Raw genomic sequence first — 57,671 nt, 5'->3', positions numbered from 1 at the left:
CTACCTGCCGGTGGAGCGGCTGGTCGCCTATTACGGACCGGACCTCACCGGGGCCGACCTGCCGTTCAATTTCCAGCTGATCCAGACCCCGTGGCGGGCGGATGCGGTGGCCGAGCTCGTGGCCGATTACGAGGCGGCCCTGCCCGAGGGCGGCTGGCCGAACTGGGTGCTGGGCAACCACGACCAGCCGCGCATCGCCGCCCGGGTCGGCGCCGATCAGGCCCGCATCGCCGCGATGCTGCTCCTGACCCTGCGGGGGACCCCGACCCTCTATTACGGCGACGAGATCGGCCTCGGCCACGTGCCGATCCCGCCGGGGCGCGCCCGCGATCCCTGGGAGCACAGCGAGCCCGGCCACGGCCGCGACCCGGAGCGCACGCCGATGCAGTGGGACGAGAGCCCCCAGGCCGGCTTCTCCACGGCCGAGCCGTGGCTGCCGCTGGCGCAGGACTGGGCGACCTGCAACGTCGAGGGCCAGCGCTCGGACCCGGCCTCGATGCTCACCCTGCACCGGCGGCTGCTCGCCCTGCGCCGCGACCACGCGGCCCTCGCGGTCGGCGGCTACCGGGCGGTGCCGCTCGGGATCGCGGAGGTGTTCGCCTACGAGCGGTTCGCCGACGAGGCCGTCCTGCGCGTGGTCCTGAACTTCGGTGCGGCTCCGCAGGATCTGCCGCTTCCCGAGGGCGGCTGGACCGTGCTGCTCTCGACCCGCGCTGGGCGGGCGGGCGAGACGGCCGGCCGCGCCCTGGCGCTGGGACCCGCCGAGGGGGTGATCCTGCGCCGCGCTTGGTGAGCGGGACCGCGTCGGCGCGTCCGCGCGGGGCATTCGGATCGGGGGCCGATCGCAGCCTCGATCCCGTCCCGGCCGGGCGGCGTGATCCGGCCTCCGGCTGCATCGCGCGGTCGCTTGCAAGCCGCCATCGTCACGCGCGCAGGGACGCGGGCGCCGACTCCATCGGCCGGGTTCGGGCGCCCGGACCCGATTCGGGCGGCGCGCTGCCGCAGCGGCACGATCCGCTCCCCGGCCTGTCCCCTGAACTTCCAGGCGGCGTGATCCCGGTGCGAAATGGCGTCGGGTCGGCCGAAAACCGCCGGGCCGACGCGAATTTTTGCTGCAATGCCACATAGGTAAGTGAAGCTTAATTCTCACGGTGGCCTATTTTGTGCGTCGCAGCGGAACCGTCGCGGCGGAGGAGTATTAGCCGTGGTTGAGATCGTGACAGCCGTGCCTGCCCGATCGTCTGCCAGACCGGGGCATTCCGCCCGGCCAGGATCCATGCCGATGCTCGATACGTGCCGTGGTGGTTCCTTCGCCGCGTGGTCATCCGGCGAAGGAGACGGCGCCCGCACGATCCACCAGCCGGCCCGCCCCGCCTCGCTGCGCCGCCGCATCCTCTACGCCACGCCGGAGATGGCCGATTTCGTGAAGACCGGCGGTCTCGGCGAGGTCTCGGCCGCCCTGCCGCGGGCGCTCGTGCCCCATTACGACATCCGCGTCCTGATTCCCGGATACCGGCAGGTCCGCGCGGCCTTCCCCGAGATCCCGGTCATAGGCCGCCTGGAGGGCTTCGCGGGGGTCCCGGCCTGCGACCTCGGCCTCGTCGAGGCCGTCGACGGGCTGCGGATCTACGTCCTGCTGAGCCCCGACCTCTACGAGCGCGACGGCACGCCCTACGGCGACCAGCACGGCGATTTCGGTGACAACGACCTGCGCTTCGCCCGCCTCAGCCTCGCGGCGGCCGAACTCGCCGCGGGCGCCGACCCCGACTGGTCGGCCGACCTCCTGCACCTCAACGACTGGCAGGCGGCCCTGGCCCCGGCCTACCTTGCCTGGCGCGGCCGGCGGGTGCCCAGCGTGCTGACGATCCACAACCTCGCCTACCAGGGCCTGTTCCCCCGGGACGCCCTGCCCCGGCTCGGGGTGCCGGACTCGGCCTTCCAGATGGATGGCGCGGAGTTCTACGGGCAGCTCTCCTTCCTCAAGGCCGGCATCTTCTACGCCTCGCAGGTCACCACGGTGAGCGAGACCTACGCCCGGGAGATCCAGACCCCCGAGCTGGGCTGCGGCCTCGACGGGCTGCTGCGCACCCGCGCCGGCCAGGGCCGGCTCGCCGGCATCCTCAACGGCATCGACGAGACCTGGGACCCGAGCACCGATCCGCACCTCGCCACCCGCTTCGAGATCGACGACTGGAAGGGCAAGCGCGCCAACGCCGAGGCGGTGCGCCGGCAGTTCGGCCTCGCGGTCTCCCGCGGGCCGCTCTTCGCCATCGTGTCGCGCCTCGTCCACCAGAAGGGCATCGACCTCAGCCTGCAGGCCGCCGAGGCGATCGTGGCCGGGGGCGGCCAGCTCGTGGTGATCGGCCAGGGCGAGGGCCGGTTCGAGCAGGCGCTCCGGGGCCTCGCCAAGCGCCATCCCGACGCGGTCGGTGTGCATGTCGGCTTCGAGGAGGCGCAGGCCCGGCGGATGTTCGCGGGCAGCGACTTCCTGCTGATGCCCTCGCGCTTCGAGCCCTGCGGCCTCGCCCAGATGTACGCGCAGCGCTTCGGCTCCCTGCCGATCGTGCGGCGGACCGGGGGCCTCGCCGACACGGTCGAGGACGGGGTGACGGGCTTCACCTTCGGGGAGGCCTCGGCCGCGTCCTTCGGGGCGGCGGTTCGCAGGGCGCTGGAGGCCTTCGGCCAGACGAAGCGCCTCAACGCCATGCGGCGGCGGGCCATGGCGGCCCGCTTCGGCTGGGACCAGGCGGCCGACAACTATGCCGGGCTCTACGGCCGGGCGATCGGCAACAGCACGGCGCTGCGCTGGCGGGCGGCGTAGGGCTCGGCAGGCAGGACGCATTTCCTGTGCGGCGCCGATCGAATCGGTGGACCGGTCCCGGCGGCTCTGCATCGTCGGGCCATGCTGACGTGGTCGACCGAATCGCTGCACCCGCGCGACCGCTTCGTGCAGTGGCGCGAGGAGCGCGCCCGGCAGCTCTTCGGCGTCAGTATCGAACTCGAGCCCCAGAAACGCCTGCGCTTCCAGGGGGCGTATACCCTCCTTCGCCTGGGCGACACAGCGATCGCTGAGCTGACAGCCTCGGCCTACCGGGTCAGCCGCACGCCTTCCGACATCGCCCGCACCCCAAGCGACGCCTTCTGCATCTGCCAGCAGGTTGCGGGCGGTGGCCTGCTCAAGGCCGGCGGCCGCGAGATGCCGGTCGCGGCCGGTGCCATCATGATGGGTCAGCTGGATCTGTCCTACGAGAGCGTCCCGGCGCCGCAGGATTCGTTTGCCTGCCGGATCGTGCGGCTGCCCGCGTCGCGGATCACGCAGCTCGTCCGGGGAGGTGACGCACACCCGTTCCGGCTGCTCGAGAATGGAGCCGGGTTGTCGGCGCTCTTCGCCGCGTACCTGGAGTCCTTCGTCGTCCAGGCCCCGCACCTGACCGGATCCGTCGCGGAGGCCGCCATCGACACCCTCCTCCACCTCGCCCTGCTCGCCCGGGGCGCCGGCGAGCCGCGGGCCGACTCCGCGCGGGCGGCCATCCGGGCAGGATTGCTCGACCGAGCCCATGCGCTGATCGAGCGCCGGTTGCACGAGCCCGGACTGTCGCCGGCGCAGGTTGCGGCGGCGCTCGGCATCTCGATCCGGCAGCTGCACATCCTGTTCGAGCCGACCGGCACGAGCTTCGGCCGCCATCTGCGGATGCGACGGGTCGCCCGCGCCCGCCGCATCCTGGAGGCCGCGCCCCGGACGAGTGTGACCGAGGCCGCGTATGCGAGCGGCTTCGACAGTCTCTCGACCTTCTTCCGGAGCTTCCGGGCCGCCTATGGCTGCGCGCCGGGGGATGTGCGGCCATGAGTTGGGAGCGCGCAGGACAACCGGCTCGGGGACAGGCGGCGGTGCCATGTCGGCCCGGCCGGCCGGGCCGAGGCCTCCGAACGGGTGATCAGCGGCTCCGCCACCGGGCCTTCCGCGAGCAGGCCTCCTGCTCCTCCGGATGCCGTTTCTCCCAGGCGGTGATCGAGAGCGTCTCGTCGCTCGACATCTTGTTGTTCATGCAGGAGCAGTAGACGGCGAGCGTGTCGGCGCTCTGCCCCTCGTCGGCATTGTCGGCGATGCAGCGCTTGATCCAAGCGACGTCGTCGGCATTCGCCGACGCGATGGTCGGTACCGCCAGCAGCAGCGTGCAGGCGAGGGTAGGAATCGCAAGTTTCATGAAGGTCCTCCGCCGGATCGGCAGAGGGCTTATCGGCGAACCGGCGCGCGCCCTCGTCTCAAGGCGCGCAGGTCCTGTCCCGATGCGCGCAGATCGGTGCGGTCACGGCGACGGAATCGGTCGGCGCCGGCGAGCCCGCAGGGCTGCTTCACAGACGGTTCCGCGAAACACCCTCCCCCGCAGAGGGGGGAGGGAACCTCGGCTCAGCCCTCCAGCAGGAAGATCATCGTGGCGAGCGGCGGCAGGGTGAGCGACAGGCTCTGCCCCTGGCCATGGCTCGCCTCCGCGTCGGTGTGGCGCCCGCCCTGGTTGCCCAGGTTCGCGCCGCCGTAGACGCCGGCATCCGAGTTGAACGCCTCCCGGTAGAAGCCCGCCTGCGGCACGCCGATCCGGTAGCCCTCGCGCGGCACCGGCGTGAAGTTCGACACCACGATGGCGACCTCGCCGGGCTTGGCGCCCTTGCGCGCCCAGGCGATGACGCTGTTGTCCTGATCGTCCGCCACCAGCCACTGGAAGCCGGTATGCTCCGCGTCGCGGCTGTAGAGGGCCGGGGTCGACACGTAGAGCCGGTTCAGGTCGCGGATCACGCTCTGGACGCCCTTGTGCAGGGGATCGTCCAGGAGGTGCCAGTCCAGGCTGTTGTCGTGGTTCCACTCCCGCTCCTGGCCGAACTCGCCGCCCATGAACAGCAGCTTCTTGCCGGGATGCCCCCACATGAAGCCGTAATAGGCCCTGAGATTCGCGAATTTCTGCCAGCGGTCGCCCGGCATCTTGCCGAGCAGCGAGCCCTTCCCGTGCACGACCTCGTCGTGGGAGAGCGGCAGGATGAAATTCTCCGAGAAGGCGTAGAGCAGCCCGAAGGTCAGGTTGTGGTGGTGGTAGCGGCGATGGATCGGATCTTCCTGCATGAAATGCAGGGTGTCGTGCATCCAGCCCATGTTCCACTTGAAGCCGAAGCCCAGGCCGCCCGTATAGGTCGGGTGCGAGACGCCCGGCCACGAGGTCGATTCCTCCGCCACCGTGATCGTCCCCGGGGCGTGGCTGTAGGTCGCCTCGTTGGTCCTGCGCAGGAAGTCGATGGCGTCGAGGTTCTCGTTGCCGCCGTAGCGGTTCGGGATCCACTCGCCCTGGCGGCGGGAATAGTCGAGGTAGAGCATCGACGCGACGGCATCCACGCGCAGGCCGTCGAGGTGGTAGTGCTCCAGCCAGAACCGGGCGTTGGCGGCCAGGAACGTCGCGACCTCGGTCCGCCCGAAATTGTAGATATAGGTGCCCCAATCCTGGTGGAAGCCCTGGCGCGGGTCGGCATGCTCGTAGAGATGCGTCCCGTCGAACTGGCCGAGCCCGTGGGCGTCCAGGGGGAAGTGCCCCGGCACCCAGTCGAGCAGCACGCCGATGCCGGCCTCGTGGGCGGCGTCCACGAAGGCGGCGAACTCCTCCGGCGTGCCGAAGCGGCTCGTCGGCGCGAACAGCGAGACCGGCTGATAGCCCCAGGACCCGTCGAACGGGAACTCGGTGATCGGCAGCATCTCGATATGGGTGAAGCCCAGATCCTTGACGTAGGGGATCAGCCGCTCGGCGAGTTCCCGGTAGGTCAGGAAGCGGTTGCCCTCCTCGGGCACCCGCGCCCAGGAGCCGAGATGGACCTCGTAGACCGAGATCGCCGCGTGGCGCGGGTCCTTCGCGCCCCGGGTGCCCATCCAGCCGGCATCGTGCCAGTCGAACTCGCCCGATCCGTGGGTGACCGAGGCGGTCTCCGGCGGGTGCTGGGCCGCGAAGGCGACCGGGTCGGCCTTGAGGGGGATCAGGGACCCGTCCGGGCCGCGGATCTCGAACTTGTAGCGGACGCCGGCCTTGAGGCCGGGCACGAACAGCTCCCAGATGCCGCCGTCCTGCCAGAGGCGCATCGGATGGCGCCGCCCGTCCCAGTCGTTGAAGTCGCCGACGACGCTGACCTTGCGGGCATTCGGAGCCCAGACCGCGAAGCGGAAGCCGTCGATGCCGTCGAGCTGCCCCGACTGGGCGCCGAGCATCCGGTAGACGAGGTTGGTGCCGACCTCGCGCAGGGTCGCGACGTCGTACTGCTCGATCGAGGAGCCGAAGCCGTAGGGGTCGTAGCGGCGGCGCTTCGTCCCGTCCCAGGCCTCGACCTCGATCTCGTAGAGCGGCCGGTGTTCCCCCTCGACCCGGGCGACGTAGAACCCGTCCGGATGGCGTTTCTCGAAGGGCACGGTGCGGCCGTCCATCACCAGGGCGGCGGTCCGCGCCTCGGGCAGAACGGCGCGGACCTCCCAGGCCTGGGGACCGACCCGGTGGGGGCCGAGCACCGAGAACGGATCGCCGTGATTGGCGGCCATCAGCGCGGCGATCGCGTCCGGGTGGACGCTCGGCGCCGCCGGGGCGGTGCCGGAGCCCGGGACATCCGCGGTCCGCGCCGTCGCCGATTCCGGGTCGACCCGCGTTGCGAAGGTCTCGTCGATCGCCGTCATTCCGATGCTCCGGGCTCGTGTCCGTCCGTGTCCAGAATGGTGAGAACCCCACGGGCGGGGATTTCGATCCAGTCCGGCCGGTTGTTGGCCTCGTAGTCGACCTCGTACAGGGCCTTGGTCAGCAGGCAGAGGCGCAGCAGCCGAGCCCGCGAATCCGGGTCAGTCACCGCGGCGCGCGAGCCCGCGACCGCGGACTCGTAGCCGGCGAGGAACGCCGCCTCGATCATGCCGCGCCACGCCGTGGCGGCGTCCCGCGCCCGCCCCTCGGAATCGGCGAACCGGGCGGTGATCTCCCGGATCACCGTCTCGGCGCCGTACGCGAAGGAGCGCATCAGCCCGGCCACGTCCCGCAGCGGCATCGACTTGGCCCGGCGCTCATCGGCCGGACGCGAGGGCTCGCCCTCGAAGTCGACGATGATCAGGTCGTTCTCGGCGACCAGCACCTGTCCCAGGTGGTAGTCGCCGTGGATGCGCGTCCTGTGGGCGCCCCGGACCGGCTCGGCGGTGAGCGCGGCGATCAGGGCCTCGACCTCGCTCCGGCGCTGGCCGAGTTCCGCGCAGGCCGGCTTGCCGGCGTCGAGGCCCCGGTCGGCCAAGCCCTTGAGCGCCCGGAAGGCGCGCTCGGCCTGATGGCGGGCGTCGCGCGCCAGCACCGCGAGATCGTCCCCGGTGAACGGCTCGGCCGTGAAGGCCGGATCGTCGGTCTCGATGGCCAGCGCCGCGTGCAGCTCGGCGGTGCGCCGCCCGATAAGGTCCGCCCAGGGCCGGTGGGCCTGGAACGCCTCCTCGGGGCTGGCGGCCTCGCTCTCGGGGGTGAGCACGACGGTCTCGAAGTCCCGGCGCAGGCCCTCCAGCATCAGCGTCCAGGCGTCGCCCTGGTTCACGACGAATCTTTGAAGGACCGCGAGGGCCGTCCGGGTCCCGTCCTCGGCGACGTGTTCCAGCGTGCCGAGCAGCGCGGGGGTGTTGGAGAAGCCCGCCTGCTCGGTGAGGAAGCGCCCGACCTCGATCTCGGGATGAAGCCCCGGCTGCAGGCGGCGCAGCAGCTTGAGCATCATCTTCGAGCCGATGGCGATCGAGGTGTTGCTCTGCTCCGCCGAGAGCCGCCGGATATCGGCCACGTCGACCGTGACCTCCGGGTCGAAGGCCGAGGTGACGGCGAAGACGAGGCGGCCGCTCTCCGTGGGGATCTCCCGGCCCTGGCGCATGTCGTCGATCAGGCAGGCGGCGAAGTCGTTGGAGCCCGCCGCCCCGTAGAGCAGCCCGGTCCGCGGGCCGCGGCGGACCCGCGCCACCGCGAAGGGCATCAGCGTCTCGTCCTCGCGGCCCTCCTCGACGCCGACCGGCATGAAGTACTCGTGGCTCTCGCCGCTGGCGAGCTGCACCTGCAGCCGCGGCAGCAGGAAGCGCGCGCTCCCGTCGACATCCGTCAGGGCGGCGCAGTCGATGACCTTCGTGGCCTTGATCCGCGAGCCCTTGGCGCCGAACCAGCGCCGGCTGGTCAGGAACGGCGGCACCACCGTGCGCTCGAAGGCGACGCGCTCGCGGCCCGACATCAGGCTCTCGATGCCGCCGGTGAGCACCAGGGTGAACAGCTCCGGCGGCTCCTGCTGCGGGCCGACCACCCCGGAGCGCGCGGCGCTCAAGCTGAACCAGTAGAAGCCGTAGGACGGCAGGGTCAGCAGGTAGGGCAGATCGCCGATCGGCGGGAATTCGGTGCCGCCGGTGAGTTCGATCGGTACCGCGGTCCGCAGCTCCGACAGGTCGAGCTGCACCGCCTGGGGCGCGCGCGAGAGGTTCGCCACGCACAGGATCCGCTCGTCCTCGTGCTCGCGGATCCAGGCCAGGACCTTGCGGTTGCTGGGATAGAGGAACTGGATCGTGCCGCGCCCCAGCGCGACGCTGTTGTTGCGGATCGCGATCATGCGCCGCGTCCAGTTCAGCAGGCTCGTCTGGGCCTGGGTCTGCGCCTCGACGTTGATCGCGTCGAAGCCGTAGATCGGGTCCTGGATCGCCGGCAGGAACAGCCGCTGCGGGTTCGCCCGGGAGAAGCCGCCGTTGCGGTCAGGGCTCCACTGCATCGGCGTGCGCACGCCGTCGCGGTCGCCGAGGTAGATGTTGTCGCCCATGCCGATCTCGTCGCCGTAATAGAGCACCGGCGTGCCGGGCATCGACAGGACGAGGGACTTCATCAATTCGATCTTGCGCCGGTCGTTCTCCAGCAGCGGCGCGAGGCGGCGGCGGATGCCGAGGTTGATCCGGGCGCGCCGCTCGGCGGCGTAGAACGACCAGAGATAGTCACGCTCCTCGGCGGTGACCATTTCGAGGGTCAGCTCGTCGTGGTTGCGCAGGAAGATCGCCCATTGGCAGCCCTCGGGGATCTCCGGGGTCTGGCGCATGATGTCGGTGATCGGGTGCCGGTCCTCCCGGGCGATCGCCATGTACATCCGCGGCATCAGCGGGAAGTGGAACGCCATGTGGCACTCGTCGCCGTCGCCGAAATACTGCGCGGTCTCCTCCGGCCACTGGTTGGCCTCGGCGAGCAGCATCCGGTCGGGGTAGCTGACATCCAGCGCCGCCCGGATCTTCTTGATCACGTCGTGCGTCTCGGCGAGGTTCTCGCAATTCGTGCCGTCGCGCTCGATCAGGTAGGGGATCGCGTCGAGCCGCAGCCCGTCGACGCCCATGTCGAGCCAGTAGCGCATGGTCGCGATGACCGCTTCCAGCACCTTCGGGTTGTCGAAGTTCAGGTCCGGCTGGTGGCTGTAGAACCGGTGCCAGAAATACTGCTTGGCGACCGGGTCCCAGGTCCAGTTCGACGCCTCGGTGTCGAGGAAGATGATCCGCGTGTCCCGGTACGGCTCGTCGGTGTCCGACCAGACGTAGAAGTCGCGCTCGGGCGAGCCGGGGGGCGCCTCCCGGGCGGCCTGGAACCAGGGGTGCTGGTCCGAGGTGTGGTTGATCACAAGCTCGGTGATCACCCGCAGGCCGCGCTCGTGCGCCGCCGCCACGAAGGCCTTGAAGTCCTCCATGGTCCCGTAGGACGGGTTGATGCCCTCGTAATCGGCGATGTCGTAGCCGTCGTCGCGCAGCGGCGAGGGGTAGAACGGCATCAGCCAGATCGCCGTGACGCCGAGGTCGCGGACGTAGTCGAGGCGCTGGGTCAGCCCCTCGAAATCGCCGATCCCGTCGTTGTTCGCGTCGAAGAACGACTTGACGTGAATCTGGTAGATGATGGCGTCACGGTACCATTGCGGGTCGCTGCGATCGATCATCGCGTCGCTGCCTCATCGGTCGAATCTGACGGGACCGGCGGCGGGAGCCGGCCGGGAGCGGGCGGACGACCGCCGCGCGGGTGCAATGGTCGGTGACGGGGAGGCCCGCCGCCGGGGTCAGGTGCCACGGTCAGGTGCCATGGGCGGCCTCAGCCCGCAACCCGCCGCGGCGCCCGGAGGCGCCAGATGACGCAGGATCGCTCGGCCGGATCGAGGGCGATGCGGTGGGTCTTGCCGCGCAACTCGAACGTGTAGCCCTGGAGCAGGTCCTCGACCTCGACGGCGCCGTCGTCGGGCAGGCCGAACAGCCAGAGCGGCACCTCGTAGGTGCATTCCTGGCGGTTCTTCGGGTCGAGGTTGACCATGGTGAAGACGCAGTTGTCGCGCTCCGGCGTCGCCTTGGCGTAGGCGATGATCTGGTCGTTGAAGGCCCCGGTGAAGACGACGTTGCGGAAATCCCAGAGGGCGGGATTCTCGCGCCGGATCCGGTTGAGCTTGACGATGTGCTCGCGGATGTTGCCCGGCCGGTCGTAGTCCCAGGCCTTCAGCTCGTATTTTTCCGAGTTGAGGTACTCCTCCTTGCCGGGATACGGCGCGGCCTCGCACAGTTCGAAGCCGTTGTAGATGCCGTAAACCGACGACAGGGTCGCGGCGAGCGTGCCGCGGATCACGAAGCCGGCGCGTCCGCTGGTCTGCAGGAAGTACGGGTTGATGTCGGGCGTGTTCGCGAAGAAGTTTGGGCGGTAGTACTCGCCCATCTCGCCGGCCAGCTCCAGGGCGTAGTCGGTCAGCTCCTGCTTGGTGTTGCGCCACGTGAAGTAGGTGTAGCTCTGCTGGTAGCCGGCCTTGGCGAGCTTCTTCATCATCTTCGGCCGGGTGAAGGCCTCGGCGAGGAAGATCGCGTCCGGATACTGGCCGTTGACCTCGCCGATCACCCATTCCCAGAACGGGATCGGCTTGGTGTGCGGGTTGTCGACCCGGAAGATGCGCACGCCGCGGGCGCACCAGCCGAGGAGGATGTCGCGCAGCTCGATCCAGAGCCCGGGCAGGGCGCCGCCGTAGAAGTGGACGTTCGAGATGTCCTCGTACTTCTTCGGGGGGTTCTCGGCGAATTTCAGCGTGCCGTCCGGGCGCCACTCGAACCATTCCGGGTGGTCCTTGATCCAGGGGTGGTCCGGCGAGCACTGGATCGCGAAGTCGAGGGCGATCTCCATGCCGTAGGCGTGGCTCGCCGCCACCAGCCGCTCGAAATCGGCCAGCGTGCCGAGGTCGGGATGCACGGCCTCGTGGCCGCCCTCCGCCGCGCCCACCGCGTAGACCGAGCCGACATCGCCGGGCTGGGCCGTGAGGGTGTTGTTCTTGCCCTTGCGGTTGGTGCGGCCCACGGGGTGGATCGGCGTGAAGTAGAGGACGTCGAAGCCGAGTTCGCGGATCTCGGGCAGGCGCCGGATGACGTCGTCGAAGGTGCCGTGGCGGTTGACGTCCATCGACTGCGAGCGCGGGAAGATCTCGTACCAGGCCGAGAACCGGGCCGCGAGACGGTCGGCGATCACCGGCAGGGTCACGGGATAGCGGGTCAGGTTCACCCGCTCGGCGTTCCGGCGCACGAGGCGGGACGCCTCGGGCTCGAGGATCCGGTCGAGCTGGGCGGCCGAGCCCGTCTCCTCGGCGGCGAGCGCCGCCACCAGGGCGGCGAGGCGCTCCGCGTCACGGCCGCCGCGGGTGCGGGCGAGGGACGCAGCGGTCTCGACCAAAGCCACGCCCTCGATCGTCTCCAGGCGGACATCGACGCCGGCGGCGCGCTTCTTCAGGGTGTCGCGCACCCAGGACGAGAAGGCATCGCGCCACGCGATCAGGGTGAACTCGTAGCGGGCGTTCCGCTCCAGGGGGAATTGCCCGGCCCAGCGGTCGTTGTCGACGAAGACCATCGGGTCCTCGCGCCAAGTCTCGCCTCCAGACGCCTCGGTGCCGACGACCCGCGACAGGATCGCGGCGTCGATGATTTCGTGGCCGTCGGAGAAGATGTCGGCCTCGACCCGCAGGGACTCGCCGACGATCCGCTTCACCGGCGAGCGGCCGCCGTCGATCTCAGGCGCCACGGCCTCGATCACCACCCGTCCGGTGCCGTCGGGCGTGCCGCGCGCCGGCTGCCGGGCGACCTGCTGGGCGCCGGCCGCCAGGATGCGCAATTCCCCGGGGCGCAGGTCGATGGCGCTGCCGGGATGGAAGGCGATCGGCTCGGCCTCCGGGGTCCGGTCGACGAAGGCGCCGAGCATGCCGCCGGTCCGCGCGATGAGCGTCCCGGCCTCCACCGGCACCGGCCGGTCGGTGGGGTTGTAGAGCACGATCAGCGCGTGCCGCGCCGAGGCCGGATGGCCGGTGTCGAAGCGGGCGAGCGCCACCAGGTCGCTGTCGGGGGACGAGAGGCGCATCTGCGCGCCCTCGACATTGGCGGCCGGCAGCTCTGCCCGCAGGGCGTTGATCGCCCGGATCGAGCCGGAGATGTCGAGGCCGGTGTCGTTCTCGCGGTCGCGCGGGGTGGTGTCGACCACGTGCAGCGCCCGGCGGTAGCCCCATTCGTAGCCGATCGGCATCAGCACGCCGGCCGAGAAGAAGGCGGCGAGCGCGTAGCGGGTGCGCAGATGGGCCGCCACCGCCTCGGGGCCGCCGCCGATCCCGGCGGCGAGCCGCGTCATGTCGTGGTTTTCCGGGAAGGCGATGGAGGGCGCCAGCACCCGCAGGCGCTCGTACTGCTCCAGCGCCCAGGGCTTCTTCAGGTCCCACCACGCGAAGGAGTTGAACAGGTAGTCGAAGCCGGCGCCCGCCGTGGCCCGCGCCTCCTCGAAGGTGCAGCCGAGGGTCTCTGCGGCGAACAGGCAGGCGGGATCGCGGGCCTTGGCCTCCCCGATCAGAACGCGCCAGGTCTCCGGCGGCACCTTGTAGGCCGCGTCGCAGCGGAAGCCCGCCACGCCGAGACCCTGGAGCCGGGCGACGTAGGCGCCCCAGATCCGGGTCAGCTCGTCCCGGGCCGCCGGCGTATGGTAGTCGAGTTCGGCCAGGTCGCCCCAGACCGTGCGGATCGACGGATCGTCCGGATCGACGGCGGCCGGGTGCATGATCGAGCCGTCGGGCTCCTTCAGGAACAGGTCGGGCCGCTCGATGGCCAGCCGTGCGTTGTCGGCGGTGTGATTGATGACGAGGTCGGTCATCACCGACAGGCCGGCCGCCTCGGCGGCGGCGCAGAAGCGCTCGATCTGCGCGTCGTCCGCCGTGCCGTCAGGATCGCGGAAGCGCTCGTCGAGGCGCTCCGGGTCGGCCACCGCGTAGAGGCTCTTCGAGCCGCCGGTCTGATGGAACGGGTTGAGGTAGATCCAGTCGAAGCCGAGACCCGCGATCCGCGGCAGCTCGGCGGTCCAGTCCGACACGCGCCCGACCAGGAGGGGGAACAGGTTGTAGATCCGCGGCCCCTCGGCCCTGGGGGCCAGGGCGGCCGGCAGGACGGCTTCGGCCCCTGACGTCGCAGCGGCTTTGGTCGGTGCGTTCATGCTGCCTCTCGGCTCCCGTTCCCTGTGTCGTAACGTCCGAACCGCGCGGGTGTGCCGCGCGATCCGGTCCGACGTGTCTCAGCAGAGTTGCATGACAAGGCTGCGGAGAAGCCCTTCGGCCGCTTCCGCTCGACATGTCCGGACGCGTCGCCGTCTTCGCGAGCGGAGCGCAGCAATCCAGGCAACGCCACGCTCACCCAGTCGAGCTGCCCTGGGTCGCTGCGCTTCGCGCGCGATGACGGAGGGCTCAAGAGTCCCGCCGCAGCACCGCGTAGGGCAGGTCGCGCAGGAGGGTGCCGAGATCGACCCCTTCGCCCGCCCCCTGCCCTTCGATGACCCGCCCCGAGGCGAGGTCCCGCCAGCGGGTCCCCGCCCCGAGATCCACCCGGGTGCCCGCGAAGGCCTCGCCCGACCAGACCGCCTCCCCGACGAAGCCCGCCACCAGCCGCGGCACCGCCACGAACAGGTCTCCGCCCTCCTGGCCGGGATCGGTCCGCCGGTAGGCGATCACGTGGTCGGCCCGGGTGCCGGTGGCCGCCACGGGCTCGTAGGCGGCGCTGGCGTAGAAGTCCGGACGCGCGGCCCGCTCGGCGAGCAGCCGCGTGAGGGTCGCCTGCTTCACCCGCCCGTCCGTCCAGTGCGCCAGCAGCTCCGCCGGCGCGCCGCCCTCTTCCAGTATCCGCTCAAGCGCCGGGTAGTCCACCGGGCGGCGGTTGTCGGGATCGACGAAGGAGAAGTCCCAGACCTCCGTCCCCTGGTAGGTGTCAGGCAGCCCCGGCAGGGTGCATTTCAGGACCGTGCGGCCGAGGCTCGCCAGCATGCCGAGATGGGCGAGCCGCCGGGCGAAGGGCCGGAGTGCGCTCAGGAAATCCGAGCCGGGCGCGATCAGCGCCGTGAACAGCTTCCGGACCGCGCCCTCGTAGACCGCATCGACATTGACCCAGCTCGACCGGCGCTTGCCCTCGCGCATGGCCTTCTCGCCATAGGCGATGAGCCGATCCCGGAACTCCGCGACGATTCCGGCCTCGTCCTGATCCAGCAGCTCCAGGGGCCAGGCGCCCAGGATCGCTTGGAAGAACATCCACTGGTCGTTGGCATCGGGGGCCGGCTCGCCGTCGATCCGGGCGAGGTGCGGGCCGGCGGTGCGCTGCCACAGGTCCCAGGCCTTCGCCCATTCCTCCGGGATCTCCGAGAGGGCGAGCAGCCGGGTGCGGGCATCCTCGCCCCGCTTGGTGTCGTGGGTCGCCGTGGTGATCATGGCGCTCGGCCAGTCCCGGGCGCGGGCGATCTGGAGGTCGTGGAAATGCTCCGCGTCGATCCCGTACTCGCCCGGATCGCCGCCGACCTCGTTGAGGCCGAGGAGGCACGCGTAGCGATAGAACAGCGTGTCCTCCAGGCTCTTGGCCATGACCGGGCCGGTGAGCTGCTGGAACCGGCGGCGGAAGCGCAAGGCCACCCGCGGATCCGGCCGGCCCGGTCCCGTGGTCTCGATCCGCCCGAGCAGCACCTCGGCGGCGAAGTCGTGGACCGAGCGGTCCGGCAGGCTCGACCAGCGCTTGGCCTTGGCGACCGCCCCCTCGATCAGGCGCACGTCTTCGGGCTCGACATCCCCCTCCTCTAGCTCCGGCGGCAGGTAGCTCCGATAGGTCGGAAAGCGCGCGATGATCTCGATCAGCGCTCGGCGCAGGGCGTTGACGGTGAAGTCGCGGGTGCGCCGGTCGGCATCGGCGACCTCCTTGAGGTCGGTGGTCAGCACCTCCAGCTCGCTGGCGAAGCTGATCTCCAGGATCTCGGCCTTGGCGGCGCGGAGCTGGAAGCCGTAGGGCTCGTCGAAGCCCGTGGCCCAGGTGTAGAGGCGCTCGACCTTCCCCCGCCGGGTCTTGTCGACCAGGATCCCGTCGAGCTGGTTGAGCACGTCGTAGCCCGTGGTCCCGGCCACCGGCCAGGGCCGCAGCCGCTCGCCCGGCTCGAGGATCTTTTCCACCACCACGTAGAAGCCCGGTCCCACGGCGGCCTGGAGCGCCCGCGCGTAGCCCAGCGGGTCGGCGAGCCCGTCGATGTGGTCGATGCGCAAACCGTCGATCCGGCCCTCGCGGACGAGCCGGAACACGGTCTCGTGCGAGCGGTGGAAGATGTCGGACAGCTCGACCCGCAACCCCGCCAGGGAGTTCACGTCGAAGAAGCGGCGGTAGTTGATGTCGCTCGATGCCACCCGCCAATGGGCCAGCCGGTAGGCCTGCGACTCCAGCAGCCGGTGCAGGGGCCCGAAGCTGTCCGGGCGGCCCTTGAAGCCGTTGAGCAGCGCCAGCGTGCTGGCGGTGGCCTCCTGGATCAGCGGCGACACGCCGTAGATCTCGGCGAGCCGGCGCTTCAGTCCCTCGGCCTCCTCGGGGAAGCCCTGGCGGCGAGTCTCGTCGGTGTCGATCGCCATGGCCCGCAGGCGCTCGGAGATGGCGAGCAGCTCCGCGGTGGTGTCGTCGTCCACGGCCCCGATGGCGGCGATCACCCGGTTCAGGATCGTCGGGTAGCTGAGCGGCCGGATCGGCAGCTGGTGCTCGTAGTGCCAGACGCTGAAGGCACCCTTGTCGGGGTCGAACCTCAGCTCCAGGGTGCCCTTCTCCAGGGCCTCGCCGTAGCGGTCGCCGAGGAACGGGATCACGAGGTTGCGCCCGGCCCCGAGCCGCTGCCAGTCGATGTCGAAGGCGTCGGCGAAGGGCGACAGGGAGCCCCATTCCAGGACCGAGAGCCACCACGGGTTGTCGGACCCGCCGACGCCCATGTGGTTCGGGACGATGTCGAGCAGCAGCTTCAGCCCGTGGGCGTGGAGCGTCTCGGAGAGCCGGATGAAGCCGTCCTCGCCGCCGAGTTCCGGGTTGATCGCGCCGTGGTCGACGATGTCGTAGCCGTGGGTCGAGCCGGGCCGCGCCGTCTGGAGGGGCGAGGCGTAGACGTGGCTGATCCCGAGCCGGTGCAGGTAGGGGACGATCCGGCCCGCATCCGCGAAGGTGAAGTCCTTGTGGAACTGCAGCCGGTAAGTCGACCGCGGCGGCGGCGCGGCGAGCCGCGCGGCCCCCGAGCGGGGCCCCCGGGCCTCGGCGGAGAGGGAGGCCGCCAGCTTGGCGAGGGGGCCGCCGGGCGCGGCGATGTCGGTCAACTCGCGGTCGAGCTTGCGCCGCCAGTTCGGGTAGCCCTCCGTCGAGCCCGGCACGTTGGCCTGGGCGAGTTCCGAGACCACGTCCTCGTACTGGACGGCGGTGAGCATCGCGGGCGCCCGGGCGAGGTAGCGGGCCGCCGCCTCGAAGGGCGCGGCCTCCGGCGGCTCGGTGGAGGGGAGCAGCTGCTCCCCGGCCAGCGCCTCGGCGAGGCGGCGGCGCTCGACGACCCGCTCGCCCCGCTCCGCCTCGGCCCGCTCCTGGTCGTAGAGGCCGAGCGACTGGCGGGTGTCGGTGTCGACCCCGCGCCACCAGCCGACGAAGGTCGGCAGGTCGTGGGTGGTGATGGCGGTGAGGGCGTCACGCGGGTAGGCCGAGGGCGGCTTGAACCGGCCGTCGGCCTCGCGCTCGAAGGCGAGGATCCGGTAGCTCAGCACCCCGGCCCGCATCAGCGCGTCAGAAAACCCCTCCGGAGCGGTGCCGAGATCCTCCGCGATGACGAGGCACTTGTTGCGGTGGCTCTCCAGCCGCAGCACCGCCAGCATCGGCTCGAACGGCATGGCCACGTAGGCGCCGGCCTGGGCGCCCGCGCCCAGCGGGATCAGGAACAGGCGGGCGAGCTGGAAGGCGTGGTCGATCCGGATCGCGCCGGCGTGGCGCATGTTGGCCTGGACCAGGGCGCGGAAGGCCGCGAGCCCGTCGCGCTCCATCGCCAGCGGGTCGAAGGCCGGCAGGCCCCAGTTCTGGCCCTTCGGGGCGAGGAGATCCGGCGGCGCGCCGATCGACACCCGGTCGGCGAAGCGCTCCGGATGGGACCAGATCTCGGAGCCGCCCCGGTCGGCGCCGACCGCGAGGTCCCGGTAGAGGCCGACCCGCATCCCGGCGCCGAGCGCCGCCGCGGAGGCCTCGGCGAGCTGCCGGTCGGCGAGGTATTGCAGCCACGCATGGTAGCCGACCCGCTCGGCGTTCTCCGCCGCGAAGGCCCGCACCGCCCCTGTGCCCGCGCGACGGAACGCCTCCGGCCAGTCGCCCAGCCAGTGGGCGCCCTGCTGGCGGAAATGCTCGGAGAGCGCCTCGAACACGGCGTGGGATTCGAGATCCTCGCCGCCGTCCTGACGGAAGCGCGCGAAGCCCGCATCGGTGCCGGCCCGAGCGGCGGACTCCGCCCAGAGGGCGCGCAGCACCGGGTCGAGCACGTCGTGCACGCCCTGGTGGTCGACCAGCGCCGCCTCCCGCAGGGCGGTGATTGCGTCGGCGCGCGCGTCCAGCAGCGCCTCGGCCCGGGACCCGGCGAGCCCCGGCAGGCTGCGCGGGGCGATGAACAGCGTCTCGAGGAACAGGCGCGAGGAGGGCGAGTAGGGGGAGATCTTGGTCCGATCGGAGCCGAACAGGGCGTGGACCGGGCTCAAGCCCAGGAACGCCGCCCCGCGCAAGGCCGCCTCGCGGGCGGCCTCACCGGCATCCGCGTAGGTGCCGATGCCGATATTGGTGGCCGAGCGCAGGCCGTACAGCTGGGCGGCCATGCCCCAGTCGGAGGCGCCCTCCTCCGTGTAGGGGCGCGGGCGCCAGCAGCGCTGCGGCGCGGCGATCACCCAGGATTCGGTGCGGGTCTGGCCGGCCTGCACGGTGAGGCGGTGGTAGCCCGGAGTCAGCGGCGGCAGCTCGAAGCCCGGCTCGGACCCGTGCGGGTTGGCCCGCCCCTCGCGGGCGGTGCCGCGCTCGTCCACGAGGCGCCAGACCAGGGTGTGGGGCGCGCCGTTCCCGAGCCGCACCGGGACGCGTGCGGCGCGGCGGGCCTCCACGGGCAGGAGCGGCGGGATCAGGCCGCGGCGCAGGCGCTCGACCCGTTCGAGGCTCTCGGTCACCGCCGCCTCGTCATCGACCGCGAAGCCGAGCGCCGCGAGCAGGCCGCGGCGGACCTCCAGGGGCGTCTCGACGGGCTTGCCGAAGGCATCGGTGTAGCCGGCGGCGACGCCGACCAAGTCGGCGAGCTGTTCCAGGGCGCTCACGAGCGGGGCTCCGTCAGGAAGATGCCGGTCCAGGCGGGCAGGTCGCGTCCGGCCCCGTCCGGGGCGTTGGTCCAGACCACCCGGGCGCCTGCCGGATCCACCGGGAAGGGGGCGTCCCCGACATTGGCGACGAAGCGCAGGGTGCCGGCCCCGAAGCGCCACGTGCAATCGACCACGTCCGACCGCGGCAGGGTGGCGGCGGCACCGTCATAGCCGGATTTCGCCAGGGGCACGACCACGTCGCGGCGCAGCCCGAGGAGCCGCGTCGTCTCGGCCAGCACCTCGCGGTGGGGCGAGCGCTCCCGCTCGGACCAGTCGAGCTTCGAGGCCTCGAACGTCTCCCGTTCCGTAGGATCGGGGATCGTCGAGGTGTCGTCCGCAAACGCCGCAAAGCTCTTGAACTCCCGGCGGCGGCCGTCGCGCACCGCCTTGTTCAGCTCATCGTCCGGGGCGAAGTCGACGAAGAACAGGAACGGCGCGGAGGCCGACCATTCCTCGCCCATCCAGAGCATCGGGATCTGCGGCGCCAGCAGGAACCCGGCCCGGGCGAGGTCCAGCTTCTTCGGGTCGGCCAAGTGATTGAGCCGTTCGCCGAGCGCCCGGTTGCCGACCTGATCGTGGTTCTGGAGGAAGGTCACGAAGGCGGAGGGCGGCAGGTGCGCGGACGGCTCGCCCCGCGGATGGTTGTCGAGCGTGGAAAACGGCTCGCCCTGATAGGCGAAGCCCTCCGCGAGGCAGCGGGCGAGGTGGGCGACCGGTTTGTCGGCAAAGCTCTTATAGTAGCCGGCATCCTCGCCCGTCAGCAGGACGTGCCAGCAATGGTGCAGGTCGTCGGCCCACTGGGCGTCGTGCATCTTCGGGCGCCCGGCGGCGTCCCGCTCCAGCCAGCGGGCCTGGTTGGCCTCGTTCTCCAGCATCAGGTGGATCTGCCGGTCCGGAAACGTCCTGCGGACCGTCTCGCCGAGCTCGGCCAGGAAGTGGCGGGGCGAATCGTCGAGGATCGCGTGGACGGCGTCGAAGCGCAGGCCGTCGAACCGGTATTCCTCCAGCCAGTACAGGGCGTTCTGGATGAAGAACTGCCGCACCGTGGCGCCGCTCTCCTTGCCGTCGAAGTTGATGCCCGCGCCCCAGGGGGTCTGGTGGCGCTCGGTGAAGAACGTCTTGGCGTAGGCGTGGAGGTAGTTCCCGGCCGGTCCGAAGTGGTTGTAGACCGCGTCGAGATAGACCATCAGGCCGAGCCCGTGGGCGGCGTCGATCAGGCGCTTGAGGTCGTCGGGGCGGCCGTAGGCGCCGTCGGGGGCGTAGGGCTGGACACCGTCGTAGCCCCAGTTGCGCGCGCCCTTGAAGTCGGCGAGCGGCAGCAGCTCGATGGCGGTGACGCCCAGCGCCTTGAGGTCCGGCAGCCGCGCCTGCAGGCCGGCATAGGTGCCCTCCGGCGTCGCGGTGCCGACGTGGCACTCGTAGATCACGGCCTCCGCGAAGGGCCGCCCGGTCCAGCCCGCATCGGACCACGCGAAGGCGCGGGGATCGACCACCTCGCTCAGGCCCGAGACGTCGTCGGGCTGAAAGCGGGAGGCGGGATCGGGGGCGATGAGGTCGCCGTCGATGCGGAAGCCGTAGCGCGCGCCGGGCTTCACGCCGGGCAGGGCGGTGCGGCGCCAGCCGCCACCGGATTCGGGCAGCGGGTGAGCGACGCCGTCGACGACGAGTTCGACGCTCTGCGCGGTGGGCGCCCAGAGGGCGAAGCGGACGCCGCCCCCGACCATCTCGGCCCCGAAATCCATGCTGTGGGCGCGCCGCATCGGGCCACCGTCCTTGTCATTGGCCGCGCGCACCGGGACGCAAGCGCGGCAGGATCATCCGTCGTGGGAGAAGGCCCCGGGCTCGATCCGGTTCCCGCAGCGCAGCTATGGCGGCAAGGCCGCGTGGCAATGGGGGTGACGGGCGCCGTAACCCGCGCCTCCGGGGACCGCGCGTGCCGGACGCAGCCCGCCCTCTTGGTGCCAACGGGACGCCCCCTGGAAACTAAGCCGCAGTGCCGTCCGCGGGGGACGGCCCTATCTCGACGGTCCGGCAGTCTCGTCGGCGCGGGAGCGGACACTGGGTCGGGCACGCATCATCGGCATCCACGGACTCGCCAACAAGCCGCCGCGCGACGAGAAGGCCGGCTGGTGGCGTGCGGCGATCCGTGAGGGTCTCGACCGCAATCTCGGATGGCAGGTGGCCGAGGCCGACCTGCCCTTCGCCTTCGTCTACTGGGCGGATCTGCGCTACCCGCAGCCGCTCTCGGGCGACTGCAACCGCGAGCCCTACCGCCCCGATCACGGCCTCGGGCCGTTCCCCTCCCCGGCGGGGGAGCCCGACCGCGCCGAGCCGACCCTCACCGACCGGATCTATCGCGGCCTGTCGCACCTGCAGGAGGCCACAGGGCTGACCCCGGTGGACGACCTGATCCTGGAATACCGCCTCGACGATCTCTGGGGCTACTGCGAGGATGCGGCGTTCCGGGCCAACGCCAGGGCGCGCCTGCGCGCTGCCCTGGCCGACGCCGTGGCGGATGAGGTGCTGATCGCCGCGCATTCGATGGGCGGCCTGATCGCCTACGACGTGCTGCGCGCCGCCGAGGCGGACGGGACGCCCCTGCCCCGCTGCGCCCTGGTCACCCTCGGCGCGCCCCTGGGGCTCGCCGACCTCAAGCTGAAGCTCGCCGACGAGCACGGCCCCCTGCGGGTGCCGGCGGCGCTCACCGCCTGGACCAACCTGATGGACCGCCGGGACATCGCCACCGTGGGCGACGATCTCGCGGCGCTCTACGCCCCGAACGCCGCCGGGGTGCGGGTGCGGGACGTGCCGGTGATCAACGCCTACCGGAGGCCGGACGGCGCCGAGAACCGGCACAAGTCCTACGGCTACCTGCGGACCCCGGAATTCTCGAAGGCCGTGGCCGGGTTCCTGGGCGCGCCGGGCTGAGCCGGGCCGCCTCAGAGCCGGCCCGGCACCGCCTCGCGCAGGACGCGCTCGGCGGCGGCGTCCTCGATCTTGTTGATCAGCCGGTTCGCCTCGTGCTCGTCGCGCAAGGTCTTGGCCAGGGTGAAGGTCGTGCCCGTGAGGAACAGCGATGCCATGGCGAGGTAGCCCTTGATCCAGATATCCGCGGGCAGGAAGAAGATCCCGATCGTCAGCATGGCGGCGGCGGCGGCGAAGCTGACCAGGGTGAAGGTCTTCCAGGCGCCGGTATGGGGCATCTGCGGGGTCATGGTGCGGTCTCCGTGGATAGGGTTTGATCGGGGGCGCTGCAGATCCGGTCAGGCCTCGGACCGGAGACGGTCGAGCACCGCCCGCGGGTCCGTGCGGGGACGGCCGTAGCCGGCCGCTTCGAGCTCGGCTTCGATCCCGCCCGCGGCATCCGCCTCCAGCTCGGTCAGCGCGGTGGCGACGTCCGCCTCGGCCGCCTGCCGCGCCCGCAGGCGCTCCAGCGTCCGCTCGGCCTCGCCCAGCGCGCCGGCCGAGAGGGTCGTGGCCCGGCGGCCCTCCAGCCCCGCCCGGCGCAGGGCCTCGGTGGTGCGGGCGGTCTGGAGCCCGCGGTCGAGATCCCGCAGCCGCTCGCTCCCCTGGCCGACGCGGCGCTTCAGCCGCTCGACCTCGGCGGCGAAGCGCTCCGCGGCGGTCCGGCGGTCGGCCCGCTCGTCCTCCAGGGCCGCGATGTGGATCGCCGCCTCGGTCCCGAGATCCGCCCGGCCGTCCGCCAGCGCGCGCCGCGCCCCGTCCGACAGGGTCTCGATACGGGTGCCGATGGCGTCGAGGGCACGCGTCTCGGCGGCGTGGTAGGCCATGGCCACGGCGAGTTCCCGCCGGGCGGTCGCCAGGGCGCCGGCGGCGTCCCGGATCTGCTGGCGCAGGATCGTCACGGCGTGCGCATCGTGGATCGCCTGGGCATGGTCGGCGATCACGCCGCGCATCAGGAAGGACAGGGTCCTCATCACGGTCACCTCGCGGAGACGACGGCCCGGACCCGGTCCGGAATTGATTGAACGTCGTTCAAGAAAGAGATAATCACGGCGCCGCCGCCGCTGCAAGGGATAAAATGAACGAAGTTCAGAAAAAAGGGCGAGGCCGTCCGCGGAAGGGAACGGTCGACCGCGAGGCGGATCGCCGGGCGCTGATCGACGCCGCCGTGGCGATCCTGAACGCGGGCGGCGCGGCGGCGCTGACCGCCCGCAACGTCGCGGAGCGGGCCGGCACGGCGGTCGGCTCGGTCTACACGCAGTTCGACAGCCTGGAGCTGCTGCGGCTGGAGGCCAACGCGGTCACCCTGCGGCAGCTTCGGGACACCCTGGCGGCCGCGCTGGCGGCCTGTCCCGCGCGGGAGACGGAGGCGCGGCTCCTCTGCCTGGCCGATGCCTACCTCGCCTTCGCGGGGGAGAACCACGCGGCCTGGGCGGCGATCTTCGAGCGCCGCACCGTGGCGGCGCCGGAGGCGGTGCAGGCCGACATCGCCGCCCTGTTCGCGATCCTGGAGGGGGTTCTGCGCGACGGCGGCCGGCTCGCCGAAGCGGCGATCCCCGTGATGGCGCGGGCGCTCTGGTCCAGCGTCCACGGCATGACCTACCTGGCCGATCTCGGCAGCCTCGGGCCGCTGGGCGTGGATGACGTGCGGCCGATGATCGACGCCCTGGTGCGGGCGGCGGTCCGGGGGTTCGCGCAGGGTTAGCGGTCGGGATCCGCCCCTTGGCGCGGGCCGCGAACGGCAGCCGGCCGTTCGGGTCGCGCCGCGCCCCGATCCGCCGAGCAACCCGGTGGATGCCGATCACAGCAGGGACGCGATCCGCCGGGCGCGCGATGCCGGCGCCGCAAACGCGTGAAGGGCCTGCCTCCCGAGCGGTCCGACCGGAGCGCTGTTCGCCCCCCGGGCGGGACGGATCCAGGCATCCTGACGCCTTGACCGTTCGCATCGGCAGAGGGGCGATCCGCGACCTCGACGCCGTCGAGGGACGGGCCTGGACGGAGCGGTCCCACCCCGTCGGCCTGCCGGTGACCGCCTATGTCCGACTCCACGTCCGCCGCGCCGGGCGGAGAGGTTGAGACATCGTCCGCCTGTCCCCGTCCCCGCGGCCCGCTGTGCAAGATCGTTCTTGAGCGACCACCCGAACGACGACCTGTCCGGCCGGAACCGGCTTGCCCGGTCCGACGGGATTTTGGCATCAGACCCGGGCTTCAGGGCGCGCGCCGGCCCGTCACGCTCTTGTAGACACAGCTCACACTGCAAGCCTCGTTTCAGCAGTCCGTCGCAATTCGATGCCAGGAAAAATTCCTATTTTATTTCGGTGAACAAAGTATCTGTTGGCGGTGGACGTATCCGCTAGGATGTCTTGGAAGCGACCGTCCGAAAATCTGGAATCATTCTGAAACTTATTCTCTCGAAGAATGATGCCGATATAGCCGAGGTCGGCAATCTTGCTCAATATTTTCACGGCTTGCGCGCCGTGATGCCCCTCGATTTCGATACACAGAGCGGGCTTGTGTTCAGTGACTGTTTTTTCGGCGCCCAGCAAAGCCGCAAGCTCGTGTCCCTCAGTGTCGATCTTCAGAATGGCGACGGACTTATCATCGGCCATGTCTTTCGATATATTATCGACAGTTTCGGTTCGAACTTCAATATTTGAAAATCCGGTCGGTGGCTCGGACGAGAAGGTGTTGTCATCGGAGATCGTGGCGCGCGTCGTTTCGACGGTTCCGCCAAACATCGGAATACGCAGAACGGCGTGTCCGGATTGGTCGGAGGCGGCGCATTGGAAAATCTGACAGTTGGGGGGCAGTGCATCCTGCATATATCGGACGCAATCCGGGTTCGGTTCTATGGTGACTATCTTGTTGAAGTGTTTTGATAATATAGCGCTGTACAAGCCGGAATTTGCTCCAACGTCGATCGCAATCGCGTTTCTATCCACGACCTGACGGACGAATTTCGCAAATGCCGCGGTATCCGAATCAACCATCTTCGCCTTGAGAAGACGAAGCCTGAGGCTCACGCCGTTCGGCATAATGCTTTTCAGGAGCGAGAATAGCGATCTCATGGAACTTCCTCCCCCTCGCCACTTCGGAAAATATTCAACGGCTCAAAAATCTTCGATCGACCAACCGATGCGGCTGAGTTAGTGAGGGGCACGTTTTCACTGACCTCATCATCCCGGGATAGGCCGATAAATATTTGTTTCCGCCGCTGCGTCGCACTCGCGATGCGGAATAATGACAAAACGAATGAATGAATATTGGCAAATCGGCCAAAGTCGGTATGTCAAAAATCTTGATCTGCTAAAAGATCTTGTCCTGTTCGAGATTCGAGGGCGCGCCCATGCGTGAGTCGCGCGCATGGGATCTCTGGCATCCGATCACCCGGCCACAGGGCGCAGAGCCCCGCCCGCGGGTGTGCTTCGGCAGGGGCGTCGGCCATCCGGTCCGGCTCGACCGGTGATGTCCGGCCGACGATGCCGACCGGCGCGGCGGCCGTGATCGTGTGCATCTTGATCGCGTTGATCTTGGCTCCGAGCCCGGTCGCCGAACTTTGAGGCCGCTGCGTCAGTCGACCGTGACGGCAGGGCCTTGCGCGCGCCGGCCCGATTCTGTCCACTCGCCGCCAACGACAAGTCCGACGCGGGCACGAAACCGCCGGACCACAGGGAGAAGCGTCATGGTGCGTACGTCGCGGACGGCCGCGTTGCTGTTGGGCTGCCGCCGGTTCCTGGGGGCGGGGCCGGCCCTGCTGCTGGCCGGGCTGGCGCTCGCCATCCCTGCCCGGGCCGACGATGCCAGGGTGCGGATCAGCCGGCAGCCGGGCTTCGTCTACCTGCCGGCCGTCCTCGCCGAGCAGCACAAGCTGATCGAGAAGCACGCCAAGGCCGCGGGGCTCGGGGACGTCAGCGTGGAGTGGGTCAACCTGACGAGCGGCGCCGCCGGCAACGACGCGCTGCTCTCGGGCAACATCGACATCGTCGACAGCGGCTCCACCAACATGCTCTTGCTCAACGACCGGACGCGGGGCGACGTGAAGGGCCTGTGCGGCGTCGGCACCACGCCGATGATGCTGCTCACCCGCAACCCGGACGTGAAGGAGCTCAAGGACTTCTCGTCCAAGGACAAGATCGCCCTCCCCTCCGTGAAGGTCTCGTCCCAGGCGGTGCTGCTCCAGATCGCCGCCAAGAAGGCCTTCGGGCCGGAGAGCGCCACCAAGCTCGACCCGCTCACCGTCCAGCTCGGCCATCCCGACGCCGTGGCGGCGCTGGCGAGCCCGCACAACGACGTCAACAGCCACTTCTCGCTGCCGCCGTTCCAGCAGCGCGAGCTGCAGGATCCGGCGATCCACAAGGTGCTCAACTCCTACGAGCTGGTCGGCGAGCCGGTGAGCAACGCGATCTTCTACGCCCGGACCGGCTGGTTCAACCGCAACCCGAAGCTTGCCGCCGCCATCGTCGCCGCCATCGACGAGGCCAATGCCGAGATCGCCAGGGACCCGCTCCAGGCCGCCAAGGACTACGTGGCAGCCACCAACGAGAAGACCCCGCCCGAGACGCTGGTCGCGATCATGAAGGAGCCGGGGACCAACTTCTCCACCACCCCCTACGGCATCATGCTCCAGGCCCGGCACTTCTACGCGATGAAGACCATCAAGGCCGAGCCCAAGGACTGGAAGGACACGTTCTTCCCGATCGTCCACAACCTGCCGGGAAAGTAGGCCCCCGGCCGCTCAGTGCGCCTCCACGGGCCCGGTGGCGCGCGGGGGCTTCCTGAGGATCGCCACCACGGCGAGGCTCGCCACGAGGCTCACGCCAACCAGCCAGAACCCGTCCGCGTAGGCCATGACGTAGGCCTCGCGGCGGACCTGGGCGGCGAGCTGGCCGAGCGCGACGCCCTTGGCGGCCAGCGGGTCGGCGATGCGGGCATGCATCCCGGCGGCCATGGTCGCGAGCCGGTCCTGGGTCCGGGTCGCGTTGACGGTGATCGCCTCGGCCAGCATCGAGAAGTGGAAGTGCTCCCGCCGGTCGATCATGGTCGAGAGCATGGCGATGCCGATCGAGCCGCCGAGGTTGCGCATCATGTTCGACAGCGCCGAGGCGTCGGCGGTGTCGCGGGGCGCGAGGCCGGCCGTGGAGAGCTGCGAGAGCGGGATCGTGAACAGCGGCTGGCCGATCGCCCGCATGAGCTGCGGCAGGATCAGCTGGTCGGCGCCGACGTCGTGGGTCAGGCCGACATTGATCCAGCAGCTCGCGATGAAGAATAGGGTCCCGGTGACCACGAGCAGCCGGGCATCGACGACGCGCATGAGCAGGGGCATCAGCGGGAACAGGACCAGCTGCGGCAGGCCCGACCACATCACCACGGTGCCGATCTGCTCGGCGTTGTAGCCCTGGATCTGCGCGCAGTAGACCGGGATGATGTAGATCGATCCGAACGACACGGCGCCCAGCACGGTCATCAGCACGCAGGCGCCCCCGACCGAGCGGTTGGCCAGAACCCGCAGGTTGATGAAGGGCTTGGCGGCCGTCAGCTCGCGCACGATGAAGCCGGTGATGCCGGCCGCCGCCAGCCAGCTCGCCTCGACGATCACGGGCGAACCGAACCAGTCCTTGCGCTGCCCCTCCTCCAGCACGAAGGTCAGGGCCGGCAGGCCGGTCGCCATCAGGCCGATGCCGATCCAGTCGCCCTCGAGCAGCTCGGCCCAGCGCGCGGGGGCCTTCTCGAAGGCGCCGAGCTGAATCGCGGCCGCGATCGGCCCGAAGATCAGGTTCAAGTAGAAGATGTAGTGCCAGGACAGGTTGTCGGTGAGCCAGCCGCCGACCGTGGGCCCGATCGCCGGCGCGAAGGTCGCGGTCAGGCCGAACAGGGCGATGCCTACCGCCTGTTGGCTCTTCGGCAGCCGCGTGCGCACGATCACGATGGCGGTGGGGATCAGCACGCCGCCGGTGAAGCCCTGACCGGCCCGGAACAGGATCATCTGGCTCAAGGTGGTCGAGAGCGCACAGGCCAGCGAGAAGGCGGTGAACAGCATCGTGTTCACCGCGAGGTAGCGGCGCAGGCCGATCACCGAGGACAGCCAGCCGGTGAGCGGGATCACGATGATCTCGGCCATCAGGTAGGCGGTGGAGATCCAGCTTCCCTCCTCGGTGGAGGCGCCGAGCGCCCCCTGGATGTCGGCGAGCGACGCGTTGGTGATCTGGATGTCGAGGATCGCCGTGAAGGCGCCGAGGATCGCGCCGAACACGGCGAGCCAGTCCCGGGCGCTCGCCTTCGCCTCGGGCACGGCCAAGGGCCTGGTCATGGCCGGCACCGGGCTCATCGGGGCAGGGCCTCGCTGACGAGGGCCGCCGGGGCGGGCTTCGGCCGGCCCCGGGCCGGATCCGCCGGCTCCGTCGGGTCGGCGGTGTGGACCGTCGCCTCCACGGACAGGCCGGGGCGCAGGCGGCCGACGAGGGGGTCGGTGGGATCGAGGGCGACGCGCACGGGCACGCGCTGCACCACCTTGGTGAAGTTGCCGGTGGCGTTCTCCGGCGGCAGCAGGGCGAATTGCGAGCCGGTGCCCGGGGAGAAGCTCTCGATCCGGCCCTCGAAGGCATGGTCGCCGAAGGCATCGACCGTGACGGTGACGCGCTGGCCCTCGACCATGTGCCCGGTCTGGGTCTCCTTGAAGTTCGCCACGAGGTAGATGTCGCGGCCCATGGGCACGAGGGTCAGGAGCCCCGTGCCGGGGGAGACGACCTGGCCGATCCGCAGCGCCCGGTCGCCGGCCACGCCGTCGATCGGTGCCACGATGGTGGCGTAGCTGAGGTCGAGCCTCACCCCCTCGACCTTGGCCTGCGCACCCTCCAGGCTCGCCCGGGTGCTGGCCTCGAGCGCCTTCAGGCTGTCGATCTGCTTCTGCGCGGCGTCGAGCGACGCGGCGGCCTTGTCGCGGGCGGCGTGGCGCTGGCGGAGGTCGGCATCCGCCTGCTGCTGGCGCTGCACCGTGCCGGAGCCGGTCTGCAGCAGGTTCTGGTAGCGGGTGTATTCCTGCTGCGCGAAGGTCAGCGCGGCCTCGGCATTGGCGAGGTCGGCCCGCGACGAGGCGACCTGCGCCCGCTGCTGGATGATCGCGGATGCGACGCCCAGGATCTGCGCCCTGTCCTTCTCGACCTCGGCCTCGGCCTGCTTGAGCTGGACCCGGTAGGACCGGTCGTCGAGGCGGGCGATCACGTCGCCGGCCTTCACCGGCTGGTTGTCGCCGACCCCCACCTCCACGACGGTGCCGGCGATGCGCGGTGCCACCGTCACCTTGTCGGACTGGAGATAGGCGTCGTCGGTCACCTCGAGGAAGCGGCCGACGGTCCACCAGTGCCAGCCATAGGTTCCGGCCCCGCCGAGGGCGAGCAGTCCGGCGAGGGACAGTACGATCCGCGCGCGGCCCCGGCGCCGTACCGGCGCGGTGACTGAGGCACCCGCGACTGGGCCGGCACTCTTGAAGCTGTCGCTGCGACGTGCGTCCATCGGGTCTGGCCAGGATCAAAACGGTACGGTATCGTTTTAATAATGCGCGAGACGGCTTCGGGCAAGGAGAATTGCGGGTGACGGTCACGGAGATCGAGGGGGCGGAGGCGGGGCCGCGGCGGGGCGGCCGGCCCACCCGCGCGGAGGCGGTCCGGCGCGAGGCGCACCTGATCGCCGTGGCGACCACCCTGTTCCTGGAGCGCGGCTTCGACGCGACCTCCATCGACGCGGTGGCCGAGGCCGCCGGGATGAGCAAGCCGACGGTCTACGCCCGCTACCGCGACAAGCGCGCCCTGTTCGAGGCGGTCCTGCGCGAGCGAATCGCCGCGTGGCTGGCACCCCTCGCCGCCGCCGCCGAGGCCCAGGCCGCCGAGGCCGGGACCCAGGCCGGAACCCAGGCCGGGACCGATGCCGGGACCGACGACGTCGAGGCCGCCCTTCACGACCTGAGCCGCACCCTGCTGGCCCACGGGCAGTCGCCCGGGGCGGCAATGCTCAAGCGCAACCTCGTGGCCCAGGCGCTGCAGTTTCCCGAACTCGCCCGCCTCGCCCACGAGGAGGGCTGGCTGCGGGGCGTGCGCGCCGTGGCGCAGATGCTCGACGCCTTCGCGCGGCGCGGGCGGATCGCGGTGACGGATCCCGAGATCGCGGCCGACCTGTTCCTCAGCCTCGTCCTCGGCCGGTCGTCCCAGGCGACCCTCTACGGCATTGCCACCGACCCGGAGGCGCAGGAGCGGCGGCGGCAGGCGGCGGTGCGGCTGTTCCTCGACGGGGTCCGCCCGCGCTGACGGGCCGACCCGGATTGTTGTGGGTGCACCCGGGCCGCGCACTATTCGGGAGTGGGATCGACGGGTTGCCACCGCCGATCCCAGGCAATGACCCGTTAGAGTTTAGCCAACTCAAGAACACCGGGTGGATGGCAAGTCGGAGCTTACCTTCCACGCGCCATTTCCGTTTCGTGAGACTGCAAGAGACAAGACCATCTCTCCACACTCCCGGCCGCGTGCGGCCTTCGCGGGTGAGTCGGTCATGCTCACGACATCAGCTTAGCCGTATCTCCGGGCGCTGGAGAAACCGCGTCGGCGCCCCGAAGCCGCGATTGCGCCCCTTCCGGCCCCGGCCTATAGTGCCCCATCCCCATTCGACAGCGTGAGACGGGACATCCGGATCCACCATCCGGAGCCCGCGGCCCGATGCCCGGCCCCCGTCCCGCCAGGCCGGAGCACGAGAAGACATGTCCCAGGGTCCGCTGATGCCCAAGGCGACCGCCGTCTGGCTGGTCGAGAACACTTCGCTCGCCTTCGAGCAGATCGCCGATTTCTGCAAGCTGCACCCGCTGGAGGTGAAGGGCATCGCCGACGGCGAGGTCGCGGCCGGCATCAAGGGACTCGACCCGGTCTCCACCGGCCAGCTCACCCGCGACGAGATCGAGAAGGCCCAGAAGGCGCCGCACTACAAGCTTAAGCCCGCCGTCTCGAAGGTGAAGCTGCCGGAAGTGAAGCGCACCACCAAGGGCCCGCGCTACACCCCGCTGTCCCGCCGCCAGGACCGGCCGAACGCCATCCTGTGGCTGCTGCGCAACCACCCGGAGCTGAAGGATTCGCAGATCATCCGGCTCGTGGGCACCACCAAGTCGACGATCCAGCAGATCCGCGAGCGCACCCACTGGAACTCGGGCTCGCTCCAGCCGATGGACCCGGTGACCCTGGGGCTCACCACCCAGATCAACCTCGATTTCGAGGTCCAGCGCGCTGCGGCCGACCGCCCGGCCGCGGTGGCGGCCGAATCCGGCGCCTCGCTGCTGCCGACGGAGGTCTCGACGGCCCGCGACGCCGACGAGCGGGAGCACGCGGACGATCACGGCGGCCGCGAGGAGCGGATCGACGCCGATTCGGTCTTCGCCAAGCTCAAGGGCCGGCACCAGGACGAGGACGACGAGGACTAGGACTCCGGCCGGCCCCACCCGGCTCCGGCCGGGCGGGGGCCACGGGACACGCTCCGCGCGGGCTTGGCCCCCCACTCCATCGGAGTCGGGGGCCGCTTCGCGTCTGGCCGGCCCTGAGAGCGCCCGCCGGCGGGCGGAACCCCGATCGACCTATTCCGGCAGGGGCTTGCCCGTCGTCTCCGGCATGAACCACGGCACGACGAGGCCGATCACGTAGACGCCCGACAGGGTCAGCGCCGCCGCGGCGACGCCCCCGAAGGCGGTCACGATCTGCCCGGCGATGATCGGGAAGACCCAGGCGATCAGCCGCGCGCCGTTGAACACGAAGCTCGCCGCCGTCGCCCGGACCGCCGGGGTGAACAGCTCGACGAGGTAGATCGCCATCCACGAGAAGGCGAAGCCCAGGGTGAAGAACCCGTTCAGGAAGGCGAGCCCCATGAACGGTACGAGCCCGCCGGTCCAGAGATAGCAGGCCAGCGAGGTGGCGATGCAGCCGACATAGGTGACGAGCAAGAAGGCGCGGCGGCCGATCGCGTCCGCCACGAAGCCCGAGATCAGGTAGGCGGTGATCGCCCCGACATTGTAGATGATGCCCATGCGCGGGCCCCAGACATTGGCCGGCTCGCCCGCGGCCTTGGCCAGCCCCTCCGTATAGGCCGGCAGCCAGGACGAGACCGCCCACCAGCCCACCGTGGTGGCGAACGACATGGCGGTGGCCAGCAGCACCCGCCGCCGGCTCTCCGGCTCCCGGAAGATCTCCGCCAGGGTGAAGGGGCGCTGCGCGGCCCGCGGGGCGTGGCCGGCATCCTCCGCGGTCGCGGCCCAACGCTGCGCCTTGAGCGCCTGCAGCCACTGCTCGGATTCTTCCAGCGCCCGCCGCAGGTAGAGGCAGACGAAGGCCGGCAGGGCGCCCAGCGCGAACATGATCCGCCAGGACTGGTCGCCCAGGGGGTTGGTGGCGGCCAGCACCGCCCAGACGATGGCGGCGAGCACCGCGCCGCCGCCGAAGCCCGATTGCAGGAAGCCGCAGCCCTTCGGCCGCGCCCGGTTCGGCCAGGTCTCGGCCACCAGGGCGATACCGGTGGACCATTCCGAGCCGATGGCGAGCCCGGTGATGAAGCGCAGGAGCGCGAGCTGCGTGAAGCTCCCGGCGAAGGCGGTCAGCCCCGTGAAGACCGCGTAGCCGAGGATCGAGAGCATCATCATGCGCTTGCGGCCGATATAGTCGGCCGCAATCCCGCCGAGCAGCCCGCCGAGCCCCCAGCCGAGCAGCGTGATGCCGATGGCCGCCCCCACGTAGAAGGCCGGCGTCTGGGCCTGCTCAGGGGTGAGGATGGTATTCAGTGCCGGCCGCAGCGCGTAGACGAGCGCCACCGCCTCGTAGCCGTCGAAGATCCAGCCGAGATAGCTGCCCCAGAGGATCCGCCAGTGCCGCGGGGTGAGACCCGCGTACCACGGCGCGCTGGCCGCCTCGCCCAGCCCGACGTCACCCGCGCCCATCGTCCGTTCCTCCCGTCCGGAACGCGTCTGCGGCGCCCGCCCCGCTCTGATAGGCCCGTCGTGGTATCAGGTCGACTGCATCCGGCCGGGTGTCGTGCGCGGGGCGGCGATCACGTCTCACCCCGCCCGCGCACCCCGCCGGTCGCGGCGCAGCGGACCTCAGCGCGCGGCGTCGAAGGCGGCCAGGAATGTCGCGAGGTTCTCCGGCAGGGCCGCGCAGAGGTAGCCGCCCTCCTGGACCAGGGCCGTGGGCAGCCCGGCCCGGGCGATCCGCTCCGCCGCCCCGGCAAAGCCCGCCCGGGTCACCGCGAGGGCGCCGATCGGATCGTCCGCGGCGGCATCGAGGCCCAGGGCCACCACGAGGGCGCGGGGCTTTCGGGCGGCGATCGCCGCGAGCCCCGCCTCCACGGCGGCGAGCCAGGGGGCGTCGCCCGAGCCCGGCGGCAGCGGCAGGTTGCGGTTGAAGCCCGTGCCCGCCCCGGTCCCGGTCTCGTCGGCATAGCCGGCGAAGAACGGGAAGTAGTCGGACGGGTCGGCGTGGACTGAGACGGTCAGCACGTCGGCGCGGGCGTAGAAGATCCCCTGCGTGCCGTTGCCGTGATGGACGTCGATGTCGAGGATCGCCACCGGGCCGCCGGTGGCGGCGCGCATCCGTTCGGCCGCGATCGCGCTGTTGTTGAGGAAGCAGAAGCCGCCGGCGGAGTCCGCGTAGGCGTGGTGGCCGGGCGGCCGGCACAGGGCGTAGGCGTGCCCCGCCGCCAGCGCCGCGTCGGCGGCCACGACCGCACATTGCGCCGCGCCGTAGACCGCCGCCCAGGTGCCGGCGCGGATCGGCGTCGAGGTGTCGGCGGTGTAGAGGCCGACGCGGCCGAGGAGGCCTGCGGGCTTCCGGTGCATCTGCGGCCGGGCGAAGGACCCGGTCAGGATCTCGTCGCCGAGGTCGGGGATCTCGCCCCGGCGCGCCCAGGCCTCGGCCAGGAACGCCACGTAATCGGGATCGTGCACCGCCCGGATCGGGTCGAGGCCGTGATCGGCCGGTTCGGCGAGGTCGTGGCCGCCCCCGAGGGCCGCGTCGCGCAGGATCGCGTAGCGGGCCGCCTGCTCGGGATGCGGGATCGGCGCGCCGCGCCGCATGTAGCGTTCGGGATCGTGCCGGCCTGAATCGGGCGTGTGGAAGATGCGCATGCCGGAAGGTTAGGGCCTCCCGGGGGACGCGTCATCCGCCCGGCACGCCCTCAGATGAGGTAGACGGTGCCGTCCGCGCGGAACACCTTGGGGCAGTTCGCCCCGTCTACCAGGCGCCGGGCCGCGTCCAGGGAGATCCGGCGGGTCAGGGCGATCTCCGGCAGCGTCTTCCAGGTCGAGGTCATGGTGCGGCTCCGTCCGTGATCCGTGCGCGTCCGGGGTCAACGGCGCAGTCGGGTCCGGGTTCGCCGACGGCGTCAGGAGCGCTTCGGGACTGCTGACGCGCCATCCCGCAGGGGCCGCCGACGGGGCGGCGACCTCGCGCAGCAGGGTCGGGACCCGCGCCCAGGGCTCCGTGACCGGTCCGGCGTTCGGCCGGACCGCGGCCCGGTTCTGGCCGCCGGCGACGCGGATGTCGGGGAAGCGCGCGCAGAAGGCCGCGACGCAGGCCGGGTCGAAATGGCGGCCGCTGTCGGCGCGGATGCACGCCAGCGCCTCCGCGAAGGACATCGCGTCCTTGTAGGGCCGCGCCGTGGTCAGGGCGTCGAACACGTCCGCCACCGCGACGATCCGGGCCGACAGGGGAATCGCGGCGCCGGCGAGCCCATGCGGGTAGCCGCCGCCGTCCCATTTCTCGTGATGGAACTCGGCGATCTCAGCGGCGAGGCGGATCAGCTCGGAGGCACTGCCGCCCAGGATGCGCCGGCCGATCATCGGATGCGTCTTGACCCGGTCGAACTCCTCCGTGTCGAGCCGCCCGGGCTTGAGCAGGATGCCGTCCGGGATGCCGACCTTGCCGACATCGTGCAGCGGCGCCGCGAGATAGAGGTTGCGACAGGCCTCCGGCCCCAGCCCGAGCCCCTCGGCCACGATCTGGCTGTAGCGCGCCACCCGCCATGTGTGATCGCCGGTATCGTTGTCGCGGTACTCGACGGCGAGCGCCAGGCGGAAGATGATCTCCTCCTCGCGCTCGCGCATCTGGCGCAGGGCGGCCTCCGCCGCGCCGTCGAGCCACGCCGCCTGCTCGGCCAGCCGGCGCACCGCCTTGGCGAGCCGGATCACGTTGCGCAGCCGCACCGTCAGCTCGACGCTCCGCATGGCCTTGTCGAGGAGGTCGGTGGCTCCCGCCTCCAAGGCGGCGAGCCGCACCGCGTCCGAGATGTCGCTGGTGACCATCACGATGGGCACCTGGGCGTAGTGCGGGATGGAGCGGAGGCACCGGATGAAGGCGATCCCGTCCCTGGCTGGCCTGTGGCAATCGACCAGAACGAGGTCGAAGGCGCGCATCTGCGCCTCCACGAGCGCCGCGGCCGTCTCGCCGTGATCGGTCACGCTCACGTCCGGCTTGGCCTCCAGCAGCCGGCGCAGCCGCAGGCGCATGGTCGGGCTGTCGTCAACGAGGAGCGCGTCCATCATGGGCTCTCGGATCGCATCGCGGGCACGGGCGGCACGGTCAGGCGGGCCGCCCCGGAGACGTGCCGGCGCGCGGTTCGGCGCGCCGGCCGGCAAAGGGATAGAGGCGGTCGCCATGTTCATGACTTCAGTAATTCTGTCTCCATAATGAATGGCTGCCAGTTAAAAGTTAGTAAACAATGCATATAACTTCCCGCCGAATCTTGGATCTACAGATCTTGATTATTCATGGATATTTGCTAGTTTTGTATGGATATCTAGAACGTCAAATCGGTCATTCGCGATGATCAGGATTTCCAATAAGGATGGCGTCTGCCGCGATTAGTTTGCCGGATTCCGAGCCGGATCGCGGCGACCGAACGGATCGCCGCGGTTTCGGGGTCGCGCCGGCCCGGCTTCGGCGCCGGCGCGACGAGACGCTGACATCTCGGCCGCCCGAGACTCCTGGGCCGCCCGAGACTACGGTCGGGCGACGGCGCGACGCGGCCGACGGACGGACGGCGGGCGCCCTGCCCCGCACCGCCGCCGGCGTCGGTGCCGGCGGCGTGTCGGGAGGCGCCGGGGCGATGATGCGGTTCGATCTCACCGATCTCGGCCTGTTCCGGCACGTGGTCGAGGCCGGCTCGATCACCCACGGGGCGGCGCGGGCGAACCTCGCCCTGGCGGCCGCCTCGACACGGATCCGGCTCATGGAGGAGTCCCTGGGCGCCGCCCTCTTGACCCGGGGTCGGCTGGGCGTCAGCCCGACCCCGGCCGGGCGCGCGCTCCTCGTCCATGCCCGGGAGGTCCTGGCCGGGGTCGAGCGCCTGCGCGAGGAGATGTCGGCCTTCTCGGGCGGGGCCTTCGGCCAGATCCGGGTGCTGGCCAACACCAATGCCCTGACCGAGTTCCTGCCGGACGCGCTCTCGGCCTTCCTGGCGGCCCATCCCGGGATCGGGGTCGAGATCGATGAGCGCACCTCCGAGGAGATCGTCGGGCTGGTGGCCGAGGGAGCGGCTGATCTCGGCATCCTGTCCGGCACGGTGGATACCGGCTCGCTCCAGGCCTTCCCGTTCCGGGAGGATCGCTTCGTGCTGGTGGCGGCCCGGGACCATCCCCTGGCGGCGCGCGCCGCGATTCCCTTCGCGGAGGTGCTGGGCCACGACCTCGTCGGCCTCGATCGGCGCAGCGCCATCAGCCGGTTCCTCGTCGCCCAGGCGGTGCGGGAGGGGCGGCCGATGCGCCTGCGGGTGCAGCTGCGGGACTTCGACGCCGTCTGCCGGCTCGTGGAGGCTCGGGTCGGGCTGGCGGTCCTTCCCGAGAGCGCCGCCGCCCGCGCCGCGCAGGGGCTCGCCCTCGCGGTGGTACCCCTCGCCGACCCGTGGGCGCGGCGCGACCTGACCCTGTGCCTGCGCGACCTCGACGGGCTGCCGCCGTTCATCCGGGCCTTCGTGGCGCAGCTGCGCGGCTGAGGGCCTTCGGGCGCCCGGTCGGACGAACGCACCGCGCGGCGCCTGCGCAACGCGTCAATGTTCGCCACCCCGCAGCGTGCCCTTCCGCGGCCGGGGTCTGCATTGGGCCGCCGCTTGCGACCGGGCGTGACTGTCTTGCGACCGGGCCTGTCTGTTCCCCGCCGCGGTCCTTGCGTGATAGATCTGCCGCGTCGAGCACCGGACTCCCGGCCGCGGTGCCCCACGGTCCTCCGCCGCAGGACGCGCAGGAGCGGGCCGGAACCGGAGGTGGTGGCACGCGTGGACGACGTCGACGTCGCGGTGATCGGGGCCGGACTGGCCGGAAGCTGCCTCGCCGGCGCCCTCGCCCGCACCGGAATCCGGGTGACGCTGATCGACGCGCAGGCCGGCCGCGACGGAGCGCGGCGGGACTTCCGGGCGGAAAAGTTCGGGGCCGCCCAGATGGCGCTGTTCGAGGGGCTCGGCTTCGGTCCCGCGCTCGCGGCCTGCACCACCGCCACCGAGGAGGTCGCCGTGGTCCGCTACGGCCGGCTCACCCACCGGCAGGCGACCCGCGAATGGGGTGCCCCCTACCCCGTGCTGGTCCGTGCGGTCCGGGACGCCCTGCCCGCGGCACTGCTGCGGCCGGGCCGGGTCGCCGATCTCGCCTTCGGGCCGGCGCGCCAGGTGATCACCCTCGGCGACGGGAGCCGGCTCACGGCGCGTCTCGTCGTCCTCGCCACGGGGCTCGGGCAGGGGCTGCACGCCAAGACCGGCCTCCGCCGGCGCGTCCTCAGTCCCGGCCACTCGCTGGCGGTGGGGTTCGACATGGCGGCGCCGCGCGACCGCTTCCCGTTCGGCGCCCTCACCTACTTCTCCGAGCGGTTCGGGGGCCGCGACGCCTACCTGACCCTGTTTCCCCTCGGGGCGGTCATGCGGGCCAACCTGTTCTGCTACCGCGATCCCGGCGAGGCCTGGGTCGCGGCGCTGCGCCGGGATCCGGAGGCCACGCTGCGGGCGATGATGCCCCGCCTGCCCGCCGCCTGCCCCGAACTCGCGGTCGCCGGCCCCCTGGCGGTCCGGCCGATCGACCTCGTCCGGGTCGAAGGGGTGGAGCGTGACGGGCTGGCGGTGATCGGGGACGCCTTCCAGACCGCCTGCCCGATCCCCGGCACCGGACTCGGCAAGCTCCTCGTCGACGCGGACCGGCTCGCCCGCGTCCACGTGCCGGCCTGGCTCGCCACGCCCGGCATGGGCCGGGACAAGATCGCGGCCTTCTATGCCGACCCGGTCAAGCGGGCCAGCGACGCCCGCAGCCTGCGCGCCAGCCACTACGCCCGCGGCCTCGCGGTGGAGACCGGCGTCCTCTGGCAAGCCCGGCGCCTGCGCAACCGCATCGCCCACACGGCGATCCGCCTCGCCGAGGACGGACCCCGGGCGGCCGCGTCCCTGGTGCTCGGCCTCGCCCTGGGGCCGTAGGGCGCCGGGTGTGCGCCCTGACGCGGCGCCGTCAGCGCCAGCGCTCCTCCGTGCAGGCCAGCACGTAGACGACGTGCATGCAGCGGGCCTGGGCGGCCTGCGAGGTCGCGTCGCCCATGCAAGCCCGCATCCCGAGGGAGAGCAGGCCGCGATCGACGTCCTGATCCCGGGCGCAGGTGAAGATCGGCTGGAAGCCTTCGAATCGGCTCACCTGCCAGAAGATGACCATGACCGCGATCAAGCAGAACGCGCAGACCAGGAGCCGGTTGTCGTAGAACCAGTGCCGCCGATCGGCCTCTGCGGCGTTGCGCGCGCTCATTCCGTCACCGGGGGTGCCGACAGGATCGCGGTCTCAACCACCTCTGTTCTCCGCAGCGGATCGCCCGCGCCATCGCGCCGACGCCCTCGGTCGAGCACCCACCGGCAGGGGACCGTCAGTCGATCACCTCCACGATGCGGCGCGATCGCGGTTCGACGAGGACCGGATGGCCGTTGACGATCGTGTAGCTGTACTCCGGCAAGGCGAACTCGCGCGGGACATCGTAATACACGACACCCTCCTCGGGTAGCACGGTTCCGACCTGCACGGGACCCGCGAGGGCGACGGACGGGCGGCGCTCGCCGAGGGCGTAGATGCGGAACCGCTCCCGCCGGTCGACGCCGAGGATGCCGTTGGCCGTGCCCACGGCCGCACCGATCGCGCCGCCGACGATCGCACCCAGGGGTCCCGCCATCTCCGCGCCGCGCGAGGCGCCCTCCTGAGCCCCGCGCTCCAACCCTTGCGCCTGGGCGATGGCGGCAAGGCCCAGCGTGGCCAGGAGCGCAAGAGGAGCCGCGATCCGCATGGGTATCGTCCCGGTTGGTGGCATGGACCTTCAGGCCTGTGCCTGAGGGCGCGGGAGCATCCCGGCCGCAGGATGATACGACGGGAAAGGCTGCCGATGGGTTGCCGTCCGGAGCCGGCACGGCGGCCGCGGGGGCCGGCTCCGGTGTCGCGCCCGTCGCCCGCGGCGTGCCGGCGCGGGTCGGCCCCTCGGGCTGCGGGCGGCGGTGCGGCATTGCCCCGGCCCGCCCATGGTTTAGCCTCCCGCTGATTCCGCCGGAGGGGACTGGGATGATGCCGATCGAGACCGTGGAGGCCGCCGGCCGCCGGAGGGGCGCCGATCTCCTGGTGGAGGTGCTGCGCTCGGAGGGGGTGCGCTACATCTTCGGCAATCCCGGCACCACCGAACTGCCGCTCATCGACGCCCTGACCGAGGCGCCGGACATCGCCTACGTGCTCGCCCTGCAGGAGGCCACCGCCGTGGCCATGGCGGACGGCTACGCGCAAGGGGCGCGGCGGCCCGCCTTCCTCAACCTGCACACGGCGGGCGGCCTCGGCCACGCCATGGGCGGGCTGGTGAATTCCCAGGTCTCGGGCACGCCGCTGGTGGTCACCGCCGGGCAGCAGGATCTCCGCCACGCGCTGACCGACCCGCTGCTGATGGGCGACCTCGTGGCCATCGCCGACCCGGTGATGAAGTGGGCGCGCGAGGTGACGAGCCCGGATCAGATCCCGATCCTGCTCCGCCGGGCCTTCCACGATGCAGGGGCCGCCCCCTCCGGCCCGGTCTTCCTGTCCCTGCCCATGGACGTGATGGAGGCGATGAGCGCGGTCCCCGCGGGCGAGACCTCCACCATCGACCAGCGGGCGGTGGCGGGCTCCCTGGACCGGCTGGCGGAGGCGCTCGCCGCCATCGCGCCGGGCCGCCTCGCCCTGATCGCCGGCGACGAGATCGACGCCTCGGACGCCTCGGCCCAGATGGTGGCGCTCGCCGACCTGCTGGCGGCGCCGGTCTACGGCTCGTCCTGGCCGGCCCACATCCCCTTCCCGACCGCGCATCCCCTCTGGGCCGGCAACCTGCCGACCCGGGCCGACGCCATCGCCGACATTCTCGGGCGCTACGACGCGGTGTTCGCGCTCGGCGGCAAGTCGCTGATCACCGTGCTCTACTCGGAGGTCTCGGCGGTGCCGCCGGGGGTGCAGGTCTTCCAGCTCTCGGCGGACGTGCGCGACCTCGGGCGCACCTACGCCACCAGCCTGTCGACGGTGGGCGACATCCGCGCCTCGCTGGACGCCCTGCTGCCGCTGCTCGGCCCCCGCCTCGCCGACCGGGCCGAGGCCTTCGCGCGGCTGCGCGGCGCAGCCGTGACCGCCCGGGCCGAGCGGCGGGCGAAGCTCGCCGCCGCGGCGGACGCGGCCTTCGCGGATCCGGTGATCGCGCCCCTGGTCGCCGCCCGGGAGGTGGCCCGCGCGGTCGGGGCCGAGACCACCATCGTGGACGAGGCGCCCGCGACGCTCACCCACCTGCGCACCTTCCTCGACAGCCCCTCGGCACATCAATACGCGGCGATGCGCGGCGGCGTGCTGGGCTGGGGCATGCCGGCCGCGGTGGGCTTTTCCTTGGGACTCGACCGGGCGCCCGTGGTCTGCGTCGTGGGCGACGGGGCCGCCCTCTACTCGCCGCAGGCGCTCTGGACCGCTGCGCATGAAAAGCTGCCGGTCACCTTCGTGGTGATCAACAACGCCGAGTACAACATCCTCAAGACCTTCATGAGGGGCCAGGCGCACTACGCCTCGGTGCGCGCCAACCGCTTCATCGCCATGGACCTCACCGACCCGCGGATCGATTTTTTGGCGCTCGCCGCCTCGATGGGGGTCCCGGCGCGGCGGGTGACGGCCGCGGCCGACATCGCCCCGGCGATCGAGGCCGGGATCCGTTCGGGCGGGGCCAACCTGGTCGAGGTGGTGGTGCGGGCGACGTGAGGGAACGCCCCTCCGCCGGCCGCCGAGGGGCGCGGCCCTGAGGGCCGTCGCGGCGTTCGGACACAGCGGCCGCCGAGGAACACGAACGTCCGGTCCGGGCTCCCCTAGGGATCGGTTTGACCGGGCGGGATCTCAGCCATGTGGTACCTCTACGGTTTCGCGCTGCTGGCCGGCGTGGCCAACGCCGTCCAGGCCGGACAGAACGGGACGCTGTCGAAGGGGCTGGCCGAATCGCTGTCCGCCGGCCTCGTGGTCGCCGCCGGGACGGCGACCTGCATCCTCGCGGTCGGGCTCCTCTCCGGGAAGCTCGCTTGGCCGACGGCCGCGCAAGCCCTCGCCATGCCCTGGTGGGCCTGGTTCGGCGGGGTCCTGGGTGGAGGCATCATCCTGGCGCAGTTCGTCGTGGCCCGCCAGATCGGGGCCGCCCCGTTCCTGGGCCTCCTCGTCACGGCCGGGGTCGCCACATCGATCGTGCTGGACAATTTCGGCTGGGTCGGCTTCGAGCGCCACCCCGCCAGTCTCTGGCGCATCCTCGGCGGGGTGCTGATGATCGCCGGTGTCGCCCTCGTCGCGCTCTTCTAGGATCGAAGCCGCTCCCGCGGGCCGGTCACGCCGACCGGCCTCGCGGGCTCACGCCAGCCCCGGCACCGGCACCCCGAAGGCCGCCGCCAGCAGCACCGCGTTGAGCGCGAGCACCAGGGCGGCCCCCGCCACGGCGGCCGCCTGGGTGAGCGGCCCGTTGGCGAAGGGTCCCATCACGCTCCGGCGCCGGGTGAACACCACCAGAGCCACCATGGGCACCGGCAGGGCGAGGGACAGCACCACCTGCGACAGGACCAGCGCCCGGGTCGGGTCGACTCCGATCGCCACCACCACGAAGGCCGGCAGCATGGTCACGAGCCGCCGGACGAGGAGCGGGATGCGCCAGCCGGTGAAGCCCTGCATCACCAGCTGCCCGGCGAGGGTCCCAACCACCGAGGACGAGATCCCGGAGGCGAGCAGCGACACCAGGAAGGCCGCCCCGGCCGCCGGGCCGAGGAGCGGCGTCAGGGTGCGGTAGGCCTCGCCGATCTCGGCGACCCCGCTGTGGCCGGCATGGAAGGCCGCCGCCGCCATGATCACCATCGCGATGTTGACGAGGCCCGCCAGCAGCAGCGCCACCACCACCTCGCGGTTCGAGTAGCGCACCAGCAGGCGCCGGTCGGCCTCGGTCCGGGGACTGCCCCGCCCCTGGGTCAGGCCGGAATGCAGGAACAGCGCGTGCGGCATGACGGTGGCGCCGATGATCCCCACCGCGATGGTCAGCGCCTCCGCGTCCGGGATTCGCGGTGTGACGAGGCCCTTGGCGGCCTCGCCCCAGGCCACCGGGGCGATCAGCAGCTCGACTGCGTAACAGAGGCCGATCGTGCCCACCATCGCGCCGATGGCGATCTCCAGGGGCCGGAAGCCCTCGTGCTCCAGGAGCAGGATCGCGTAGGTCACAATGGCGGTGACCGCCATGCCGGCCATGAGCGGCATGCCGGTGAGCAGCGACAGGCCGATGGCGCCGCCGAGGAATTCCGCGAGGTCGGTGGCCATCGCGGCGACCTCGCTGATGCCCCAGAGGCCGAGGCGCACCGGGCGCGTCGTCGCGTCCCGGCAATGCTCGGCGAGGTTCTTGCCGGTCACAATCCCGAGCTTGGCCGACAGCGCCTGGAACAGCATCGCCGTCAGGTTGGCGAGCAGCACCACCCAGAGCAGCCCGTAGCCGTAGCGGGCGCCGGCCTGGATGTTGGTGGCGAAGTTGCCCGGGTCCATGTAGGCGATCGACGCCGTCACGGCGGGGCCTGCAAACAGCAGGAACCGGCCTCGTCCGCCCCTCCGCCCGTCGAGGACGTCGCGGATGGCGTCCTCCGTCCGCCGGCTCATCGCCCCGGGCGCGGCGCTCCCCGGGACCGTCGCGGCGTTCGGCGCCACCATGCTCAGCGTCTCCTCAAAGATATAGCCCGAGCTATATTCAGGGCATCGCCCGCCGGATTCAAGGGGGTGGCGCGGACCGTACGGGACTCCCCTCCCAGGGGTGGACTTTGCTAGAGAGGGGCGGGGCGGCGTGTGCGTGCCGAGGGGGAGAGCCGATGCAGGAACCGTCCGAGCAGGGCTCGCCCGAGACCGTGCTGGTCGATCCCGAGCGCCACGTGGAGAGCTTCCGCCAGGCCCGCGAGGCGCGGCGCTCCGAGCTGGTCGAGGATTACGTCGAGCTGATCGACGACCTGATCGGCGACGGCGGCGAGGCGCGGCAGGTGGATATCGCGGCCCGCCTCGGCGTGGCGCAGCCGACCGTCGCCAAGATGCTCAAGCGCCTGTGCGAGGACGGCTTCGTCCAGCAGCGGCCGTATCGCGGCGTGTTCCTGACCGAGGCGGGGCGCCAGCTCGCCGCCCAGGCGCGGGAGCGCCACCGGATCGTCGAGCGCTTCCTGTGCGCGCTGGGGGTGAGCCCCGAGACGGCCCGGCGCGACGCCGAGGGGATCGAGCACCATGTCAGCGCCGAGACCCTGGCGGCGTTCCGCGCCTTCGCGGAGCGGCACGGGGGGGCGTGAGGCGCCCGTCCGACCGACCTCCCGTCATCGCGCGCGCAGCGAAGCGACCCAGCGCGGCCACCGCGATCAGCGCCGCGCAACGGGTATTGCGTCGCTCGGCTCGCAGAGGCGGGCTGTCGGCGTCGCCCGTCCTGCCCTCACACCGTCGGCGCCGGCACCTTCTGGCGCAGGCCCATGATCACCGCCCGGAGCATCTCGGCGCCCGCCTCGCCGGCATCCGGCAGGAGGCCGGTGCGGGAGGCGTAGATCCGCTCGTGCACGAAGGCGAGCTTGGCGATCACCGTCGGGGTCAGCTTGAACGGGTAGAGCGCCGGCTGGCCCATGCTGTGGGAGAGCGAATTGATCGCGTAGGTCAGCGGCAGCCACGCCGCGATCAGCCGGTCGAGATCCAGGGTGTTGTAGGGGTCGAAGTCGATCACGGTCGGCGCGGCCTGCCCGTGGCGCAGGCGCGGGCGCACGTGCAGCTCGAAGGTCGAGGCGGTCTCCACCGTGTCGACGATGTGCAGGTAATGCGCGAAGGTCTCGGCGAAGTCCTCCCACGGATGGGCCGTGGCGTAGGCCGAGACGTAGGCCTCGCCCCAGTCGGCGGGCGCACCCCGCGCGTAATGGGCCTGCAGGGCCTGGACGTAGTTCAGGCGCTCGTCGCCGAACAGCGCCCGGAACGAGTCCATGGTGGGGCTGTTCATCACCAGCAGGTACCAGAAGTAATGCCCGATCTCGTGCCGGAAATGGCCGAGCAGGGTGCGGTAATGCTCGCCGAACAGGATCCGGCGGCGCTCCCGCTCGACGTCGTCGGCCTCGGCGATGTTCATGGTGATCAGGCCGTTGATGTGGCCCGTGAGCACCGGCACGCCCCCGGAAAAGCTCTCGGAGGGATCGACCAGGAAATCGAAGGCCAGCCCGTCCGTGTACTGGGCGCGGGTGGCCAGCGGCAGCTCCAGGCGCAGCAGCGAGTAGAACAGCCGGTGCTTGGCCGCCTCGATCTGCCGCCAGCGGGCGAGGTTCCAGGGCTGCGACAGGTCCGGCACCACGCGGTTGTGGCGGCAGGCGGTGCAGTAGATGTCCGGGCTGTCCTCCGGCACCAGCCAGTTGCAGGCTTCCGAGAGGGCGTTGTTGCACAGGCGGTAGCGCTGGCCGGGATCCGCGTAGGCGTGGAAGACCTGCGCCCCGCCCATCCGCGGATGGGCCGAGAGACCCTGCGGCTCCAGGGCCGAGACCTCGTGGACCGCGCAGGTATAGCCCAGCTGCCGCGCGCAGCTCTCGCAGCCGGTCGCCTCGAAGGTGACCGGCTGGTCGCAGGCTTGGCACTGGAAGATCTTCATCGTGCGGTCCCGGGCCGGCGGCCGACCCATCTGGCGATCAAGCGGGGCCGGGCGGCAAAGTTCCTGCCATACGCCCGACGGGCGCGCGCCGCCGCACGAAAATTGCTTGTGGCCCGATCTGTGTCGCATAACCGCGCGGTGGGGGCCGACGTTCGACCTGCCGCGATGTCCGGTACCGGCTACGAGGCCGCATTCGATCCTTCAGACGGAGCCATCGTGTCGATCAAAGCCGCCCTGCACCACGTCACGCATTACCGCTACGACCGGCCGATCAGCCTCGGCCCCCAGGTGATCCGCCTGCGTCCGGCCCCGCATGCGCGCACCAAGGTGCCGGCCTACGCGCTCACGGTGACGCCGGCCAACCACTTCCTGAACTGGCAGCAGGATCCGAGCGGCAACTGGCTCGCCCGCCTCGTCTTCCCGGAGAAGACCGACGAGTTGAAGATCGAGGTCGACCTCACCGCCGACATGGCGGTGATCAACCCGTTCGATTTCTTCGTCGAGGATTACGCCCAGACCCACCCCTTCGCGTACGACCCGGACCTCGCGGAGGAACTGGCCCCCTACCGGGCGCCGGTCGACGCGGATTGTCCGGAGATGGAGGCGCTGCTCGCGCGCCTTCCGGACGAACCCAGTACCGTGCAGTTCCTGGTGGCGCTGAACGCCCAGATCGCCCGGGAGACCGCCTACGGCGTGCGCCTGGAGCCCGGCGTCCAGACGCCCGCCGAGACCCTTCGGCTCAAGAGTGGTTCCTGCCGCGACTCGGCGTGGCTGCTCGTGCAGGTGCTGCGCCGGATCGGGTTCGCCGCCCGGTTCGTCTCCGGCTACCTGATCCAGCTCGTGCCCGACACCACCGCGGTCGACGGCCCCGCCGGGACCGCGTCGGACTTCACCGACCTGCATGCCTGGGCCGAGGTCTACCTGCCGGGCGCCGGCTGGATCGGCATGGACGCGACCTCGGGTCTGCTCACCGGCGAGGGCCACATCCCGCTGGCCGCGACGCCGCATTACCGTTCGGCCGCGCCGATCTCGGGGGCGATGGAGCCCGCCGAGACCACCTTCGATTTCGGGATGAGCATCACCCGCGTCGCCGAGACGCCGCGGATCACCAAGCCGTTCTCGGAGGCGGTCTGGGCGTCCATGGACGCGCTGGGCGAGCGGGTCGACGCCGACCTCGCCGCGCAGGACGTGCGGCTCACCATGGGCGGCGAGCCGACCTTCGTGTCGGTGGACGATTTCGAATCGCCCGAGTGGAACATCGCCGCCGTCGGCCCGACCAAGCGCGGCCTCGCCGACCAGCTGATCCGGCGCCTGCGCGACCGGTTCGGCCCGGGGGGGCTGCTCCATTACGGCCAGGGCAAGTGGTATCCCGGCGAGAGCCTGCCCCGCTGGGCCTTCGCGCTGTACTGGCGCAAGGACGGCCAGCCGATCTGGCGGAACCCGGACCTGATCGCCCCGGAGGCCGCCCCCGGAGAGGCGGGCGCCGCGACGATCGCGCAGGCCAAGGCCCTCGCCGACACCGTGGCCCGCCGCCTCGGCCTCGTCGACTACGTCATCCCGGCCTTCGAGGACGGCGACCTCTGGGAGAAGAAGGCCGCGGACCTGCCGGTCAACGTCACGCCCGACGCGGCCCGGTCCGGCTCCGTGGAGTTCGACGCCCGGATCAGGCGGGTCTACGAGCGGGGCCTCGGGGAGCCGGCCGGCTACGTCCTGCCGCTCGCGAGCCTGCCCACCGGCACGGACGGCGATTCCGACCGGGTCTGGATCTCGGAGGCCTGGGCATTCCGCCGGGGCGACGCCTTCCTGGTCCCGGGTGACTCTCCGGTGGGCTTCCGCCTGCCCCTGTCGTCCCTGCCCTACGTGCCGCCGGAGCACTATCCCTACTATCAGCCGCAGGATCCCCTGGAGCCCCGGCCGCCCCTCCCCGACGGGCATCCCGGCGCGGCCACCGTCAACGGCTCCGGCATCACCGGCGTGGCGGTGCGCACGGCCCTGTCGATCGAGCCCCGGGACGGCGTGGTGCGGGTGTTCATGCCGCCGGTGCAGCGCGTGGACGAGTATCTCGAACTCGCCGGCCATCTCGAGGCCGCGGCCGCGGCCCTGAGCCTGCCGATCCACCTCGAGGGCTACGAGCCGCCCTACGACCCGCGCATCGGCGTGATCAAGGTCACCCCCGATCCGGGCGTGATCGAGGTGAACGTCCACCCGGCCGCCTCCTGGCGGGAGGCGGTCGCCATCACCACCGACTTGTACGCCGATGCGCGGCAAACCCGGCTCGGCGCGGAAAAATTCATGACCGACGGGCGCCACACCGGCACCGGCGGCGGCAACCACGTGGTCATGGGCGGCGTCACGCCGGACGATTCGCCGTTCCTGCGCCGGCCCGACCTCCTCAAGAGCCTCGTGCTCTACTGGCAGCGCCATCCGGCGCTCTCGTACCTGTTCTCCGGCCTCTACATCGGACCCACGAGCCAGGCCCCGCGCATGGACGAGGCCCGCCACGACGGGCTCTACGAACTGGAGATCGCGCTGGCCCAGATCCCGGCCCCGGACGCGCCCAACATCCCGCGCTGGCTCGTCGACCGGGTGTTCCGCAACATCCTCGTGGACGTCACGGGCAACACCCACCGGTCCGAGATCTGCATCGACAAGCTCTACTCCCCGGACGGGCCCACCGGGCGCCTCGGCCTCCTGGAGTTCCGGGCCTTCGAGATGCCGCCGGACGCGCGGATGAGCCTCGCCCAGCAGCTGCTGCTGCGCGCCCTCGTGGCGTGGCTCTGGCGGGAGCCGCAGACCGGGGGCTGTGTCCGCTGGGGCACGAACCTCCACGATCGGTTCATGCTGCCGCATTTCCTCTGGTCCGACTTCCTCTCGGTGCTGGAGGATCTCCGGGCGGCGGGGTACGCTTTCGATCCGGTCGCCTTCGAGGCGCAGGCCCTGTTCCGGTTCCCGGTCTTCGGCACGGTCGAGCAGGGCGGGGTCCGGATGGAGCTGCGCCAGGCGCTGGAGCCCTGGCACGTCATGGGCGAGGAAGGGACCAGCGGGGGCACCGTGCGCTTCGTCGACAGCTCGGTCGAGCGGCTGCAGGTCAAGGTCGAGGGCTTCGTGCCCGAGCGGCACGTCATCGCCTGCAACGGCCGCCGCCTGCCCATGACCGGAACCGGCCGGGGCGGCGAGGCCGTGGCGGGGCTGCGCTTCAAGGCGTGGCAGCCGGCTTCCTCCCTGCACCCGACCATCCCCGCCCACTCGCCGCTCACCTTCGACATCCTCGATGCCTGGAGCGGGCGGTCGCTGGGCGGCTGCCGCTACCACGTCGCCCATCCGGGCGGCCGCAACTACGAGACCCATCCGGTCAACGCCTACGAGGCGGAGGGGCGCCGCCTCGCCCGGTTCCAGCCGAACGGCCACACCCCCGGCCGGATCGACATGCCGCCTCCGGAACCGAGCGCCGAGTTCCCCCTCACCCTCGACCTGCGGACGCCGGCCCCGCAATGACCGGAACCCCGTGATGGACGCCGCGCTCGCGGCCAGCACCGCCCGCGGAGAGCCCGCGGAGAGCCCGCAGGCGCGCGTCGCGCGCTGGGTCGCGGGCTATCGCCCCGAACCCGGCCGGCCGGACGAGTTCCTGGGCTCCGACGGCCAGCCCCGGGGGGCGTGGCCGCGCCTGCTCGACCGTCTCGGCGCCCTCACCGAGCCGGAGATCACGGCCCGCTTCGTCGCGGCGGAGCGACACATCCGGGACGCCGGCATCTCCTTCCGCATCGCCGGCGACCAGCGCGAGCATCCCTGGCCGCTCGGCTGCCTGCCCCTGGTGATCCAGGGGGCCGAGTGGGCGGCGCTCAGCGCCGGGATCGTCCAGCGCGCGGAGCTGATGGAGGCGATCCTCGCCGACGTCTACGGGGACGGGCGGCTGGTCGCCGAGGGGCTCCTGCCCGCCGCGATCGTGGCCGGCACGCCGGAGTTCCTGCATCCGCTCCACGGCGTCGCCCCCCCGGGCGGCCACTACCTCAAGCTCTACGCCGCCGATCTCGGCCGGGGCTCGGACGGGCGCTGGCAGGTTCTGGCTGACCGGACCCAGGCGCCCTCGGGGCTCGGCTGGGCGCTGGAGAACCGCATGGTCCTGGCCCGGACCTTCCCGGACTTCTTCCAGGACCTCCACGTCGAGCGCCTGCCGGCCTTCTTCCAGGCGTTCCGCGACGGGCTGGCCCTGGGGGCGGAGCGGGTCGACCCGCGGATCTGCCTGCTGACCTCCGGCCCCTACAGCAGCACCTATGTCGAGCAGGCGGCGCTGGCCCGCTATCTCGGCCTGATGCTGGTGGAGGGGGACGACCTCGTCATGCGCGACGGCCGCCTGCACGTGCGCACCGTCGCGGGGCTGAAGCGGGCCGACGCCCTGTGGCGGCGGATCGACGCCGACTTCCTCGACCCTCTGGAACTGAACCCGGCCTCGCGGCTCGGCGTGCCGGGCATCCTCGACGCCCTGCGCAACGGCTCCCTGGTGATGGCCAACATGCCGGGTTCGGGCCTCGTCGAATCGGCGGCGCTCGCCCCCTACCTCGACGGCATCGCCCGCAGGGTGCTCGGCGAGCCCCTGCGGCTCGGCCATCCGCGCACGTGGTGGTGCGGCGACCTGGAGGGCCTCGCCCATGCCCAGGCCAACCTCGACAGCCTGACCCTGCGCCCGGCCGCCACGCCCCAGCGCGGGGCGGGGCGCGACGCGATCCTGGCGGGGCCGGTCTTGGCGGCCGAGCGCGCGCGGGTCGTGGCGGCCCTGCGCGACCGGCCCTTCGACTACGTCGCCCAGGAGGCGGCGCCGCTCTCGACCATGCCGGGCTGGGAGCGCGGCGAGGCCGGCCTCTCCCTGGTGCCACGCCCCTTCGCGGTCCGCGTCTTCGCCACCCGGACGCCCCTCGGCTGGCAGGTCATGCCCGGCGGCTTCTGCCGCGTCTCGGAGCGCGAGGACGTCGACCCGATCGAGCTGCGGCTCGGCATCCGCTCCGCCGATGTCTGGGTCCTGTCGGAGAAGCCTGTCGCCGCGCCCCTGATCGGCTTGCACGCGGCCCCGCGGGTGCGCCGGGTCGGCGGCCACCTCCCCGCCCGGGCGGCCGACGGCCTGTTCTGGCTCGGCCGCTACCTCGAGCGCAGCGAGGCGGTGATCCGGCTGGTGCTCGCTCATCTGCGCAGCATCGGGGACGCGGTCGGGGCCGACATCTCGGGCGCCCTCGACACGCCGGCGGCCCTGGCGCTGCGCGCCCTCCTGCACGAGTGGGGCGCCACCGGCGCAGCCGACCTGCCCACCGCCCGCCTCGCCCAGGAGGCGCTTTCCGGGCGCGAGCGGCCGGGTTCGGCCCGCGCGCACATCATCGCGGCGCGCCGCAACGCCGCCGCCCTGCGCGCCCGCCTCTCCGGCGAGGCCTGGCGCGTCCTGGCCGACCTGAACGAACTCCTGTCCCTCGATCCCGAGCGGGCGCTGACCGAGTCGCAGCTCGCGGGCCGGGCCGAGCGGGCGCTGAGCCATCTCGCGGCCCTCGCGGGCCTGACCCACGAGAACATGAGCCGCGCCGAGGGCTGGCACTTCATCGAACTCGGCCGGCGCATCGAGCGGGCGATCAACACCGGCGCCTTCGCCCTGGCCTTCGCCAACGACGAGGCGACCCCGGGCTGCCTCGGGGTGATGCTGTCGCTCTGCGACTCGCAGATCAGCTACGGCCGTCGCTACCTGCAGGGGGCGGCCCTCGACCCGGTCCGCGACATGGTCCTGCTCGATCCCTACAATCCCCGCTCGATCGCCTTCCAGGCGGAGGCGATCGCCCGGCACCTTGCCGACCTGCCGGCGCTGGCCGCCGACGGCATTCCCGAGCCCCATTGCCGCCTCGCCACCCGGATCCTGTCGGATCTGCGCAGCGGCGAGGCCGCGGATTTCGACGCCGTGCGCCTCACCGCGCTCGCGACCGACCTGGAGCGGCTCGCCGACGGCATCGCGGCCCGCTACTTCCCCACCGGGCCGAACGCGCTGCGCCCCGAGAAGCTGATGGGGCTGGCTTGATGCTGTGTGTCCTTGACGCTCCCGCCTCGAGGACGATCCGCAGCCTGGGCTGCGGCGCGCCTGCGCTCTTGCCGGCGACCGCGGGCGACGGGCGGGCGCCGGGATGATCTACACGCTGCGCCACCGCACCACCTACCGCTACGGCAAGCCGGTGCACTTCGCCCGCTGCACCCTGCGGCTCAAGCCGCAGGATGGCGAGGGCCAGAGCGTGCTGGCGAGCGCCGTGACGATCGACCCGAGCCCGGCCACCGCCGTGATCCGGCGCGACTACTTCGGGATCGACGCGCTGGCGATCACCTTGGAGACCCCCCACACCACCTTCAGCGTCGAGGCGCTCTCCACCGTGCGCGTCGAGCGCCAGGCCCCGCCGCCGCCGGAATCCGGGATGCCTTGGGAGCGGGTCCGCGACGCCGTGGTGGCCGGGCGCGACCTCGGCGGGCGGGCGCCGGTGCACTTCCTGTACCCGAGCGGCCGGGTGCCGCTGCTGCCCGCCGTCACCGACTACGCCAGGGCGAGCTTCGCGCCGGGCCGGGGCGCCTACGGGGCGGCCCACGACCTGATGCTGCGCATCGGCCAGGATTTCCGGTTCGATTCCAAGGCCACCACCGTCTACACGCCCCTCGCCGAGTCCTTCGCCCTGCGGGCCGGGGTCTGCCAGGATTTCGCCCACGTGATGATCGCGGGCTTGCGCGGCATGGGGCTGCCGGCGGCCTATGTCAGCGGCTACCTGCGCACCGTGCCGCCGCCGGGCCGTCCGCGCCTGCGCGGGGCGGATGCGAGCCACGCCTGGGTGGCGGTCTGGTGCGGCGACGGCTGGCGCGGCCTCGACCCGACCAACGGCGTCGCGGTGCGCGACGACCACATCGTGGTGGCCCGCGGCCGCGACTACGGCGACGTGGCGCCCGTGGACGGCATCGTCAGCGGCTCGGGCAAGCAGCGCCTCAAGGTCGAGGTCGACGTCATCCCCGACACCGAGACGCAGGACCTCGCGCTGGTGGGGTGAGGCGGCGTCGGCCCATCGCCTGCCGCTGTCGCGCTGCCCCGGGAGGCTTCGCGGCGCTCGCCAGGACGGCGGTGTCCGGGTCCCCACGCACCGCGTCTTGACGTCCGCCATTCCAAGTCCCTATTTGTTACATGTAACAGAAATCGAGACGGCGATGTCCAACCCTGTCGCCGAGCGCGTTCGGAAGCGTCGGGACGCTCTCCGCGCCGCCGGGCTCCGACCTGTGCAGATCTGGGTTCCGGACACGAGCCGGCCGGGCTTCGTCGAGGAATGCCGGCGCCAGGCGCTGCTGGTGGCCGAGGCCGATGCGGCCGATCGCGAACTGCATGCCTTCCTCGATGCCGCTCTCACCGATCTCGACGATCCGGCCGAGCCGTGACGCGCGGCGATCTCGTCACCGTCGCGAGGGCGGGCGATTTCGGAAAGCCGCGGCCGGCGCTCGTGATCCAGTCCGACGCCTTCGCCCAGACCGGCACGGTGACGGTCCTCCTGCTCTCGTCGACGCTGGTGGACGCGCCGCTGATCCGGCCGACTCTGCAGCCGACATCTCAGAACGGCCTGAACAAGCCGTCCCAAGTGCAGATCGACAAGGCCATGTCGGTGAGGCGGGAGAAGGTCGGCCCGCCGATCGGGCGCCTCGACGACGCGACCCTGCTGGCCGTGACGCGGTCCCTCGCGCTGTTCCTCGGTCTCGCGTAGCGCCGGCAGGCGGGCCGGCCCTCACCACATCGTCTTGGCCGCCCGCTCCGGCCACTGCGCGTTGTAGCTTTGGCCGCCGACCTCGCCCGCGGTCAGCGCCGCCAGGATCGCCCCCGGCGTCGGCAGGGTCGCCGGGTCGACGCGGGCTTCCGGATCCCACAGCCCGGCCCGGATGATCGCCCGCGCGCACTGGAAGTAGATCTCCGCGACCGTGATCACGAGGGCGGTGCGCGGCGCGTGGCCGTCGACCCGGAACGTGGCGAGGAGATCCGGATCGGCCGAGATCACCGCTCGCCCGTTCACCCGCAGCGTCGTCCCCGAGCCCGGGATCAGGAACAGCAGCGCCACCCGCGGGTCGCGCACGATGTTGCGGAGCGAGTCGATCCGGTTGTTGCCCCGCCGGTCGGGCAGGATCAGCGTGCGCGGATCGGCGACCCGCGCGAAGCCCGGCTGATCCCCGCGGGGACTGCAATCGAGGCCTTCGGGGCCGCTCGTCGCCAGCACCGCGAAGGGCGAGGCCGCGATCAGCGCCGCGTAATCCGGCGTGACCGAGGCCGCCACCTTCACCGTGGAGGCGGACGCCGGGGGCGTGCTGTAGAGCGCCTCCAGCGCGGCGAGATCGTCAACGATCATGGCGCCCTCACGCGACCGGGGATGCGACCTTGGCGTTGCCGGCCACGAAGGCTTCGTGCTCGGCCACCAGGGCGCCCGACAGGGCCGCGCCGATCAGGCTCCGGGTCTCCGCCACGCCGTAGAGCGCCACGAAGGAGCCGAAGCGGGGTCCCCGCGCCTCGCCGAACAGCACGTTGTAGAGGCTCGTGAACCACGCCTGCGACACGCCAGGCCGCCCGTCCGGGCTCTTGGCCTTGCCGGACGTGTCGGGGAAGTGGCGCCGCCCGACCTCGTAGACCGCCGCCTGCAGGGCCTCCGGGTCGGTGGAGCCGGCATGCTCCTCGAGGGTCTCGGACAGGTCCTCCAGGGCGGCCCGCTCCTCGGGGGTCGGCGCCCGGTAGGTCTTGGCCGGCCGCACGAAGTCCGAGAAGTAGGTCAGGGCGTGCTTCACCAGCCGGTCGAGGCCCGGATGGGTCTCCGGCCCGGTCTGCGGCGCGTAGCGGCGGATGAAGCCCCACAGCACCGCCGGATCCTCGGTGTTGGCCACCGCGGCGAGGTTGAGCAGCATCGCGAAGGTCAGGCTCGCGCCCTCGACCCGCTCCGGCACCGGCGGGTTGCCGGCATGGAGGTGCCAGACCGGGTTGCCGAGCCGCAGCTTCGCGTCCTGGCCGGCATAGCGGTCGAGGAAGCCGATATACTCGTCCACGTGCCGGGGGATCACGTCGAAGAACAGGCGCTTGGCCTCGCGGGGCTTGTTGTACATGAACAGGGCGAGCGAGTCCGGCGTGCCGTACTTGAGCCAATCGTCGATGGTCAGGCCGTTGCCCTTCGACTTCGAGATCTTCTGTCCCTTCTCGTCGAGGAACAGCTCGTAGTTGAAACCCTCCGGCGGCTCGCCGCCGAGCGCCCGGGCGATCTTGGCCGAGAGCTTGACCGAATCGATCAGGTCCTTGCCGGCCATCTCGTAATCGACACCGAGCGCCACCCAGCGCATCGCCCAGTCGGGCTTCCACTGCAGCTTGGCGTGGCCACCGGTCACCGGGGTCTCGTAGCGCTCGCCCGTCGCGGGATCGCGCCACACGATCGTGCCGCTCTCCGCCTTCACCTCGTCGATCGGCACCTGCATGACGTGGCCGGTGACCGGGTGGAGCGGCAGGAACGGCGAGTAGCTCGCCGAGCGCTCGGCCCGCAGCGACGGCAGCATGATCTCCATCACGGAATCGTAGCGCTCCAGCACGCGCAGCAGCGTCGCGTCGAACACCCCCGCGCGGTAGCACTCGGTCGCCGAGCGGAACTCGTAAGCGAACCCGAAGGCGTCGAGGAAGCGGCGCAACTCGGCGTTGTTGTGCGCCCCGAAGCTGTCATGGGTGCCGAACGGGTCGGGCACGCGGGTGAGCGGCTGGTTGAGATGGTCGGCCAGCATCGCGCGGTTCGGCACGTTGTCCGGGACCTTGCGCAGCCCGTCCATGTCGTCCGAGAAGGCGATCAGCCGGGTCGGCACGGCGTCGCGGGTGAGCACCCGGAAGGCGTGGCGCACCATGGAGGTGCGGGCGACCTCGCCGAACGTGCCGATATGCGGCAGGCCCGAGGGGCCGTAGCCGGTCTCGAACAGCACCTCGGTCTTGCCGGATTTCTCCATCCGCGCCAAGAGCTTGCGCGCCTCCTCGAAGGGCCAGGCGGCGGCGGTGGCGGCGGCCGCGATCACGTCGGCGTCGAGGGTCAGGGCTGGGGGAGCGGCTGGCATGTCTTCGGGGATGCGTGTTTGGGAGGGCGCACCCTAGAGCGGTTCGCGCCGGAGCGGAACGCCCGGTGGTGCATTGCGGGGTTCCATCGCCGGCCCGCGCGTGAGGCCTGTGACAGCGCACCTCGTCTCGGCTTGGCAGACGCACGCCTGATCCGCTCGGCTTCCTGATCGTGCCAGGACGAGTCCCGAATTTCGGATCTCCGAATCTCGCCCTCATCCTGAGGTGCCGCCGCGCAGCGGAGGCTTCGAAGGAGCCATCCAGAGACCGCTGCGCTGGCTGGAGCTCTCCTTCGAGGCCGTTGCGCGGCACCTCAGGATGAGGGCGAGGATGGGAAGTCCCGAGTCAAACAGGCTCTTGGAGCCGATCCTTGGCCCAGACGGCGCGGATCTCCGCCTCGGTCGCGTAATCGCCGCGGGCTTCGGATTCGTCGACCTCCGCCTCTTCCTCTGGGGTGAACCGGTAGACCGAGCCCTCTTCGCCCACGAAGGCCGGCATGAGGCGGGCGATCGCGTCCTGAAGGTCCGGGGACAGGTCGCGCGCCTTCGCCACGGCCTTCTCGCGCAGATCCGTCAGGTTGCAATCCGGCAACCGAAGCCCGGCGGGCAGGATTCCCGATTCCCGCGGGCGATGAAAGCCCTCAGAACGGGCTCACCGGGAAGAACCGCAGGTACAGCTCGGTGTACCGGCCGTCGTCCCAGACCCGCTGGAGCGCGTCGTCCAGCGCCCGGGACAGGGCCGCGTCCTCCTGGCGGGTGATCAGGCCGATCCCCTCCCCGAAATAGCGGTTCTCCAGGTAGTCGCCGCCGATCAGCGCGCAGCAGTTTTCCGCGTCCTGGCCACCGACATAGAGGGCGAGGTTGAGGCCGTCGGCGAACAGGTAGTCGATCTCGCCGCGCTTGAGCGCGCCCTCGGCCGCCGCGAGGTCGGTGAAGTCCTTGCCTACGGCCTTGGGGAAGAAAGCTTTCAGGTAGGCCGCATGGGCGCTGTTGCCGATCACCCCGACGCTGCGGCCGGCCAGCGCCGCCGCCGAGGGGACCGGCAGGCCCTTGTCGGTCCGGGCCGCGAAGCGTGCCGGCCAGCGGAAATACGGCCGCGTCGCCAGGAATTTCTGCCGCAGGGCTGCGGTCAGGGGGATCGCGGCCGCGACCACGTCGCCCTGCTTGCCGTCGAGGGCATCGAGCAGGGTGTCGAAGCGGCGCGCCTGCACCGTGCAGGGGATCGACAGCTTCTCGCAGACGGCCCGGGCGAGTTCGACCACGAAGCCGGTGGGGTTGCCGTCCGGTCCGGCGAAGTGCAGCGGCGGGAACTCGTCGTCGGTGAGGAAGCGGACGGCCCGGCCGGTCTGGGGCGCCTCGACCCGCTCACCCCGGCTGCGCGGGTTCCAGAAGTCCGGCACCGTGACGACGGGGGTGTCGACCGGCTGGGCGGCGGGAGCCTGAGCCTCCGGGGGCGCCGCCGCGCTGGCGACCCGTGGACCGCCACAGAGCAACGCAGCGATCACCGCGGCCGCGGCCCAGGATGGGATGGCGGTCCTATCGCCTCTTGACGACGGGGAAGGGGTGGTGCTCCTCTCGGAGCGCGGGGGCGGGGACTGGCTCACCCCCCTCCTCTATCACGTCCTGGGGCCGCCGGGGGAGCGCGCGGCGTGTCGTTCCAGCGCTCGCCCGCCGAGCRGGCCGCCCTGCCACCCGAGATCGCGTTCCTGCTGGCCGAAGGGGTCGACGTCCGGCTGTTGACCCGGGCCGCCGCCGCCGCGGCCAAGGCCGGGACCGACGCGGCGACGGCGCTCCTGAATGCCGGCCTGATCGCGGAACCGGCCTATTACGGGGCTCTAACAACAATAATAACAAGGGCTTAGATCGAATAATAGCGGCAGTAGAGGCATGAAATAGAGGCACTTCAAGGCTGGATTTTCTTGGACGAATTGCCGCATCTATACCACCAATGAACGCACATGTTGCTGATCAGCAACTATCAGAGCGACAAACGATAACGGGGAGAGGCAAATCCAAACGCCCTGCCCGTATTCTAGGACCATAGACGTCACAGGGGCGAGGCGGCCACGTCGCTCGGAGAGCTTTGAAGCCATAAGCTCGGGAGATGGATCCGCGAGACCGTAAAACTCGATCTGGAGCGTCCATTCCAGCTACGGATGGCGGCATACTTGGAAGACGTGCGCATTAGGAGCGGGCATCGAGGAACAGTTACGCGACGCCATAACCGGCCATACCGTTGCATCGGTGGGCCGGCGATACGAGACACCAACCCTGATGATGCTGGCGGACCCTATGGCGCGGTTCCCGCGCTACAGTACCGAGACTATTACGACGTGAAGTACTACAGCTTAGACAGATTCAAGTCTTGTATCGAATCGAGAGGGCGTATTTTCGATATAATCATTCCTTCAGCTATGTGAGCACGACCCTTCCACTTAAATAAATCCAGACCACATTCCCGAAGAAGCTACCAAAAGTTGCCGACCAATCGTTTGTCCGAATAGCTCTCCTAAAATCAGACGAACTACTTCTCTCGCGCTTTATCTGATCCACAATATTTGATCCGTAGCCGACAATTTCCCAAGGCTCGCGTTCGATGCCAGCTATTTCAATCTTTCCTAAGATCCATTGACGATCTGTTTCAGTTCTTCTCCCGATATTTTGGGATGAAATGCCTTCTTTAAAATCAAAGAATAATTTGAATAGATCAGATTTGTCATTCAC

41 protein-coding genes and 1 pseudogene (1 of these 42 running past the window's edge) are annotated in these 57,671 nt (G+C 71.1%); 19 read left to right on the top strand and 23 right to left on the bottom strand.

Going from position 1 to position 57,671, the window contains the following annotated elements; translation table 11 throughout:
• The 3 genes from ACXJKQ_RS15855 to ACXJKQ_RS15845 all read left to right on the top strand — a co-directional run.
• Positions 1 to 793, top strand: partial view of an alpha-amylase family glycosyl hydrolase gene (locus ACXJKQ_RS15855; protein WP_457106688.1) — the end only. 794 nt of this gene lie to the left of the window's left edge; 793 of the gene's 1,587 nt are visible here — the last part of the coding sequence; the start codon falls outside the window, past its left edge; its stop codon occupies positions 791 to 793.
• Positions 794 to 1,282: 489 nt separating this feature from the next.
• The gene (gene glgA / locus ACXJKQ_RS15850; RefSeq protein ID WP_457106687.1) at positions 1,283 to 2,821 is read left to right on the top strand and encodes a glycogen synthase GlgA; all 1,539 of its coding nucleotides are present in this window, start codon (positions 1,283 to 1,285) and stop codon (positions 2,819 to 2,821) included.
• Between the two features lie 81 nt (positions 2,822 to 2,902).
• Entirely contained in the window at positions 2,903 to 3,847 is a 945-nt protein-coding gene (locus tag ACXJKQ_RS15845; protein ID WP_457106686.1) for a helix-turn-helix domain-containing protein, read from the top strand.
• A gap of 88 nt (positions 3,848 to 3,935) precedes the next feature.
• Here ACXJKQ_RS15845 and ACXJKQ_RS15840 read toward each other — a convergent pair whose 3' ends face one another.
• The 6 genes from ACXJKQ_RS15840 to treZ form a co-directional block, all read right to left on the bottom strand.
• Positions 3,936 to 4,205 carry a hypothetical protein gene (locus ACXJKQ_RS15840; protein ID WP_457106685.1) on the bottom strand — a complete coding sequence of 90 codons (270 nt, stop codon included), beginning with the start codon at positions 4,203 to 4,205 and terminating at the stop codon, positions 3,936 to 3,938.
• Between the two features lie 203 nt (positions 4,206 to 4,408).
• Positions 4,409 to 6,694 (bottom strand): 1,4-alpha-glucan branching protein GlgB, encoded by a 2,286-nt coding sequence (gene glgB, locus ACXJKQ_RS15835; protein WP_457106684.1) that lies wholly within the window; start codon positions 6,692 to 6,694, stop codon positions 4,409 to 4,411.
• A complete protein-coding gene (gene treS, locus ACXJKQ_RS15830; RefSeq protein ID WP_457106683.1) occupies positions 6,691 to 9,969 on the bottom strand; it encodes a maltose alpha-D-glucosyltransferase in 3,279 nt (1,092 codons plus the stop codon). The genes glgB and treS overlap by 4 nt, the downstream gene beginning before the upstream one ends.
• Positions 9,970 to 10,118: 149 nt before the next feature.
• The gene (locus ACXJKQ_RS15825) at positions 10,119 to 13,514 is read right to left on the bottom strand and encodes a maltotransferase domain-containing protein (protein ID WP_457106682.1); all 3,396 of its coding nucleotides are present in this window, start codon (positions 13,512 to 13,514) and stop codon (positions 10,119 to 10,121) included.
• A 247-nt stretch (positions 13,515 to 13,761) separates the two neighbouring features.
• Positions 13,762 to 18,675, bottom strand: a complete 4,914-nt coding sequence (locus tag ACXJKQ_RS15820) for a malto-oligosyltrehalose synthase (RefSeq protein WP_457106681.1) — start codon at positions 18,673 to 18,675, stop codon at positions 13,762 to 13,764.
• A complete protein-coding gene (gene treZ, locus ACXJKQ_RS15815) occupies positions 18,672 to 20,477 on the bottom strand; it encodes a malto-oligosyltrehalose trehalohydrolase (protein ID WP_457106680.1) in 1,806 nt (601 codons plus the stop codon). Before treZ ends, ACXJKQ_RS15820 begins: the two co-directional genes overlap by 4 nt.
• Positions 20,478 to 20,775: 298 nt before the next feature.
• Between treZ and ACXJKQ_RS15810 the strand changes: the two genes are divergently transcribed.
• Entirely contained in the window at positions 20,776 to 21,645 is an 870-nt protein-coding gene (locus ACXJKQ_RS15810; protein ID WP_457106694.1) for a hypothetical protein, read from the top strand.
• 11 nt (positions 21,646 to 21,656) lie between these two features.
• On the opposite strand, the gene ACXJKQ_RS15805 is transcribed toward ACXJKQ_RS15810, so the two are convergent.
• Both ACXJKQ_RS15805 and ACXJKQ_RS15800 read right to left on the bottom strand, forming a co-directional pair.
• Positions 21,657 to 21,932 carry a YiaA/YiaB family inner membrane protein gene (locus tag ACXJKQ_RS15805; RefSeq protein WP_091788466.1) on the bottom strand — a complete coding sequence of 92 codons (276 nt, stop codon included), beginning with the start codon at positions 21,930 to 21,932 and terminating at the stop codon, positions 21,657 to 21,659.
• Positions 21,933 to 21,980: 48 nt separating this feature from the next.
• A complete protein-coding gene (locus ACXJKQ_RS15800; protein WP_457106679.1) occupies positions 21,981 to 22,655 on the bottom strand; it encodes a PspA/IM30 family protein in 675 nt (224 codons plus the stop codon).
• Between the two features lie 104 nt (positions 22,656 to 22,759).
• On the opposite strand from ACXJKQ_RS15800, the gene ACXJKQ_RS15795 reads away from it, so the two are divergent.
• Entirely contained in the window at positions 22,760 to 23,386 is a 627-nt protein-coding gene (locus ACXJKQ_RS15795; RefSeq protein WP_457106678.1) for a TetR/AcrR family transcriptional regulator, read from the top strand.
• 544 nt (positions 23,387 to 23,930) lie between these two features.
• Here ACXJKQ_RS15795 and ACXJKQ_RS15790 read toward each other — a convergent pair.
• Complete coding sequence (locus ACXJKQ_RS15790) at positions 23,931 to 24,749, bottom strand: FkbM family methyltransferase (protein ID WP_457106677.1); 819 nt, start codon at positions 24,747 to 24,749, stop codon at positions 23,931 to 23,933.
• A gap of 614 nt (positions 24,750 to 25,363) precedes the next feature.
• Here ACXJKQ_RS15790 and ACXJKQ_RS15785 point away from each other — a divergent pair.
• On the top strand, positions 25,364 to 26,404 hold the full coding sequence (locus ACXJKQ_RS15785) for an ABC transporter substrate-binding protein (protein WP_457106676.1): 1,041 nt from the start codon (positions 25,364 to 25,366) through the stop codon (positions 26,402 to 26,404).
• 12 nt (positions 26,405 to 26,416) lie between these two features.
• On the opposite strand, the gene ACXJKQ_RS15780 is transcribed toward ACXJKQ_RS15785, so the two are convergent.
• Complete coding sequence (locus tag ACXJKQ_RS15780) at positions 26,417 to 27,988, bottom strand: DHA2 family efflux MFS transporter permease subunit (protein WP_457106675.1); 1,572 nt, start codon at positions 27,986 to 27,988, stop codon at positions 26,417 to 26,419.
• Positions 27,989 to 28,002: 14 nt separating this feature from the next.
• On the bottom strand, positions 28,003 to 29,190 hold the full coding sequence (locus ACXJKQ_RS15775) for an HlyD family secretion protein (RefSeq protein WP_457106674.1): 1,188 nt from the start codon (positions 29,188 to 29,190) through the stop codon (positions 28,003 to 28,005).
• 77 nt (positions 29,191 to 29,267) lie between these two features.
• Here ACXJKQ_RS15775 and ACXJKQ_RS15770 point away from each other — a divergent pair, with 77 nt between their 5' ends.
• The gene (locus tag ACXJKQ_RS15770) at positions 29,268 to 29,978 is read left to right on the top strand and encodes a TetR/AcrR family transcriptional regulator (protein ID WP_457106673.1); all 711 of its coding nucleotides are present in this window, start codon (positions 29,268 to 29,270) and stop codon (positions 29,976 to 29,978) included.
• 446 nt (positions 29,979 to 30,424) lie between these two features.
• Positions 30,425 to 31,135 (top strand): DUF1013 domain-containing protein, encoded by a 711-nt coding sequence (locus ACXJKQ_RS15765; protein ID WP_457106672.1) that lies wholly within the window; start codon positions 30,425 to 30,427, stop codon positions 31,133 to 31,135.
• A 150-nt stretch (positions 31,136 to 31,285) separates the two neighbouring features.
• On the opposite strand, the gene ACXJKQ_RS15760 is transcribed toward ACXJKQ_RS15765, so the two are convergent.
• From ACXJKQ_RS15760 to ACXJKQ_RS15750, 3 genes and pseudogenes are all read right to left on the bottom strand, one after another.
• Positions 31,286 to 32,635, bottom strand: a complete 1,350-nt coding sequence (locus ACXJKQ_RS15760; RefSeq protein ID WP_457106671.1) for an MFS transporter — start codon at positions 32,633 to 32,635, stop codon at positions 31,286 to 31,288.
• A 159-nt stretch (positions 32,636 to 32,794) separates the two neighbouring features.
• The gene (locus ACXJKQ_RS15755) at positions 32,795 to 33,820 is read right to left on the bottom strand and encodes a histone deacetylase family protein (protein ID WP_457106670.1); all 1,026 of its coding nucleotides are present in this window, start codon (positions 33,818 to 33,820) and stop codon (positions 32,795 to 32,797) included.
• Positions 33,821 to 34,132: 312 nt separating this feature from the next.
• Positions 34,133 to 35,233 (bottom strand): annotated as a pseudogene (locus ACXJKQ_RS15750) (HD-GYP domain-containing protein); the annotation flags it as partial.
• A 566-nt stretch (positions 35,234 to 35,799) separates the two neighbouring features.
• Between ACXJKQ_RS15750 and ACXJKQ_RS15745 the strand changes: the two are divergent.
• Complete coding sequence (locus ACXJKQ_RS15745; RefSeq protein WP_457106693.1) at positions 35,800 to 36,684, top strand: LysR substrate-binding domain-containing protein; 885 nt, start codon at positions 35,800 to 35,802, stop codon at positions 36,682 to 36,684.
• Between the two features lie 279 nt (positions 36,685 to 36,963).
• Entirely contained in the window at positions 36,964 to 38,142 is a 1,179-nt protein-coding gene (locus tag ACXJKQ_RS15740; protein ID WP_457106669.1) for an FAD-dependent oxidoreductase, read from the top strand.
• 31 nt (positions 38,143 to 38,173) lie between these two features.
• Here the strand turns inward: ACXJKQ_RS15740 and ACXJKQ_RS15735 are convergent, their stop codons facing one another.
• Positions 38,174 to 38,461, bottom strand: coding sequence for a hypothetical protein (locus tag ACXJKQ_RS15735; protein WP_457106668.1), 288 nt, complete (start codon positions 38,459 to 38,461; stop codon positions 38,174 to 38,176).
• A 115-nt stretch (positions 38,462 to 38,576) separates the two neighbouring features.
• Positions 38,577 to 38,987 carry a DUF1236 domain-containing protein gene (locus ACXJKQ_RS15730; protein ID WP_457106667.1) on the bottom strand — a complete coding sequence of 137 codons (411 nt, stop codon included), beginning with the start codon at positions 38,985 to 38,987 and terminating at the stop codon, positions 38,577 to 38,579.
• Positions 38,988 to 39,259: 272 nt separating this feature from the next.
• Between ACXJKQ_RS15730 and ACXJKQ_RS15725 the strand changes: the two genes are divergently transcribed.
• Positions 39,260 to 40,948, top strand: a complete 1,689-nt coding sequence (locus ACXJKQ_RS15725) for a thiamine pyrophosphate-binding protein (RefSeq protein ID WP_457106692.1) — start codon at positions 39,260 to 39,262, stop codon at positions 40,946 to 40,948.
• A gap of 138 nt (positions 40,949 to 41,086) precedes the next feature.
• On the top strand, positions 41,087 to 41,530 hold the full coding sequence (locus ACXJKQ_RS15720; protein ID WP_457106666.1) for a DMT family transporter: 444 nt from the start codon (positions 41,087 to 41,089) through the stop codon (positions 41,528 to 41,530).
• A 48-nt stretch (positions 41,531 to 41,578) separates the two neighbouring features.
• On the opposite strand, the gene ACXJKQ_RS15715 is transcribed toward ACXJKQ_RS15720, so the two are convergent.
• The gene (locus tag ACXJKQ_RS15715; protein WP_457106665.1) at positions 41,579 to 42,907 is read right to left on the bottom strand and encodes an Nramp family divalent metal transporter; all 1,329 of its coding nucleotides are present in this window, start codon (positions 42,905 to 42,907) and stop codon (positions 41,579 to 41,581) included.
• 155 nt (positions 42,908 to 43,062) lie between these two features.
• Here ACXJKQ_RS15715 and mntR point away from each other — a divergent pair, with 155 nt between their 5' ends.
• Positions 43,063 to 43,524: a manganese-binding transcriptional regulator MntR gene (gene mntR, locus ACXJKQ_RS15710; protein ID WP_457106664.1), complete on the top strand. Its 462-nt coding sequence runs from the start codon at positions 43,063 to 43,065 to the stop codon at positions 43,522 to 43,524.
• Positions 43,525 to 43,661: 137 nt separating this feature from the next.
• Here mntR and ACXJKQ_RS15705 read toward each other — a convergent pair whose 3' ends face one another.
• Positions 43,662 to 44,846 (bottom strand): zinc-binding metallopeptidase family protein, encoded by a 1,185-nt coding sequence (locus tag ACXJKQ_RS15705; RefSeq protein WP_457106663.1) that lies wholly within the window; start codon positions 44,844 to 44,846, stop codon positions 43,662 to 43,664.
• Between the two features lie 216 nt (positions 44,847 to 45,062).
• Between ACXJKQ_RS15705 and ACXJKQ_RS15700 the strand changes: the two genes are divergently transcribed.
• The 5 genes from ACXJKQ_RS15700 to ACXJKQ_RS15680 all read left to right on the top strand — a co-directional run bounded on the left by ACXJKQ_RS15700 (position 45,063) and on the right by ACXJKQ_RS15680 (position 52,594).
• Complete coding sequence (locus tag ACXJKQ_RS15700) at positions 45,063 to 48,341, top strand: transglutaminase family protein (protein ID WP_457106662.1); 3,279 nt, start codon at positions 45,063 to 45,065, stop codon at positions 48,339 to 48,341.
• Positions 48,342 to 48,354: 13 nt separating this feature from the next.
• Positions 48,355 to 50,892: a circularly permuted type 2 ATP-grasp protein gene (locus ACXJKQ_RS15695; protein ID WP_457106661.1), complete on the top strand. Its 2,538-nt coding sequence runs from the start codon at positions 48,355 to 48,357 to the stop codon at positions 50,890 to 50,892.
• Between the two features lie 103 nt (positions 50,893 to 50,995).
• Positions 50,996 to 51,895, top strand: a complete 900-nt coding sequence (locus ACXJKQ_RS15690) for a transglutaminase family protein (RefSeq protein ID WP_457106660.1) — start codon at positions 50,996 to 50,998, stop codon at positions 51,893 to 51,895.
• A gap of 154 nt (positions 51,896 to 52,049) precedes the next feature.
• A complete protein-coding gene (locus tag ACXJKQ_RS15685; protein ID WP_457106659.1) occupies positions 52,050 to 52,274 on the top strand; it encodes an antitoxin MazE family protein in 225 nt (74 codons plus the stop codon).
• A complete protein-coding gene (locus ACXJKQ_RS15680) occupies positions 52,271 to 52,594 on the top strand; it encodes a type II toxin-antitoxin system PemK/MazF family toxin (RefSeq protein WP_457106658.1) in 324 nt (107 codons plus the stop codon). Before ACXJKQ_RS15685 ends, ACXJKQ_RS15680 begins: the two co-directional genes overlap by 4 nt.
• A gap of 21 nt (positions 52,595 to 52,615) precedes the next feature.
• Here ACXJKQ_RS15680 and ACXJKQ_RS15675 read toward each other — a convergent pair whose 3' ends face one another.
• From ACXJKQ_RS15675 to ACXJKQ_RS15660, 4 genes are all read right to left on the bottom strand, one after another.
• The gene (locus tag ACXJKQ_RS15675; protein WP_457106657.1) at positions 52,616 to 53,227 is read right to left on the bottom strand and encodes a pyridoxamine 5'-phosphate oxidase family protein; all 612 of its coding nucleotides are present in this window, start codon (positions 53,225 to 53,227) and stop codon (positions 52,616 to 52,618) included.
• A gap of 7 nt (positions 53,228 to 53,234) precedes the next feature.
• The gene (locus tag ACXJKQ_RS15670) at positions 53,235 to 54,950 is read right to left on the bottom strand and encodes a lysine--tRNA ligase (protein ID WP_457106656.1); all 1,716 of its coding nucleotides are present in this window, start codon (positions 54,948 to 54,950) and stop codon (positions 53,235 to 53,237) included.
• Between the two features lie 343 nt (positions 54,951 to 55,293).
• Positions 55,294 to 55,500, bottom strand: coding sequence for a hypothetical protein (locus tag ACXJKQ_RS15665; protein ID WP_457106655.1), 207 nt, complete (start codon positions 55,498 to 55,500; stop codon positions 55,294 to 55,296).
• Between the two features lie 88 nt (positions 55,501 to 55,588).
• On the bottom strand, positions 55,589 to 56,440 hold the full coding sequence (locus tag ACXJKQ_RS15660; protein WP_457106691.1) for a transporter substrate-binding domain-containing protein: 852 nt from the start codon (positions 56,438 to 56,440) through the stop codon (positions 55,589 to 55,591).
• 156 nt (positions 56,441 to 56,596) lie between these two features.
• Between ACXJKQ_RS15660 and ACXJKQ_RS15655 the strand changes: the two genes are divergently transcribed.
• Positions 56,597 to 56,809, top strand: a complete 213-nt coding sequence (locus tag ACXJKQ_RS15655; RefSeq protein WP_457106654.1) for a hypothetical protein — start codon at positions 56,597 to 56,599, stop codon at positions 56,807 to 56,809.
• Between the two features lie 550 nt (positions 56,810 to 57,359).
• Here ACXJKQ_RS15655 and ACXJKQ_RS15650 read toward each other — a convergent pair.
• On the bottom strand, positions 57,360 to 57,671 hold a 312-nt coding region (locus ACXJKQ_RS15650), incomplete at its 5' end, for a hypothetical protein (RefSeq protein WP_457106653.1).

The organism is Methylobacterium sp. P5_C11 (assembly GCF_054049775.1).
This window is presented reverse-complemented; position numbering and strand designations above follow the sequence as displayed.

Bases quoted from the DNA above. Each gene is read 5' to 3' on its own strand.
- glgA (WP_457106687.1), top strand. From the start codon at position 1,283: ATGCTCGATACGTGCCGTGGTGGTTCCTTCGCCGCGTGGTCATCCGGC.
- ACXJKQ_RS15845 (WP_457106686.1), top strand. From the start codon at position 2,903: ATGCTGACGTGGTCGACCGAATCGCTGCACCCGCGCGACCGCTTCGTG.
- ACXJKQ_RS15840 (WP_457106685.1), bottom strand. From the start codon at position 4,205: ATGAAACTTGCGATTCCTACCCTCGCCTGCACGCTGCTGCTGGCGGTA.
- glgB (WP_457106684.1), bottom strand. From the start codon at position 6,694: ATGACGGCGATCGACGAGACCTTCGCAACGCGGGTCGACCCGGAATCG.
- treS (WP_457106683.1), bottom strand. From the start codon at position 9,969: ATGATCGATCGCAGCGACCCGCAATGGTACCGTGACGCCATCATCTAC.
- ACXJKQ_RS15825 (WP_457106682.1), bottom strand. From the start codon at position 13,514: ATGAACGCACCGACCAAAGCCGCTGCGACGTCAGGGGCCGAAGCCGTC.
- treZ (WP_457106680.1), bottom strand. From the start codon at position 20,477: ATGCGGCGCGCCCACAGCATGGATTTCGGGGCCGAGATGGTCGGGGGC.
- ACXJKQ_RS15805 (WP_091788466.1), bottom strand. From the start codon at position 21,932: ATGACCCCGCAGATGCCCCATACCGGCGCCTGGAAGACCTTCACCCTG.
- ACXJKQ_RS15800 (WP_457106679.1), bottom strand. From the start codon at position 22,655: ATGAGGACCCTGTCCTTCCTGATGCGCGGCGTGATCGCCGACCATGCC.
- ACXJKQ_RS15795 (WP_457106678.1), top strand. From the start codon at position 22,760: ATGAACGAAGTTCAGAAAAAAGGGCGAGGCCGTCCGCGGAAGGGAACG.
- ACXJKQ_RS15790 (WP_457106677.1), bottom strand. From the start codon at position 24,749: ATGAGATCGCTATTCTCGCTCCTGAAAAGCATTATGCCGAACGGCGTG.
- ACXJKQ_RS15785 (WP_457106676.1), top strand. From the start codon at position 25,364: ATGGTGCGTACGTCGCGGACGGCCGCGTTGCTGTTGGGCTGCCGCCGG.
- ACXJKQ_RS15780 (WP_457106675.1), bottom strand. From the start codon at position 27,988: ATGACCAGGCCCTTGGCCGTGCCCGAGGCGAAGGCGAGCGCCCGGGAC.
- ACXJKQ_RS15775 (WP_457106674.1), bottom strand. From the start codon at position 29,190: ATGGACGCACGTCGCAGCGACAGCTTCAAGAGTGCCGGCCCAGTCGCG.
- ACXJKQ_RS15765 (WP_457106672.1), top strand. From the start codon at position 30,425: ATGTCCCAGGGTCCGCTGATGCCCAAGGCGACCGCCGTCTGGCTGGTC.
- ACXJKQ_RS15760 (WP_457106671.1), bottom strand. From the start codon at position 32,635: ATGGGCGCGGGTGACGTCGGGCTGGGCGAGGCGGCCAGCGCGCCGTGG.
- ACXJKQ_RS15755 (WP_457106670.1), bottom strand. From the start codon at position 33,820: ATGCGCATCTTCCACACGCCCGATTCAGGCCGGCACGATCCCGAACGC.
- ACXJKQ_RS15745 (WP_457106693.1), top strand. From the start codon at position 35,800: ATGATGCGGTTCGATCTCACCGATCTCGGCCTGTTCCGGCACGTGGTC.
- ACXJKQ_RS15735 (WP_457106668.1), bottom strand. From the start codon at position 38,461: ATGAGCGCGCGCAACGCCGCAGAGGCCGATCGGCGGCACTGGTTCTAC.
- ACXJKQ_RS15730 (WP_457106667.1), bottom strand. From the start codon at position 38,987: ATGCGGATCGCGGCTCCTCTTGCGCTCCTGGCCACGCTGGGCCTTGCC.
- ACXJKQ_RS15725 (WP_457106692.1), top strand. From the start codon at position 39,260: ATGCCGATCGAGACCGTGGAGGCCGCCGGCCGCCGGAGGGGCGCCGAT.
- ACXJKQ_RS15720 (WP_457106666.1), top strand. From the start codon at position 41,087: ATGTGGTACCTCTACGGTTTCGCGCTGCTGGCCGGCGTGGCCAACGCC.
- ACXJKQ_RS15715 (WP_457106665.1), bottom strand. From the start codon at position 42,907: ATGGTGGCGCCGAACGCCGCGACGGTCCCGGGGAGCGCCGCGCCCGGG.
- mntR (WP_457106664.1), top strand. From the start codon at position 43,063: ATGCAGGAACCGTCCGAGCAGGGCTCGCCCGAGACCGTGCTGGTCGAT.
- ACXJKQ_RS15705 (WP_457106663.1), bottom strand. From the start codon at position 44,846: ATGAAGATCTTCCAGTGCCAAGCCTGCGACCAGCCGGTCACCTTCGAG.
- ACXJKQ_RS15695 (WP_457106661.1), top strand. From the start codon at position 48,355: ATGGACGCCGCGCTCGCGGCCAGCACCGCCCGCGGAGAGCCCGCGGAG.
- ACXJKQ_RS15690 (WP_457106660.1), top strand. From the start codon at position 50,996: ATGATCTACACGCTGCGCCACCGCACCACCTACCGCTACGGCAAGCCG.
- ACXJKQ_RS15685 (WP_457106659.1), top strand. From the start codon at position 52,050: ATGTCCAACCCTGTCGCCGAGCGCGTTCGGAAGCGTCGGGACGCTCTC.
- ACXJKQ_RS15675 (WP_457106657.1), bottom strand. From the start codon at position 53,227: ATGATCGTTGACGATCTCGCCGCGCTGGAGGCGCTCTACAGCACGCCC.
- ACXJKQ_RS15670 (WP_457106656.1), bottom strand. From the start codon at position 54,950: ATGCCAGCCGCTCCCCCAGCCCTGACCCTCGACGCCGACGTGATCGCG.